Source organism: Fundidesulfovibrio soli, assembly GCF_022808695.1.
Classification (GTDB): domain Bacteria; phylum Desulfobacterota; class Desulfovibrionia; order Desulfovibrionales; family Desulfovibrionaceae; genus Fundidesulfovibrio; species Fundidesulfovibrio soli.
In genome coordinates, this window is record NZ_JAKZKW010000025.1 from 1 (window position 1) to 56895 (window position 56895).

The window sequence follows — 56895 nt, forward strand, 5'->3', positions numbered from 1 at the left end:
CAGGTAGACTACCTGGTTGATAGGCCGCAAGTGCAAGCATAGTGATATGCTCAGCTAAGCGGTACTAATAGCCCGTTCGGCTTGACTTACATAATTCCCTTACGCGTCCGTCCCTTATTTACTTAATATCATCAGGAATTTCCTGGTGGCCTTAGAGGAGGGGGTACACCCGATCCCATTCCGAACTCGGAAGTTAAGCCCTCCATCGCCGATGATACTGCCAGGACCGCTGGTGGGAAAGTAGGTCGCTGCCAGGATCCTTTTCCCAAACAGAAAGGCCCGTCTAAACGACGGGCCTTTCTGCGTTGGGGGAGGAAGGATGGGAGAAGGCGGGAGCTTCCATTTCGCTGGGGAGTGTGGGAAATCAGGGCGGATCGCTGAGACTGGCTCCAGCGTTCTATTGGCTCCGCTCCCATGGCGCGCCCATGTGGCTGGAGGATGGGGCCGAGCCTGCCTCAAGGAGCATGCTGTGCCGACCATTCTGACCCACCCCGCGGTTCCCCTGGCCGTCACCTTCGCCCTGGGCCCAGGGGCCATATCCCGCCCGTTGCTGCTGGCCGGAATCGCGGCCTCAATCCTGCCTGACCTCGACGTCATCGCCTTCCGTATCGGAGTGCCCTACGCCTCGGAGCTGGGCCATCGCGGCTTCAGCCACTCTCTGCTGTTCGCCGTCGGTGTGGCGCTTGCTGGGGCCTGTTTCTGCAAGTTGATGCGCACGACGTTCAGGCGCGCATTCCTGTTTCTGCTCGTTTGCGCGGTGTCTCACGGCCTGCTGGACGCCTTCACCAACGGCGGGCTTGGTGTCGCGTTCTTCTGGCCCTGGTCCGGGCAGAGATATTTCTTCCCCACGACCATGATCGAGGCCGCGCCCCTGAGCCTGGCCCGTTTCGTCTCTCCCCGGGGAGCCGTGGTACTCTGGTCGGAGTTCCTCTGGGTGTGGGCGCCTCTGTTCGTCGCGGCCGCGCTGACGGCGGCCCTACGCCCGTGGCGACGTCAAAGCAGGGCCTGACGATACCGCACCGCCCCGAGTATTCTCCTTCCTGGTTCTGCCCCGCTATTTCTTCATACCCGCCATTTGGGCCGCGATGCGGCTCTTGGCCGCCTCGGGTATGGACTTGTTGGCGAGCGCCGAAGCGTACAACTGTCCGGCTTCGGCCGTGCGCCCCTGTTTGCGGTAGATGCCGCCCAGCAGGATGTACGTATCCGGGTAGAGGGGCTGGCTGGACAGCAGGTTCTCCAGGGTCGCGACGGCTGCGCTCTCGTCGCCAGCCTTGAACTGGATGTAGGCCAGCGTGTAGGCGAACCTGGGCTCCTGGGGCCTCAGGTCGGCGGCCTTCCTACAGTATGTGGCGGCTTCCTGGATGCGGTCCGGGGCCAGCAGCGCGCAGAGGTTGTAGGCCGCCGGGGCCAGCTGCGGATCTGCCTGCAAAGCCTTCTTGAGGTTGGCTTCGGCTCCGGCGAGGTCTTTGCGCTCGGCGCGCAGCAGCCCCATGTTGAAGTTGGCGGCCGCGTTGTCGGGGGCGATCGCCAGGACCTTCTCCAGGGTTTCAAAGGCCTGATCCTGCTTGCCGGTTCGTACCAGAGCCATGGATTCGTTGATCATGGCCAGCACGGCTCGCGGCTCCAGGCGCAGGGCGGTCTCGTAGGAGGCGATGGCCTTTTCGGGATCTCCGCGCTGCAGCATGTGGTTGCCCAGGTTGTAATGGGAGGACCACTGGTCCGGCCTGGCCAGCAGCGAAGCCAGGTATTCCTTTTCAGCCTTGTCCACGGCGGTCTTCTCGGGCGCGGCGAGGTTCAGGTTGCCGTACCCGGCCAGGGTCGCGGCCGCGCGCACCCGCACCAGGCGGTACTCGTCGGAAGCGGCGGCCACGAGGGCCCGGCCCGCCTCGTCGGACGGGAACTGCTGCAGGGCTTCGACCGCCGCCGCGCGAACCAGCGGCGATGCGTCCTTGGCTGCGCGCAGGAGCGCGGGGGCCACGGCCGGGTCCGGGCACGACTGGATCAGCCGGATCAGGGAGGCGGCGAACACCTCGTCCCGACCAGGGTCGGCGATGTAGCCCAGCATGCCGTGGAGTTCGCTCCAGTCACGCTTGCGGGCATGTTCCACGAGCTTGCCGCGCGCCAGGATGGGGGCCTGGTAGTCGCGGCTGCGCCATTGGCGCACCTGGGCGTCGGCCCATGCCGCGTCCTTGTCGGTGTGGCAGCCGTTGCAGGCGTTGGGGGAGCCGAAGGCCAGAGTGGCCGCTGGAGAGGGCGGCAGCATGGAGTGGTCCGAGCGGTTCATCCTGGCGAAGCTGGTCATGGGCATATGGCAGGAGACGCACTTCCCGGCGGGGCTGTCGGCCTTATGCCGGGTGTGCTCGGGGGCGTTGCGGACGTGATCCTGGTGGCAGGGCATGCAGGCTTCGTTGGCCTTTTCCGGAGCCTTGAACCTGTAGCGCCCGCTGGAGGTGTGGCAGGTGACGCAGTGGAGCTTCCCGGCCTTGGCGCAGGGGCTCATGAGCCAGGATGTGTAGGTGTAGTTCTCGCCCAGGTCGCGGCCGTCCGGGTAATAGTCGGGGTCTTCCAGGGTGGCCAGGCCGTAGTGGTCGAAGAAGCGTTCGCCGGGGGGATATCCGGCGGTGATGGGCATGGCCTTGGCGTGGCAGCCGGAGCAGGTGGCGTTGTGCTGCTCTGGCGTGAAGGCTTTGACGCTGATGATCTTCAGGTCCTTGGGCTGTTTGCCCTTGGGAACGCGCAGCATGGCGGCGTTGTGCTCCGCCGAGGGGCCGTGGCAGGTCTCGCAGTTGATGCCCGGCTCGGCCCAGGTGGTGGCGTAGGTGTCAGTCTTGAGGTCGTAGTTGGTGGTGAGCTGGCTCACGTGGCAGTTGTGGCAGGACGTGTTGAAGGTGTAGGCCGGGTCCTTCCAGTGCACGGGCTGGTCCGCCCCGGCGCCGGGCGCGTGTCGGATCCCGCTGGCCGCAGTGTCATACCAGGATTTCTTCTGTACGTCGTAGGCCACGGGCAGGGTCTGCAGCCGGCCGCCGTCGAAGGGGGTCAGGAAGTAGTAGACGTTCTTGCCGCCCAGAACGTGCGCGATGGGGTAGCTGGAGGTCTTGCCGCCGGTTGTCTCGACGACGACGCCCCGGTGGATGTCGGCCCGGTAGGCGGATGCCCCGATGGCCACGTCCTGCTGCTGCGGGAGCAGGTTGGCCCGGGCGAATTCCGGGGTGTAGGGCTGCATGGCCAGGCCGTGCCTGGACGTGGACCACAGGGAATAGAACTTCTCGTGGCATTGCCTGCAGCTTTGCGAACCGGCATAGCCCCCGCCCTTGCCGGTGCTGGGGGGCGCCTTGGCCCAGCAGGTCAGGCCGAGGGAAATCGTCAGCGCCGCGAACGCGAACATCCTGAAGAGCATTATCGAGCCTCCTGCTGGCGAAAGGAGCATCCCCCGGCGGACTCGCCGAGCCGGGGCTTCACCTCTGGGTTTTGCCCAGATGTCATCCGTTCTCCGTCCCTCCGCTCGGTGAGCAACTTCGCGCGGAGAATTGCCCACGCCGCATCTGGCGGGGCGGTGCGTCCGTCCGATCGCAAGGCGACAAGGAACGAAAGCTTGCCAGCCGCGCCCGGTGCTTTTCGCCCATATCATTCCGTCCATTACCTCCACCAGTTTCCTGAAGATGGCAAGCCCCAGCCCTGGAGCCGGGCGCGCTTGCGGGCATGGCGGATGGAACCCTCGAGCAGGATTGGTGGGTGCGGGGGATGCCTGCATGCGAGCCCCAACCATGCCGGGCCCATTTCCGGAAGGAAACGCCCGCGAATTATTGGCCCGTGGCCGGGACAGGCCCACGCGCAAAAACCATTCTCTCGGTTCGGTGAAGCCCGGCCCCGGGGAGGGGCCGGGCTCATTGCGGAAGGTCCGTTCGGACAGAGGCTAGAAGGTGAAGGCCAACGCCAGGATCGGTCCGTTGAGCACGGCGTCGAACTTGAAATAGTCCTTGCCGCTGCCCTCGGTGTGGTTCGCGCCTACGGCGCGGTAGCCCAGGTACACCGTCCCGTGCTCCCAGAAGGAGTAGCCCACCAGGGCCATGGCGTCCCAGGTGAAGGCCGAGCTGATGCCGAAGCCGCCCACGCCGCCGCGCAGGGCGATGTCCCACTTCTCGTTGAGCCGCATCCCGATCCTGGCGCCGACCACGGGGTCGACCCAACTCTTCTGCTTGTAGATGCTCCGGTTGTTGAAGGGCAGGTCCGCTTTCAGGCGCAGGCCCAGGCTCCAGATTCGCGCTCCGGCCAACAGGTCGAGGCTGGTGGGGCAGGCGCCGTCCTTGCCCAGGGCGGCGGTGCCGACGCGGTAGAATGCCGCCACGTCGGAGAGGAACAGGCCCATCTGCCCGTCGAGCGAGACGCGCTTGCCCGAGGCCTGGTCGCCCAACTGGGCGTAGTTCAGCTCGCCCAGCAGGCCGAAGGTGTCGAGGTAGACCACATCGGCATGGAGCATGCCCGCGATGTTGAGGTATTTGGAGAGGTCCGCGAAACTGGCGTTGATGTTGGCCTGCACGCCGCGCACGCCCACCGTGCCGTTGAACCCCGTGAGCCAGGCATAGGGCGCAAGGGTGACTTTGAGGTCGTCGCCCTGGGTTGCGGCCCGGGCCATCGGGGCCGCCAGGATAACGATGAGCGCGGCCAGGGCCAGGACTGACTTTGCGGCCTTCGATGACATGAGTCTCTCCTTGATGGATTTTGTTTGATGTTTCGCTGCGGTCATGGCGTGGGCACCACCACGTAATAGACGCCGTTCGCCCCGTAGACGGGCCTGAACCAGGTGTTTCCGCACAGGTAATAGCTCTTCCCGCCCACTTCAGGCAGGATGCACCCGGATGGCAGCCGGGCGTAGCTTCCGCCCATCACGTAACCTGATGCCCCCGAAGCAGCGGAAGCAGCGGATGCAGCGGATGCAGCGGATGCGGCGTAGGCTGCGGATGCGGCGTAGGCTGCGGATGCGGCGGCGTTGGCGTTGGCGGCCTCCGCCCCGGCGATGGCAGCGCCCGCGACAGCCGTCCCTGCGATGGCCCCGGCCGCCACGGCGCACCCGGCGCATCCTCCCGCGTAGTAGGGGACGGCCACTGGCGGGTGGTAGACCGGGACGGGCACCGGCACGGGATAGCCAGGCGGCCGGTAGACCGCGCCCCCGCCGGGGTAGGCGTGCGCCACGCCCGCGCCGTAAGCGCCGTAGGTTCTGCCGCCGTATACGTTGGTGTGCTCCGTTCCGCCGCCCCAGGCGTGCACGGTGGAGCCCCCGTAGGCATTGATGTGCGCCGTGCCGACTCCGGGGAGGTGCGCGGTTTCGCCCCCGAAGCGGTTCATGCTGCGCCAGGCGAGGCTGGGCTGGGCCCCTGCCAGCAGGGCCAGCAGACAGGTGAGCGCCAGGGTGAAGTATTTCATGGCGCACCTCCCTGCGTCGGTTGCGGTTTTCCGCCCTGCGGCGGCTTGACGCCGGGTTGCCCGGGGCCGGGCTCCGCCCTCATGCCGGGCGGAAGAGCGGGTTTGGCGAATTCAATGCGCCGGGCTGCGGGTGAAGCGGTCCGCCATTCGCCGCGCGGCCAGGGCTGATCGATCCTCCAGCCGGTGAGCTCCAGGTCGTGGCGCAGCCGCAGCGGGTCGTCGCGGTATATGGCCCGGAAGCGCCTGGGCAGCTTGTCCTGCGCGCCTATCCAGATCTGCAGGAAGACGTCGTCGTCGGCCCAGGCCACCACGTCGGTGCGCACCCCGCCCACCACCTCGGACCGGCCCATGACGAAGGCCATCTTGGCCCCATCGGCCAAAGCCGCATACGGGTCGGAGAGAATCAGGTCCGTGAAGGGGAAGCTGATGGCCGCCGTCTCGAAGGCGGCCTTGAGGGCGGCGTCCATGTCCGGCGGGGCCGAGGCCACCGCCAGCAGGTTGTCGCCGGGGACGAAGGCGGCCATCTCCTTGCCGTCGTAGGTGAACTCCGACGCGGGGCCATCGCCGGGGATGACCACCTTCAGCCTGTCCGGCCTGCGCAGGGAGACGTCGTAGCGCACCGTATAGACCACTGGCGGCCCGAGCCTGCTGGGGTGCTCGTAGCTGGCCACGGCCGTGAAGGACATGCTCCGTGCGGCGGCCAGCCGTTCCGAGGCCTGCTTGAGCACGTCCAAGGCCTTGGGCTCCACAGGCGCGTCCCGCCAGACAGATTCTGCGGGGGGCGGCGGGGGCGGGGCCTTCTGGGCCGCGACGCAGCCGGCCGCGCCCGCCGCCAGCAGGACCGCCAGGAGCAGCCCCGGCAGGCCTCGCAATCCGTTCATTCGCATCACTTCCTCCGTGCGGGTACGCCGCGGCCCCGGCGGGGCCGGGGCCGCGGCAATCTTCTAATCGCTATTCGCTCGTCTTGTTGTTGCGCTGGGCCTCCATCAGCCGCTTTTCGTCGGCGGGAGTGAGCTTGGGCCGGTCGATCTTCACGGTCAGCTTCTTGATCTTGCCGGTGAAGGCGAAGGGCACCTGGTAGTCCTTGTCGTCCACCGGGGTGCCGGTGTCGGAGCCGATGTCGAAGGTCTCGTCCCACTGGAGGATGACCGGGATGGTGCGTTCCATCTTCTGGCTGGCCACCACCTTGCCGTCCACCTTGAGCGTGCCCGTGCCGCTGCGGCCCAGCCCGCTCATGTCGTTGAAGGCCAGGGTGGCGAAGCCCAGGCCGTCGTACTTGAAGTCGAAGGTCAGCGTGTGCTTGCCGGGGGTCAGGGCGTCCTTGCCCTCCCAGCGCACCCGCTCCAGGTCCACCAGGTTCCAGGTGAACACGGGCTTGCCCTGCATCAGGTAGAAGCCCCATCCGGCGAAGCGGCCGCCCTGGGTGGCCAGGATGCCCTCGCCGCCGCCCTGGGGCACCTCCACCTCGGCGGTGATGGTGTAGGACGCGGCGATCAGGCTGGGGGCGTCGCCCATGGGGATGCCGGTGAGCGTGCCGGAGTAGGTGAACAGGTTGCGCCCGGCGGTGACGCTGGGGCGCGGCGTGACCATGCGCGCGGCCAGGGAGTTGTCCAGGGGCAGCACCTGGTACTTCTTGGCCTCATCCATGAAGAGCGCCTGCATCTGCTTGAGCTTTTCCGGGTTGGCGGCGGCCACGTCACGGTTCTGGGTCCAGTCCTTGGTCAGGTCGTAGAGCTCCCACTTGTAGGCGTGCTCCACGTCCGGGTTGGGGGTGGCCCCGAGCTTCCACGGCGGGGAGATGGGCGTCGTGTTGGCGTACCAGCCGTCGTTATAGATGCCCCGGTTGCCGAAGATCTCGAAGTACTGGGTCTTGTGCCTGGAGGGTTCCTTGGCGTTGGCCTTGTCGAAGGTGTAGGCCAGGCTCACGCCTTCGATGGGCTTCTGCTTGATGCCGTCCACGGTCTCGGGCGCCTGGATGCCCGCGACTTCCAGGATGGTGGGCACGATGTCGATGACGTGGTGGAACTGGTTGCGGATGCCGCCCTTGTCCTTGATGACCTTGGGCCAGGAGATGGCCATGCCCTGACGGGTGCCGCCGAAGTGGGAGGCCACCTGCTTGGTCCACTTGTAGGGGGTGTCGAAGGCCCAGGTCCAGCCCACGGCCATGTGGTTGTAGGTCTTGTCGGAGCCCCAGACGTCGTAGAAGTACTTGAGCTGGGCCTCAACGGGCACTTCCACGCTGTTGAACTGGGCCACCTCGTTGGGGGTGCCGTTGGGGTTGCCCTCGGCGCTGGAGCCGTTGTCGCCGCTGATGTAGATGATGAGCGTGTCTTCGAGCTTGCCCATATCCTGCACGGCCTGGATCACCCGGCCGATCTCGTGGTCGGTGTAGGCCAGATAGGCCGCGTAGACCTCAACCTGGCGGGTGAAGAGCTTCTTCTCGTCCGGGGTGAGCGTATCCCAGTCGGCCAGCAGGTCCTTGGGCCAGGGGGTCAGCTCCGCGTCCTTGGGGATCACGCCGAGCTTCTTCTGGTTGGCGAAGATCTGCTCGCGCAGCTTGTTCCAGCCCATGTCGAACTTGCCCTTGAACTTCTCGATCCACTCGGGCGGCGCATGGTGCGGCGCGTGGGTGCCGCCGGGCGCGTACTTGACGAAGAACCGCTTGGACGGGTCGACCTCGTTGAGCATCTTCATGTGCTCGATGGCGTCGTCGGCCATGGCCGTGGTCAGGTTCCACTTGGGGTTGCCCACGTAGGGGTAGATGGGCGTGGTCTGCCTGAACAGGTTGGGCTGCCACTGGCTGGTGTCGCCGCCCACGAAGCCGTAGAAGTATTCGAAGCCCAGGCCGATGGGCCAGCGGGTGAAAGGCCCAGCCTGGCTGGCCTCATAGGCCGGGGTGTTGTGGTCCTTGCCGAACCAGGAGGTGGCGTAGCCGTTGTCGCGCAGGATGCGGCCGATGGTGGCGGAATCGGGCTCGATCACGCTGTCGTAACCCGGGTAGCCGGTGGAGGCCTCTGAAACCTGGCCGAAGCCCACGGCGTGGTGGTTGCGCCCGGTGATGAGCGCCGCGCGCGTGGGCGAGCACAGGGCAGTGGAGTGGAACTGCGTGTAGCGCAGGCCCGAGTTGGCGATACGGTCCAGCGCCGGGGTGGGGATCACGCCGCCGAAGGTGCTCGGCGCGCCGAAGCCGCAGTCGTCGGTGATGATCAGCAGCACGTTGGGGGCGTCCTTGGGCGGCACCACGCGGGGCTGCCACCAAGGCTTGGACTGATAGGCGTTGTCCTTGATCACGCCCCCGAAGGGAAGGGGCGCCGGGGGCAGTGTTTTGCCGTCGATGGTCCGGGTGGCCGCGGGCGAGCCCGGGGTCCCTGTGATCGTCTGGGCCTGGGCCGCTCCTCCCGCCGCCAGTGCGGTGAAGGCCAAGGCCAGAACGAAAGCCGCGAAACGGTGCATGATGTCCTCCTTTGGCGCTATCCCGAATACAACAGCAGGAAAGCTTGTGTCGCCGGTTGTGAACGTCTCTGGCCACATCGGCCGACAGGGCCTAGTGGTCCAGGTATATTCAAGATAGCCCGGGGACGGCCCCGCGTCTCCCGCGAATGCGAAGACAATGTAAGGATTGCGAATTACCCTCCCCCCGATGGTTGCGTAGGAGAGCCGCACCGGCCGGTGCCGGTGCTTCGCCGGCCATCGGTGTTCCTTCCGCGCGGTTTCGGTTGGCCGCGCATGGCGCGGCAAGGCGCCGCATCAGGCCCTCCGCAGTGTCTCGGAGGGTTTTTCGCCAAAACGCTGCCGGTAGAGCCGGGCGAAAAAACTCTGGGAGGCGAACCCGCAGGCCGTGGCCACCGAGAGCACGCTGACGCCCGGCCCGGCCTGGGCGAGCTGTTCGCGGGCCTTGGCCAGCCTGCACTCCTGCATGAAGCGGGTGGGCGAGTAGCCCCTGCTCTTCTTGAAGGCCAACTGGAGCGAACGGCAGCCCGTGCCGGTAACCGCGGCCAGATCAGTCATGCGCACGGGTTTGTGGCAGTTGGCCTGGATGTATGCCTCGGCCAGCTTCACGGCGCGGGGCTCGGCGGCCCTGGGCTCGCTGGCTATCAGGCTGGAATGGTTGTGCTCCAGGCAGGTCAGCATGGCGGAGAGCAGCAACTCCTCATAGCGGGTTGTCAGCAGGGCGGATTCGCCCAGCCCCGGATCGCACCCGAAGGCTTCGGCCACCTGCCAGGCGATGCGGGCGAGACGTTGAGGCTTTGGTTGGCCGCAGTCCGCGGGGGGGGCGAAGACCAGGGGCGCCCCCGCGGGTCGGCCGCACAGGGCGGCCAAGGCGTCTTCCAGGCCTTGCCGGGTGAAGCGCAGGGTGTAGTTCACGAACCCGGAAGTCTGCTGGACGGTCGTGGGGCGCGAGAAATCGAGCAGGGCCAGGGGGCCGCCCGGCCGGCAGCGCACGGCGGCACGGCCGGAGCGGATGTCCATCTCGCCCGAGCACATGAGGATGAGCACGAAGCTGCCGCTGTTGGAGCCAGAACTGATGCGGAAACCCGTAGAGACGGAGGCCCCGTGCAGGGAGACGCGGCCAAGGTCGATGGCGTTGTAGGTGGCCCTGAAGGGGGCGCCCCCGTCGATGTCCATGTCGCCGTGGTGAAAGTTGCGGCGCACGGCGTCCACGAAGTCCTGCCCGACACGGGTGTCGAATACGGGAAATGCGTTCAAGGGAACAGCTGGCATGGCTCCAGACCTCGCGGCTTGGTGCGCCTGGCGGCAAAACTTCGAGAAGCGGGCGCCCTATATTCCTGAATGGCATGAAATTACGGAGAATAGTAGCAGTTCCGCTTCTCCCTGGTCAAGGAGAACGCGAATTGCTCGAAAATTGTCCTGGCAGGGTTTGCCTCCGACAGCTTCAATCCCGGAGTGCCGCAACAAACGGAACGTGATGCCAAGACGGGCCGGGCATGGTGTCATTCGGGGAAAGGGAGGCGCGTCCGAGGCAGGCACAGGCGGGAAAACGGGCTCTGGTGACCTGAGCGAGCGGGGGAATCGGTTCGGCCATGGTCCGGCGTCTGAAGGGCGGGGGAGACGGCTTGGCCCGGACTTGCCCTCGGAGCCGCATCCAGTCAGTGCGGTGCGGCAGGCGGGGGGCACGAACCAGCCGCCCGGCGCGCGCATCCCCCGCCAGAGCATCAAAAAGGCCGCCCCGAGGGGCGGCCTTTGGTTTGGTGTTGGCTGGTTGCGGCCTAGTTGAGCAGCAGCAGCAGGTACTCGGGCGCAAGCACGGGGCCGGTGGCGGAGGTCACTTCGCCGGATGCGTTGAAGGCGATGACCTTGTAAACGTAGGTCGTATTCGGCGCCACGGTTGTGTCGACGTAGCTGGTCTGGTTGGCTAGGGCCGTGGCGATCAGGCTGAAGGTGCCCGTTACGCCGTTGCTCACAGGGGCGCGCATGATCTTGAAACCGATCTCGTTGGCGGGGTTGCCCAGGGTGGCGACGTTGCTGATCACCGGGCGGGTGCCGTCGGTCCAGTTCAGCTGCACGCCGTTGGCCACCCTGCCGTAGTTGAGCAGCGGCTTGGCCGGCAAGCTGGTTGCCACGTGGAAGATGGCCGCGTGCATCATGTCGTTCTCCTCATGGCTGAGGATGTGACAGTGCCAGACGTACTCCCAATCGTAGTCGAGCGGATAGTTGGGGACGGTCACGCCCCCGCCGGTCAACGGGTCGAGGGTGCTGATGGGCGCGCCCTGGGGCAGGGTCGGGTCGATCAGGCGTACGCTCTTGGGCACGCCGAAGGGCAGCTTGGGCGCCACCGGGCGCAGGGCCACGATGCAGTCTTCCAGGGGGTTCATGCGCACGGTTTCCTTCCAACCCAGTTCGTTGGGATCGGCGAGTCTGATCGCGCCGTCCCAGCCCACGCGGTTGAGAACCTGTACGTCATAGAGGTGGAAGTGCACCGGGTGGGTGTCCACGCCGTTGTGGGTGATCTTCCAGATCTGCGTGCCGTCGCCGGCCTTGGGCACGCCGAAGGTCACGGAGTCGACGTAGCTGTCAGGCGTGGGCTCGGCGTAGCCGATGGGCACCGTGGTCTGGTTCTGGCCGTTGGTAAAGGGCAGCTCCACGCCGAGCAGGGCGTTCAAGCGGCCGTAGTTGGTCTCGAAGAGCTCCTGGATGGCCTTGGGCGTGAAGTTGATGGTCAGCGGAGCATTCGCGCCCATGGGGGTGAACGTCAGGGAGTTGGCCTGGATGGGCACGACGTTGGTGGCCGGGAAGCTGGCGTTGTACGCGGAGTTGTACTCGGCCTGGGGCACCAGCGGCGGGTGCTGGCTGGCGGCGAAGGCGCCCGGGGTCTGGCCGGTGGTCTTGAAGGCGTTCTGGAGGTTGGCCAGGCTGAAGGTGGTGTAGGAGCCAGGGCTTGCCTGAGCGCCCACGCGGAACTGCATGATGGTCCGGGTGTTGGGGCCGAAGCCGGCGATGGTCGTGGGAGCGCCGCCGGTGGCGGTCTGGTCGGGGTCGCCGGTGTAGTAGTCCACGCGGGTTTCGAACGCGGGCACAGGGGCCGGAGCGTCCTGGTACAGGATTATGGTCTGGTTCGCGAACTGCGAGAAGTCGATGATGACGTCAGCGCGTTCGGCCGGGCCCATGAACAGGTTCTTTTCCAGGACGTTGCCCACGACGATGTTCTTGGGGTTCGTCTCGAAGCCGATGGGGGTGTTGGTCAGCACCACCGGCGCGGGCAGGAAGCCGCCCTCGTTGCCGATCTGGATCATGTTGGGACCCTTGAGGGTCGGGTCGGGGATGCCGCTAGCCTTGCCGTAGATCGACTGGCCCAGCGGCACGGGGATCATCTTGACTTCCGTGTTGGTGCGGCCGTCGACGGTGGTCACCGTGGCGTCGGCCTTGTAGAGTTGGAGGTTCAGCATGCGGTCGTTTGATGCGTTGAGGACGCGGAAGCGGTACGCCCTGGGCTCCACGTTCAGGTAAGGGTAGGCCACGCCGTTGACCACCGAGGTGTCATGGAAGGCCTCGGGAGTTGTGGACGGGTTGAGGATACCGGGAATCTGGGCCGGCTCCCAAGGGGCGTTGACCGGGTCGTAGTAGGGGTTCGGGATCGTGCCATGGTTGAGCAGGCCGGTGTAGGGGGGCCAGAACCACAGGGCGTAGTCCCAGCGGCCCATGGCGTTTGCGCCCAGGCCCACGGCGCTGCCGGTCTGGTTGGGCATGTACACGTGGGGATACCACAGGCCGCCGGTGTTGCCCCAGACAGTGGTGCTCCAGGTGGGGTCGGTGGCGAGTATGGAGTTGACGAAGGCATAGCCTGCGGCGCCGGTACCGGTGGCGTCGGTGATGGTCACCGTCGGGGGGAAGGTGTAGCCGCTACCCTTGTTGGTCAGGGTCAGGGCGGTGATGCTCCCGGTAATGGGGTCAACCGTAGCCGTGGCCGTGGCCTGCACGCCGCCCTGGGCGGTGGGCGGGGCGATGGTCACAGTGGGCGTTGCGGAATAGGCCGCGCCCCCAGCGATAAGCGCAATGCTGTAGACAGGCTTGGGCTGAGCGCTATCCACGAAGGTGCGGTCCTGGATGATGATGGGGATGTTGTCGGTCACCGGCGGGATGACGCCGGCGTTCTCGAGGGCGATCTCGGTGTTGTCGCGCACCAGGTAGCCGGCGGCCTCGCCCACGTACACGTTCAGGCGCGTGATGCCCAGAGCGTGGTCATGGTAGAACATCAAGCGCGCGCTCTGCTGGTTGGTGTAGTAGAAGGTGGTGCTGCCGCCGCCCGGGGGGGGCATGTCGGGCACTTCCTGGGTGGAGACGCCGCGGGTGTAGGGGCCGGGTTCGGCGGCGGGCGTGATCCACTGGTGGGGCGTGCCGTCGCTGATCCAGGGGTTCATGCCGCCGTGCAGGTGCAGGGTGCCGCGGTTCTGGGGGTAGGAGTTGGTGCCGTTGGGCCCCATGCCCGCGCCCATCATGGTCAGGTCCGTAGGCACGAACAGGTTGCCGCCGGCGGCGGTCACGGGCAGGTTGTTGGTCAGCTTGACGCGCACGGGGCGGTCCTTGGCGGCGACGATGACCGGCCCAAGGTAGCTGTAAGCGGGCGGGGCAACAGTGTTCAGACCTGTCTGCGGATTGGTGCCGTTGTTGGTCTGGCGGTAGGTGCGCAGCTTGGTCGGGGGCAGATCCTGGTGGAAGGTGTAGTTCACCTCTTCCAGGGAGATTTCGTAATAGTCGGTGCCCGGGTAGGTTATGGTGTCCGCAACGCCCATGGACAGTTTCTTGTTCATGCCATCGGTGGTGGTGGCGAACAAGGTGGGCAGCTGGTTCACGAACTTGCGGATGCCGGTGCCGGGTATGTAAGTACCAGCGAAGTTGCCGTTGGTGAACTCAGGCAGGGGGCTCCAGGCCCAGTTGGGGTACGGCCCGAACAGGTCGGCCTGGCCGAGAGGCTGCGGGACGACAGCCGCCGGCGCCGCCGCGCTCTTGGCGCCGGAGGCGATGGCAGCGGCGCTGGGAGTGCTGGCCTGCTGACGGGCTTTCTCCAAAGCAGCCGCACTGCGTTGCGCCGCGGTAGTTTTGCCCATTTGCCGCATTTTTTCTACCGGCATCCCCGCATCGTCCATCGCCGCGGTCGCGGAGAGCGCGGCGAATAGTATGGCCGAGCAGCATGCCAAGCCGCATAGCACAGTTAAAAACCGCTTGCCGTGATACATGTTCAAAGCCTCCCTTGTCGTTCCTTAAAATTCCTGACGAATTGTATGCTCATCCGCGATAAGAACTCGCGGTGCCGTAGAGCGTGTCTCCGGAGCGAATCCTTCAAAACCCAACATGGTGTTCGATATCGACGTCCGCCGCATTTCAGTCCAAGGTTTCTAGGCCGGTTTCTATCTCCACCCATTTTTCTACCGACATATCAAGATGATGCCTCATGGTGATAAAAAATGAAGGAGTACTTTGTTCCCTTCTTAGCTCAGTTCTAGTCTTGTGACAACGCGAATATTGAAAACAGGCATTGCTCTCAAATTTTTTTAGCTACACCTACTAATAATTATTAAGAAGTTCTTCAGCAACAAATTTCTTAAAAAAATGGGGTCGATGAGGTTAAAATGTGCAATGAGAAATTGTTTACATGGCGAAATGACACGAATTTAATATTTTGAAAGGTTGCCCTCCCGGGCAGGATGCCGCCGTTGCTGATCTGGGCAAGCGGGACGGATGGAAAAGCTTGGCGGACGCCAGCCGTGAACCGGGAGGACTCGAATTGTCGAAACCCCTCCTGGTTATAGGGCTTTGCATGGCGATGACCGGGAATGGAGCGTCGGCTCATGGGCCAGGCCCCGGAGTAGCCCTGGGCGCGCCCGGAGGCGGCAGAGCCATCCCGCGCGTGTTCGACGGAAGCCTCTCTCGCGCTTGACTTCCTCCCCAAGGACAATCACCGTCCCGCCAGCGTTCCGGCCGAACCCCATAGCCTGCGAGCCAGGCTTCAGCGCGGCGGCCAGGCTTATGGAGATGGAAAGGTTCCGAGCATGACCGAACGATCTACCGCCCATGGACCGGCGGGCCTGGCGTTGCCCGTATTCTGGGCTGTGGCCATGGCCTGCGCCGCGAAGCTCGATATCTGGGGGGCCGGGTTTTCAAGCCTCGGCGCGCCGGTCGTTCTGTCTGGCGCGCTCAAGCTGTGCGTCGTCGCGGCCGGGTTCGTGTGGGTGTGCGCCCTGGGCGCGGCCTTTCTGGAGACCGCCGGTGCGGGCGGGGACGGCTCGCCGGACTCGGGGAGGCTGGCCGCCAGCGGCATCTGCGGCCTGGGGCTCGTCTCGCTGGCGAATTTCACCCTGGGGGCGCTGGGGCTGTATTCGGCCTGGATGTACGGCCCTGCCCTGCTGGCGGGCTCGTGGCTGCTGCGCGGTCAGGCGGCCTGGGTCGTGCGCTGTCTGGGAGCGGGCCTTGGGGCCGTGTTCAGGCGCGGAGGCCCTCGCGGCGCTGACTGGACCCCGGCGCTGGTCCTGTTTTTCCCGGTCGCCGCCGTCCTGGCCCTCTATGTGCTGTTCGCCAAGGGGGTCTACCCGGACTTCGGCGGGGACGTGTTCTACTACTTCAAGTACCTGGCAGACTGCGCGCGCAGCGGCAGCATCTTCCCGGCCCAGTACGACCAGCTGGTCTACTTCCCCACCAAGTTCTCCGGCATCCACTACCTGCTGAGCGTCGTGTTCGACCCGTCCTACGCGGCCCTGGGCACGGTGATCTACTGCCTGGTGCTGCTGGTGTGCCTGTGCGACTTCGTGCTGGCCTGCACGGGCAGCGCGCTCTACGCCCTGGTGGCCCAGAGCGCGTTCCTGGCGGGCGCGCCGCTGCTGGTGTTCACCAACAATTTCAGCAAGGCCAACTTCCCCGCCTCGGCTTCGGTGGCCTGCTTCGCCTACCTGCTCTGGAAGCATGCGGCCCGGCCCGGCTCCAGGGAGTACCGGGTGGCGCTCCACGTCCAGGCCGTGGCGGTGTCCCTGGCCACCACCATCGTGGTGGGCTTCGCCGTGCTCTATGGATTCATGGCCGCCGTCCTGGCCGCCTTCCGGCGCAGGCCCTGGCGCACCGCCCTGGGGGCTGCCCTGGTCTGCCTGGCGGCCTACGGGGCCGTGGCGGCGGTGAACTTCCACATCCTGGGCGTGGCGGACATCGGGCTGATGGACAAGCAGGTGCGCTACGGCGTCCTCCCCGCCGCCTCCGCCTACCTGCCGGACAGCGCCTGCGTGTTCTTCCTGAATTTCTTCGCCGGGACCTTCGCCCTGGCCCAAGGCGTTTCCGCTTACGCCGGGAACCTGGGCCAGCTCCTGCTCCAGGACATCGCCCGCCAGAACGCCTACTCTCCCTGGCTCTGGGCCGTGGCCGCGCTGGGGCTCGCGGCTGGGGCCATGATCCCACGGCTGCGGCGCGAGGCCGCCCCGGCCTGGGGCGCTGCCGCCCTGCTGCTCACCCAGGTGGGCCTGTGCGCGGTGCTCACCTCGCGGGCCATCATGGCCCACAGCACCTTCCTGTTCGGCATGGTGTTCGCGGCGGCGATCCATGCCGTGGGCCTGCATCTGGCTGCGCGTACCCTGTCCGGCGAGCGCGCGGGCCTCAAGAAGGCCCTGGACGCGGCGGCGGCCGCCTTGGCCCTGGGCGTGGCGCTGCACGGCCTGCCGCACAACCTGGCGGACGACGTGCGCGAGCGTGTCGAGTTCCTCAGGGGCCTCAAATCCTACCATACCGTCTATGCCGGGTATTACCCCGAGCTGCCCGCGTGCGACAAAATCGTTGCCCTGGCCGGGCGCGAGCACAAGGTCCTGCCGCTGTCGCCCTTTTCGCCCTGTTCGCCATACACCGGCGAACATGTTGTGGACCTGGTGACGTCCCTCTTCGGGCGCGACGGCAGGCCCCTGGCCCTGGCCGCCCCGGACGATGCGGCGGAGATCCTGCTGCGCCACGGGGTCGGCCGCGTGATCGTGGATTTCGACGACCAGGCCGCCTGGTACGCCTTCCTCTCGCCGTTCCACCCGGACGTGATCGCGGCGTACTGCTCCGGCGCGGTGAGCCTTGGCGGGCGCAAATACATGCTCACGTTCGGGAGGGCCAACGCCTCCGGCGGGCTGGACCCGGCCTTCCTGGAGCAGTACCGGGCCTTCTACGACAAGGCGAAGAGCCAGCCCGCGCACGAGCTGCACGAACGCATCCTGGACAACATCGTGGCGGACCGCTGCGTGGCCAAGGGGAGGTAGCCCCCTCGCGCCGGTCGAACAACCATGACCCGCATGAGGACGGTTGAGGCCCCAAGCCGCTCAAGCGAGCACGGTTGAACGATTCTGCCTGATTTTTGCCTGATCCTGGCGGAGGTGGCGTTGGCGTGTTGCGCGCCGGGGTGGAATGGATAGTATCGCCGTATCCGCCCTCGAGAGGCATTCCCATGTTGAATCAAAAACTTAGTCCAGAAGACGAATCCGCCGAACTCAGGGCCGCTTCCGAGACGCTGGCCGAGGGAATTGCCCGATGGACCGCGCAGGCCGAGAGGCTGGATACGCCCATCCAGGCCCTGACCCTGGTCCGGCGGGAGAGCCCCACCGAGCAGACCAGCTACATGCACGAGCCCAGCCTCTGCCTGATCGCCCAGGGCTCCAAGCGCGTGCTGCTCGGCAAGGAGCTCTACACCTACGACGCGCGGCATTTCCTCATCACCTCGGTCAACCTGCCGGTGGTGGCCCAGGTCACCCAGGCCAGCAGGGAGAAGCCCTACCTGGGCCTGGTGCTCCGGCTGGACCAGCGCGCCATCACCCAGATGATGGTGGACAGCGACCTGCCCGCCCCCCGCAGCCAGACCGCGGGACGCGGCATGGCCGTGGGGGTGGTTAACCTGCCGCTCATCGGGGCCATCAACCGCCTGCTGGGGCTGCTGGACGAGCCCGAGTCCATCCCCATCATGGCCCCGATCATCCAGAAGGAGATCCTCTACCGCCTGCTCGTGGGCGACCAGGGGCCCCGCCTGAGGCAGATCGCCGCCGCTGGGACCCAGAGCCACCAGATCGCCCAGGCCATCGACTGGCTGAAGGACAACTACGCCCGGCACCTGCGCGTGGAGGACCTGGCGGCCCAGGCCAGCATGAGCCCCTCCACCTTTCACCGCCATTTCCGGGCCCTCACCGCCATGAGCCCGCTGCAGTTCCAGAAATGGCTGCGGCTGCACGAGGCCAGGCGGATGATGCTGACGGACAGCATGGACGCCTCCAGCGCGGCCTTCCAGGTGGGCTACGAGAGCCACTCCCAGTTCAACCGCGAATACAGCCGCATGTTCGGCGCGCCCCCCCTGCGCGACATCAAGAGCCTGCGCAGCATGGCCGGGCGCTAGCGGCTTGGCCCCGCCGCCGGGCGCGGAGGCCGTCGGGATCGACACAACGGCGTCGCGCCGGAACGCCGCCGAAGGCAGCGCCGGGGCGGAACCGGCCACGGCCTCACCCCGTAACGACTCCACGCCGTCCTCGTGCGTCCGCGCACCTCGATCCGGCGGGCCTGCACGAATCCTCCCTCGCATAGACCGGCGCCGCCGGCCCGCCCCGCCCTGCGCGTTCGTCCCGGGCGCGGCAGGATCGGGCAAGAATCGGGCAGGAATGGGCGTTCAACCCTGGCGGCCCTGCGCGTATTGAGTGAACCGCCGCGCAAGGGCGGCGGGAACATCCAACGAAAAGCGTGTCCGCAAGGACGAGGAGGCTTTCGATGCTCTACAGAAAAATGCCCAAGACGGGGGACGAGCTCTCCATTCTCGGCTTCGGGTGCATGCGTCTGCCCATGAACGGCGGCGCCATCGATGAACCCAGGGCCATCGACCAGATCCGGGGGGCCATCGACCAGGGCGTCAACTACGTGGACACGGCCTGGCCCTACCACGGCGGGGAGAGCGAGACCCTGCTGGGCAAGGCCCTGAAGGACGGCTACCGGGACAAGGTCAAGGTGGCCACCAAGCTGCCCACCTGGCTCATCGACACCCGGCAGGACATGGACCGCTACCTGAACGCCCAGTTGGAGAAGCTGGGCACGGACCACATCGACTACTACCTGGTGCACGCCTTGGAAGGCGTCTCCTGGGACAGGCTGGAGGCCCTGGGCGTGGGCGGGTTCCTGGACCAGGCCAAGCGCGACGGCCGCATCGTCAACGCCGGGTTCTCCTTCCATGGCCTGGGGGAGGACTTTGCGCGCATCGTGGACGGCTACCCCTGGGAGTTCTGCCAGATCCAGTACAACTACCTGGACAAGCAGTTCCAGGCGGGCCTGGAGGGTCTGGAGTACGCGGCCTCCAAGGGGCTCGGCGTGGTCGTCATGGAGCCGCTGCGGGGCGGCAACCTGGGCCTGCCCACCCCGCCCCCGGCCGTGGCCGCCATCTGGAACGAAGCCCCGGTCAGACGCACCCCGGTGGAGTGGGCCCTGCGCTGGGTCTGGAACCACCCAGGGGTCACGGTGCTGCTTTCGGGCATGAACGAGGAGGCCCACATCGTAGAGAACCTGGCCGTTGCCGACGTGGCCCACGCTGGCTCCCTCAGCGCGCGGGAAATGGACCTTGTGGACAGGGCGGGTCGCACATACAAGGAACTGATGCAGGTGGGCTGCACGGGCTGCGGCTACTGCATGCCCTGTCCGGCGGGAGTCCAGATCCCCAAGTGCTTCGACTTCTTCAACAAGATGCACATGTTCGGGAACGAGGACGAGGCTCGGTTCATGTACACCGCCTTCGGCAGCGGCATGACCGGCAGCGGCCAGCCCGGGTTCGCCTCCCAGTGCGTGGCCTGCGGCGAGTGCCTGGAGAAATGCCCGCAGCACATCGCCATCCCGGACGAACTGGCCCGCGTGGCCGCCGAGATGGAGGGGCCGGACTTCCAGCAGCGGGTGGAGGTCATTAAAGGCCACTTCAAGAGCGGACTTGAATAAGCCCCGTGGACGCCGGGCCTCCCCGCGAGGCCCGGCGGACGGACCGGAAACCCGCGCGCAGGCGCATGAGACCATGAAGATACTCTATTACGACTGTTTCGCAGGCTTGAGCGGGGACATGAACCTGGCCGCCATGATCGGCCTGGGCGTGGACCCGGATTATCTGCGGGCCGAGCTCTCCAAGCTGGGGCTGGACCACGAGTTCGAGCTGGTTGTTTCCGAGGGTGCGCGGCACGGCATCCACGGCGTCCGGGTGGATGTCGCCCTCAAGAACCAGGGGGGCCACGGGCACGGGCACGAGCATCTCCACGAGCACGAGCAGGGAGAAGAGTCCGGCCATGGGCACGGACATTCCCACGAGCACGAGGGGCACGCGCACCATCACGGCCATCCGCACGAGCATGGGCATAGCCACACCCACGCTCACGACCACGATCACGGGCGTTCCCACGAACACGGCGGGAGCGAACCCGGCCATCATCACGAGCACGGGCACCCGCATCACGGCCACGCCCCCAACCGCAACCTGGCGGACATCGAGGCCATCATCACGGGCAGCGCCCTTTCCGAGGCGGTGAAGCGCACCAGCCTGGCCATCTTCCGCAAGGTGGCAGAGGCCGAGGCCAAGGTGCACGGCAAGCCCTTGGGCGAGGTTCACTTCCACGAGGTGGGCGCCACGGACTCCATCGTGGACATCGTGGGCGCGGCCGTCTGCCTGCACAGCCTGGGCGTGGACGCGGTGTGGTCCTCCCCGGTGGAGCTGGGCGGCGGCTTCGTGCGCTGCGCCCACGGGCTCATCCCCGTCCCGGCCCCGGCCACGGCGGAGATCCTCCAGGGCGCGCCCACAACGCGCGGGGCCGCCAGGCACGAGGCCACCACCCCCACGGGCGCGGCCATCATCGCCGCGTTGGCGGACCAGTTCACCGCCACCCCCGCCCTGGTGGTGGAGAAGACGGCCTACGGCATCGGCCACCGCGAGGCGGAGATCCCCAACGTGCTGCGGGTGCAACTGGCCCGGGCGGCGGCCTCTGAAAAGGCGGGGCGCGTCCAGGATGCGCGCCTGCTCCAGTGCAACATCGACGACATGACCGCCGAGGCCCTTGGCGTGGCCATGGACCTGCTCATGGAGGCCGGGGCCATGGACGTACACTTCACACCCATCCTGATGAAGAAGAACCGGCCCGCCACCTGCGTCTCCCTGCTGTGCTCCGCAGGCGACGAGGAGCGCTTCAAGGAGCTGCTCTTCCGCCACACCACCACCCTGGGGGTGAAGAGCTTCCCGCTGGAGAAGACCGTGCTGGACATCTCCTTCGAGCGCCTGGAGACGCCTCTGGGGCCCGTGACCATCAAGAACGCCCTGCAAGGCGGTAAAGTGCTGCGCTCCAAGCCCGAGCTGGAGGACTGCCGGGAGCTGGCCCGCCGCCACGGCCTGACCCTGGCCGAGGTCTACGCGGCCATCGCCGTGTGCCGGAAGTGAGCGGAGGGGCCATGAAGCACGCCATCCCGAAAGAGGAGAAGCTTAGCAATCTGCTCCGCACCCTTGCGGGCATGGGCCGGGCCCTGGTGGCCTTCTCCGGCGGGCTGGACAGCACCTTCCTGCTGCACGCCGCCCGCGAAGCCTTGGGCGACGGCGCGCTGGCCGCGACCATCGTCACGTCCTACATGCCCGAGGCCGAGCGGGAGGACGCCGTCAGGGCCGCCCGGGAGATGGGCGCGCGCCATCTGCTGCTGGAGGTCGCCTTTCCGGAAATTCTGCGCCACAACCCGCCGGAGCGCTGCTACCTCTGCAAGCGCACCCTTTTCGGCCTGCTCCGGGAGGCGGCCGCCGCCGAGGGCATCGCCCACGTGCTGGACGGCACCAACCTGGACGACCTGGACGACTACCGCCCGGGCATGAAGGCCCTGGGCGAACTGGGCATCGAAAGCCCGCTGCTGGCCGAGGGCCTGACCAAGCGCGACATCCGCGAGCTTTCACGGGAGCGGGGCCTGCCCACCTGGGACAAACCCGCCGGGGCCTGCCTGCTCTCGCGCATCCCCCACGGTGTCGTGGTGGAGGACGCGGAGCTCAGGCGCATCGACCAGGCCGAGAGCTTCCTCAAGGGACTGGGCTTCCCGGCCGTGCGCCTGCGCAGCCACGGGGACCTGGCCCGCATCGAGGTGTCGCGCGAGCTGGTGGGCGAATTGGTGGAGGCCGACAGGCTCCACGGCATCGACGCCCGGCTCAAAACCCTGGGCTACCGACACGTGGCCGTTGACCTGGGCGGCTACCGCATGGGCAGCCTCAACGAAAAAACGCCGTAGGCTGGAAATACAGAGAATATGGACAAGCACGAGAATCTGAGGCGGCTTCTGGCCAGCATCAAGGACGGCAGCCTGGACGTGGAGCAGGGCCTGGAGCGCCTGCGCGACCTGCCCTTTCTGGACATGGGCCACACCAAGATCGACCTGCACCGCGCCCTGCGCAACGGCTTCCCCGAGGTGATCTACGGCGAGGGCAAGACCCCGCAGCAGGTGGGCGAGATCTTCCAGCGCATGGGGGAGCACGCCAACGTGCTGGCCACGCGCGTCTCGCCGGAGATGGCGGAGCATGTGCGCGCGGTCTGCCCCGAGGCCCGCTACAACCCCCTGGGCCGGACCCTGACCCTGGTGCGCGGCGAAATACATTATAAGGAAGGCGAGGTGGCCATCGTCACCGCGGGCACCTCGGACCTCCCCGTGGCCGAAGAGGCCCGGGAGACCTGCGAGATGCTCGGCAGCCACGCCACCGTGATCTCGGACGTGGGCGTGGCGGGCATCCACCGCCTGCTGGACCGCCTGGGGCACATCCGCAAGGCGCGGGTCATCATCGTGGTGGCGGGCATGGAGGGGGCCTTGGCCAGCGTGGTGGGCGGGCTGGTGCAGCAGCCCATCGTGGCGGTGCCGACCTCCGTGGGCTACGGCGCGGCCCTGGGCGGGCTCTCGGCGCTCTTGGGCATGCTCACCTCCTGCGCCAGCGGCGTGACCGTGGTGAACATCGACAACGGTTTCGGCGCGGCCTGCGCGGCCTGCAAGATCAACAACCTCTTCCCGGCCTGAGCGGGCGGGCGGGCGTTTCAGCCGCAGGGGACGGGTCGCAAGACGGGAGCCCGGCAACGGGTCCGGTGCCCGCGACCCGGCGATTACAACGCTGGCAAGGCGTTAGAGAAAGCCTGGCCCGGCGCGGGGGTGGCCCGCGCCGGGCCAGGCTTTTGCCATTGGAGAGCCATCCTCCCCTCCGGCCGCAATCCGCCCTGAGCCTGGCAAACCCTTGGCCCAGGCGGCGAGAGGGCAATTTTCATCGCGGTGAAGTATTTTGCCTCATCCGCGCTTGACGTCCGAAAAAACCGAGCATATAGCCAAATGCAAATATGGAGATACACGCATGAAGTCATTCCTTCGCCTCATGAAGGCCCTGTCCGACGCCAACCGGGTCAAGATCGTCAAGATGCTCAAGCGCAGGCCCATGTGCGTCTGCGAGCTGCAGGCGGCGCTCGGCGTGGCGCAGCCCACCGTCTCCAACCACCTCAAGGTGCTGGAGGACGCCGGGCTGGTGCAGAGCGCCAAGGCGGGCCAGTGGGTGAACTATTCGCTTGCCGAAGGGGAGAGCGCCCACGCGCGCACGCTCCTTACGCACCTGGATACCTGGCTGGAGGACGACCCCGAGATCGCCCGGCTGCTGTTCGGGCTGGACGACATCCGGCGCGAGAACATTTGCTCCGTGAAGCCCGCCAAGTAGGCGGCAAGGCGGGGAGGGAAACATGAACGACCTGAGAGAACTTCGCATCGACGCCCCGGGCGGAGGCATCGCCCCCCCGGAGGCGGCCCCTTCGCCGCCCGCGCCAGACAAGGCGCCCGGGCAGGCCGGACGGGGAGAAATAAAGCGCATCCTGGCCCTGGGCGTCCCGGCGCTGGCCCTGTGGATCGCCGTATACATGCACCTGGAAGCCTGGGCCGACGCCGCGACCTACGGCCTGCTCGGGCTGGACAGGGGGTCGGCCTTCGCCAGCGCCCTGGCCTTCTTTCTCTACGACGGCCCCAAGGTGCTGCTCCTTTTGACCCTGGTGGTGTTCGGGGTGGGCATCATCCGCTCCTTCTTCACCCCGGCCAGGGCCCGCAGGCTGCTGGCCGGGCGCGGCGAAGCCTGGGGCAACGTTATGGCCGCGCTGCTGGGCACGGTCACCCCGTTCTGCTCCTGCTCGGCCGTGCCGCTCTTCGTGGGCTTCGTCACGGCGGGAGTGCCCCTGGGCGTGACCTTCTCCTTCCTGGTGAGCGCGCCCATGGTCAACGAGGTGGCCTTGGTGCTGCTTCTGGGGCTCACGGGCTGGAAGGTGGCCGGGTTGTATCTGGTCACGGGCCTGCTGGTGGCCGTGGCCAGCGGCTGGGTCATCGGGCGGCTGAAGATGGAGGGGCACCTGGAGGAATGGGTGCGCCTGATCCACGCCGGGCAGGACCAGCCCGAGGCCGAGCCGGGCTGGCCGGGCAGGGTGCGCGCGGGCCTCGACGCCGTGAGGGACATCGTGGGCCGGACCTGGCCGTGGGTCCTGGCGGGCATCGCCGTGGGCGCGTGCATCCACGGCTGGGTGCCTGAGGGGTTCATGGCCTCCATCATGGGCCGCGACGCCTGGTGGTCAGTGCTGGCGGCGGTGGGCCTGGGCATCCCCATGTACTCCAACGCGGCGGGCATCATCCCCGTGGCGCAGGCCCTGCTGGAGAAGGGGGCCGCCCTGGGCACGGTGCTGGCCTTCATGATGAGCGTCATCGCGCTCTCGCTGCCGGAGATGGTCATCCTGCGCAAGGTGCTCAAGCCGCGCCTGCTGGGAGTGTTCGTCGGGGTCGTGGGTCTGGGCATCCTGCTGGTGGGCTATCTGTTCAACATCATCCTGTAGCCCTGGAGGACGCATGGATATTCAGGTGTTGGGTCCCGGCTGCCCCAAGTGCCGCGAGGTCGAGAAGCTCGTCCGGACCGTCGCTGCCGAACTGGGGGCGGATGTCACCGTGGTCAAGGTCGAGGATTTTCAGGAAATCGCGCGGATGGGGGTGTTCGCTACGCCAGCCGTGGCCGTCGATGGCGAGGTGAAGTGCGTCGGCAAGGTGCCGTCCAAGGCGGAAATCGCCGGGTGGATCAACGGATAAGACGCTGGAGGCGACAATGAACGCTACGTGCTGCTCGAAAGAGCGTGAAATCATGATTCTGGCCTGCTCAGGGGGCTCCAATGTGGGGCAGTTGACGAACCAGGCCGCCGTGGAACTCACGCGCGAAGGTTTCGGGAAGATGTTCTGCCTGGCCGGCATCGGCGGGGGGCTCGGCGGGTTCATCAAGTCCGCCAAGGACACGCCCCAGGTCATGGTCCTGGACGGGTGCCAGGTCGGCTGCGCCAAGGCCATCATGGAGCGCGAGGGAATACCCTTGAACCATCACGTCATCGTCACCGACCTGGGCATAGAGAAGGTCAAGGACAGGCAACTCGCCCTGGAGCGGGAGGACGTGCTCACGGTCATGCGGGCCGGGAAGGCCTCCGTGGGCGAGAGGGCGGGGCTGTGAGGGGAGGTTTCGTCGGCACGGCGGCCGCGCTGGTTTTGGCGGCGTGCATCGCCGTGCCGGTCCTTGCCACACAGGCCCTGGCCGCGCCTCTGCCCGAGGTGCCAGCCAAGGGCACGGTGACCATGGTGGACCTGGGGGCCAAGTCCTGCATCCCGTGCAAGATGATGATCCCGGTCATGGACGCGCTGGAGAAGGATTACGCGGGCAAGGCCGCCATCATCTTCATCGACGTCTGGGAGAACCCCGAGCAGGGCAAGAAGTACGGGCTCCGCGCCATCCCCACGCAGATATTCTACGACAGGGACGGCAAGGAGACGTACCGGCACGAGGGCTTCTTCGACAGGAAATCCATCGCTGAAATCCTGGACAGGCTCCTGGCCCAATAAGGAACCCACGGTGCTCGACCACATCTTCATGACGATCAACGCCTGGATGGTGGACAGCTTCGCGGTCGCCGCCGTGGGCTGCTTCCTCTGGGGCGTGGTGAGCGTGCTGTTCAGCCCGTGCCACCTGGCCTCCATCCCGCTCATCGTGGGCTACGTGGCGGGGCAGGGGCAACTGATACGTGGGCGGGAGGCCGTCAAATACGCCCTGGCGTTCACGTCCGGGCTGTTCCTGACCATCGCCGCCGTGGGCGTGGCCTGCTCCCTGCTGGGGCGGATGCTCGGGGACATCGGCCCGTACTGGACCATCGCCGTGGGCGCGGCCCTGGTGTGGGTCGCCCTGGACATGCTCGGGGTGGCCAGGTGCTCCCTGTCCGGGGGGCTGATGGGGCGCCTGAAGGTCAGGGGCATGAGCGGGGCGTTCCTGCTCGGCCTGGCGTACGGGGTCCTGTCCGGCTCCTGCACGTTCGGCTTCATCGCCCCGATCCTGGCCATCATCACCATCCAGCAGAAGATCATGACGGGCGTCGCGCTGATCGTCCTGTTCGCCGTGGGGCACTGCGCGCCCATCGTCGCGGCGGGCAGTTCCACGGCCCTGGTGCGGCACTGGCTGGAGAACAGGGCCGTGCGCACCGGCGGGGACTGGTTCCGCAAGGGCGCGGGCGGCATGATCGCGCTGCTGGGCATCTATTTCATCGCGAGACCTTTTTGGGACGCCTGAACCCGGATGCCCCGTCATGCGGGGTGTCATGAACGCCAACCAGTGGCCTGGAGGCCGTATATGACGGAAAGCATCACGAAAAAGCTCTCCTTTCTGGACCGCTACCTGACCCTGTGGATCTTCGCGGCCATGTTCGCGGGCGTGCTCATCGGCTGGGCCATGCCCGGCGTGCGCGGCGTGGTGGAGTTCTTCCAGGTGGGCACCACCAACATCCCCATCGCCATCGGGCTCATCCTGATGATGTACCCGCCCCTGGCCAAGGTGAAGTACGAGAAGCTGGGCCAGGTGTTCGGCAACGCGCGGGTGCTGGGGCTCTCCCTGGTGCAGAACTGGGTCATCGGGCCGGTGCTCATGTTCCTGCTGGCCATCGCCTTCCTCTCCGGCCATCACGAGTACATGGTGGGGCTCATCCTCATCGGGCTGGCCCGCTGCATCGCCATGGTCATCGTCTGGAACGACCTGGCCTCGGGGGACCGCGAGTACTGCGCGGGGCTGGTGGCCTTCAACTCCATCTTCCAGGTGCTGTTCTTTTCGGTGTACGCGTGGCTGTTCATCACCTACCTGCCCGGCGTCCTGGGCCTGAAGGGCGTGGCGGTGGACATCTCCATGGGCCAGATCGCCCAGAGCGTGTTCATCTACCTGGGCATCCCCTTCCTGGCGGGCATGGCCTCCAGGTTCCTGGGCCTGAAACTGAAGGGCCAGCAGTGGTACGAGGAGGTTTTCCTGCCCAGGATCAGCCCCATCACGCTTACGGCGCTGCTTTTCACCATCCTGGTGATGTTCTCGCTCAAGGGCGAGTACATCGTGCGCCTGCCCTTCGACGTGGTGCGGGTGGCCATCCCCCTGTGCGTGTACTTCCTGGCCATGTTCGCGGCCTCGTTCTGGCTCTCCTGGAAGGCCGGGGCCACCTACGAGCAGTCGGCCACGCTCTCCTTCACGGCGGCCTCCAACAACTTCGAGCTGGCCATCGCCGTGGCCGTGGCCGTGTTCGGCATCGACTCCGGCCAGGCCTTCGCCGCGGTGATCGGGCCCCTGGTGGAGGTCCCCGTGCTCATCGCCCTGGTGAACGTGGCCCTGTGGATCAAACGCAGGTGGTTCCCCCACGCGGTTGAGACGCCGCTGGGCGTGTGCCATGTCTCCTGCAAACCCTAGAGGTTAGGTCATGCCTTTCAAGACGAAGATTCTGTTCCTGTGCACGGGCAACTCCTGCCGCAGCCAGATGGCGGAGGGGTTCGCCCGGGCGCTGCGCTCCGGCGACATGGAGGCCTATTCGGCGGGGGTGGTCCGGCACGGAATGAACCCGCTGGCCGTGAAGGCCATGGCCGAGGCCGGGGTGGACATCTCCGGCCAGAGCTCCAAGACCGTCGATGACCTGGCCACGAAAGAGTTCGACTGGATCATCACCCTCTGCGGCCACGCCAACGAGAACTGCCCGTACTTCCCCGGCAAGGCCCGGCGCATCCACGCGGGCTTCGACGACCCCCCGGCCCTGGCCAAGGCCGCCGCCACCGAGGAGGAAGCCCTGGCCCACTACCGGCGGGTGCGCGACGAGATCAAGGCCTTCGTGCAAGGGTTCGACATCAACGCGGCAGGCTAGCAGCAGCGCCCCTCCGACCCAGACCTTGGCCCCGGCTCATGCTCTGATTCCGGGGGGGCGAACAGGTTCTCCAAAATGGTGCGCGCCCCGCTCATGGAGTGAGCCTTGGCCCCCTCCATGAGCTTGGCGCGCACCATGTCCATGAACGCGGCCAGGGGCGGGGAGAGCCATTTGTCCTTGTGGCGCACCATGAGCACGGCCGTCTCCAACTCCCCCTCGGCCCAGTCCAGCACGGCCAGCCGCCCGGCGGCCACGTCGCGGCGCACCGCCAGCTCCGGCAGGATGCTGACGCCCACCCCGTCCATCACGCACCCGCGCAAAGCCGCCGCGCTGGAGAAGGCCACCCCGGCGGCCGTCGCCACGCCCCTGTCTGAGAGCAGGCTCTCGAACATCTTCCGGTAGGAGCAGTCCGCCGTGGAGAGCACCAGGGTCTCGCCCTTGAGGTCGTCCGGGCCGATGGCCCCGCGCCCGGCCAGCCGGTGCCCGGGCGCGGCCACCAGCACCAGGCGTTCGACCCCCAGCAGCTCAACCACAAGGTCGCCCCCGCGCACCGAATCCGCCATGAGAAAGGCCAGGTCCGTCACGCCCTGGCGCAGGTCCTTCTCCAGGCCCTCCAGGGTGCAGGCCGTGAAACCCAGGCGGACGTTGGGGAAACGTTCCCTGAAGGGCCGGATCACCCCGCCCATCCTGTACGCGCACAAGGATTCGGGCACCCGCACCGTGAGCGCGCCCCGGGCCTCGGCCTCGCCGGAGACCCAGGCCCGGGCCTCGTCCTCCAGGTCGAGGATCTTGCGGGCGTAGTCCAGCAGGCGTTCGCCCGCCTCGGTCAGGGCCACGCGCCTGCCCAGGCGCTCGAACAGCTTGACCCCCAGGTCGGCCTCGATGGCCGCGATGCGCGCGGATACCGTGGACTGCGCGGCGTGCAGGGCCTCCCCCGCGCGGTTGAAGCTGAGCAGCCCGGCCACGGCCACGAACGTCCTCAAATCGCGAAGTTCCATTTCAGCCCACTATTGTTCGGTGTTCCCGATCAGCCATATCAAATATAATCGTTAGAATTGATCGTTGATAGCTTGTAAACAGCTATTCAGATCAAACGGCGTTGTCAACCGGGCTGCGGCCCGGCCGCAAACACAAGGAGAACGAAGATGGACAAGATTCAGGTGGAGCAAAGGACATACGAGCTGTTCCAGGGGGGATTCCACTGCGCGGAATCCGTGCTCGCGGCGTTGCTCGAAGCCTCCGGGGCGGAGGCGGGCGAGTTCGCGACGAAGGCCGCCACGGCGTTCGGCGGCGGCATGGGCCGCAGCAAGGAGGAGACGTGCGGCGCCATCACCGGTGGCATGTTGGCGCTGGGCGTGCTGCAGGGGCGCACCGGCCCCGGCCAGTGCTGGGACAACATCGCCGCCCGGGCCGCCGAATTCCGCGAGAAGGTGCGCGCCATCACCGGGCACACCAGATGCCGCGACGTGCTCGAAGCCCTCGGCCCCCAGGAGAACATGGAGAAGTGCAAACGCCTGACGGCCAGCTCGGCGGGCATCCTGCACGAGCTGCTCGAAAAGCCCGGCCCGTGCATCCCGGCGGGCACATGCGGCTGCCGTCCCTAGTCACAACGAAACCGGAAAACGGAGGAATACGCCATGAGTTGCGAAAAGAACGCTGCTGCCGAGTGCGCGTCCGCCTGCGGGAACCAGTACGAAACCGTGAACATCCGCAAGCCTGCCGGCGTCTGCCAGCTCTGCGAGGATTTCTCTCAGAGGCAGTCCGCCAAGCCCGTGGCCGTCATGTGCTGCGAGGGCTCGTGCCTGCGGGGCGAGATCGCGCGGCAGGCCTCGAACATCCTCTGCCATTCGCTCCTGCCGGAGCGGACCGTGCGCGTCTGCCTGGGCGGGGCGTTCACCAAGAACACGGGCCAGCGCGCCCTGGTGCGCAACGCCCCCCTGGTGGTCGCCATGGAGGGCTGCTTCCTGAAGTGCGCCACGCGGATGATGCAGGGCGTGCTGGAGGGGCTGGAGCCCGACGTGATCATCGCGGATTCGCTCATCGACTTCGACAGGAACCTCTTCAGCGCCGACGAGATGCCCGAGGTCGAGATCATGGGCCATGCCCTCAGCATCGCCGAGCGGATGGCCGCGAAGCTGGGCGGGCTCCGTCCGGCCGCCGCGCCCGCCGAGTCCGGCTGCGCCTGCACGGGCTAGCCGCCACTGGCGGCTGGCCCCCGGTAAGGAGTGAGGCCCCTGACGGGGCCTCACTTTTCATGTCGATTACGCCTTCACGAGTTTCACCGACGATTGGTAGAACACCGCGCTCGCTCCGATCTTGTCCACCAGTCCGGTGTTCTTCAGCACCGGGTCCAGGCGCATGGCCGCGTTGGCGTGGATGCCCGTGCCGCGCCTGGCGTCAGGGACGATCTTCTTGCCGTCGATCTCCCACGCGCCTGCCCCTTGAGCCCAGTGGCCATGCCCAAGCGAGAAGCTGACGACTCCGGGCCGGAGCCCTTCCAGCACCTTCACCTTGCCCACCACCGGCTTCTTGCCGAGCGGCCCGAGATCCCAGACGCCCTCGGGGTTGGAGGCGGAGAGCACCTTGACCGCGTCGCCGTCCTTGAGGCCCAGCCTGGCCGCGTCGGCCGCCGAAACCTCCACGAAGTTCTCGGGATACGGGGCCTGGAGCCAGTAGTTGCCCGAGGTGCGGGATTTCGTCTGCGTCACGGCCTTGTAGGTGATGAGCGTCAGGTCGTAGCCTTCCCTGGTGTCGGGCAGGGGATTGCCCGCCACGTCCAGGGGGCCGGGCACGAACCCCGCGAAGGGCAGGTAGGGCTTCCCGGTGATGGAGTCCTTGGCCTTGTAGAGGTTATCGAAGTAGATGCCCACCATCTTGCCGTATTTGTTGGTCAGCTGCCCGTCCTTATATGCCTGGGCGTATTCCTGGAAGCGCCCGCCCTTGTTCAGGATGGTCACCACGCTGGGCCACAGCTCGGGGCCGGCCAGCGCCTCCCAGCGCTTGGCGTCGAACACGGAGGGCGGCAGGTGCGCGCGGGCCTTGAGGAAGATGTCCATGTCCTCCCTGGTGGCCGGGGGCAGCTTCTCCGTCCCGTCCGCCTTGTCGCCGAAGGCCAGGTTGGCGACCATGCGCAGGTACATGTCGTCCTGGTGCTTGAAGTGCAGGCCCTTGCCGAAGGCGTCCTCGCCGAACCCGGCGAGTTTGAGCTTCTCGGCCAGGCCGAGCAGCATGGCCTCCAGGCTGATGGGCATCTGCTGGCCGTAGACCGTGCAGGTCTCGGTCATGGGTTTGGCCGCGGGCTGGCGGAACGCGCCCACCTTGGGGGCCATGGACGGATGCGAGCCCACGAACTCCCAGCGCTCCAGGTAAGTCAGGTCCGGGAAGACGTAGTCGGCGAACACGCTGGTCTCGCCCACGGTGATGTCCGAGGTGATGAACAGCGGAATCTTCTTCGGGTCCGCCAGGATGGCCGCCAGGGCGTGCCCGGCCGGGAGCGAATACACGGGCGTGCCCATGTAGAGCATCAGGCATTTGAGCGGATACGGGTACATTTCGCCCGCGCTGGGGATGACCTCCTGGTAGATGTCCGAGGCGAAGGGGTACCACACCCGCTTGGCCGGGTAGCCAGTGAACAACGAAGACTTTTCGTAGCTCGTCTGGTGGCGGATGATGGAGATGCCCCAGCCCCTCATCTTGGCCGGATGCTTCGTGAGGTTGAAGGGCTTTCCCTCGCGCTCGCCGTCGTGGTTGAAGGTGGTGGCCTTGGCCAGGCCGCCCATCCAGTCGTGGTTGCCGATCAGCACGTTCACCAGCATCCAGGAGACCACGTTGGAGAACCCGGCCGTATGCTGTGAGACGCCCCGGTGCAGGTCGCACACCGCCCGCTTGCCGTGGGAGGTGAACTCCTCCGCGATGGCGGCCACATCCGCGGACTCCACCCCGGCCAGCTTGCACCACTCGTCGAAGCTCTTGGAGGCGGCCTCGTCGGCGTAGATCTGGAGCGCGGTCTTCACCTTGATCCCGTTCAGCTCGCCGGAGAAGAACACCTGCCCCTCGGCGACGGCCTTGTCGTCGTTGGGGTCGAAGGGCACGGGCTCACCCTTGTCGTTGACCGCGATGAACGGGTCGAAGCTCCACTCGGACTTCCCGTCCTTGGTGGGGCGCTTCTGGACCTCCATGCCCAGGTCCGAGCCGCGCAGGAACACCGTGGGCTTGCCCTCGGGGGAGAGCTTCACCAGCCAGCAGGCCTGGGTCCAGGTGGGCTCCTTGTCGGCCTTGGCGGCGGCCTGGTTGGCGTTGGCCAGGTATCTGGCGTCGAAGCGCTTGTTCTCGATGATCCAGCGGATCATGGCCTGGGCCAGCGCGCCGATGCCCTCGGGCCGCACAGGCAGCCACTTCCAGGCCCGGGCGGCGGTCTTGGAGCAGCGCGGGTCGGCCACGGCGATCTTCACGCCGTCCGCCGTGAGCTGGCTGATCTTGCTGGCGCGCAGCGGCGGGCCGTAGTTGGCCTCGAAGGGGTTCGCGCCCACGAAGAAGATGAACCGGGCATTGCCGGTGTCCGCCTGCCAGTAGAACTTGGAGCCGTCGGTGAACCTGCCCTCCACGAACTGGTCGGACATGGCCTTGCAGGAGAAGTACAGCGAGCCCTGGCACACGGTGGTGTGGCCGTGGTAGTTGTAGGAGCCTCCCGAAAAATCCGTGAAGCGGCGGATGAGCTCGCTGCGCCCGCCCTTGAGGCGGCCCCAGTTCAGGCAGAACTGGTTGTTCTTGAGCCCGAAGTCGGGGTGGTCCGGGTCGATGAGGTACTTGAGGTTGTCCGCGTGCTTGGCCTTGAACTCCTCGAGGGTCATCTTCTTGTTGGAGACCTCGGCGGCGTCCTTCATCAGGGCGTCGGAGACCTTGGGGTCGCGGCAGACCAGGATGTCCTTGAGGCCGTCCACTTTGCCCTCGCCGAAGAGGTCTCCGCCGTCCACGATTTCACTGACGGCCTGCTCGAAGGGTATGGCCTTCCACCTGTTCTCGCCGCGCTTTCCGGCCCGCTTGAGCACCTTCACGATGCGGTAGGGGTCGTACAGGGTCTGGATGCCCGCGTAGCCCTTGGGGCACAGGGGGGCGTCCATGAGCGCGGCCTCGGCAAGCGAGGTCTTGTAGGGGAGCTGCGGGGTCAGGGTCCAGGGCGAGAGCGGGCTGCCGTCGATCTTGACCACGTTGCCGTTCTCGATCTTCACCTTGATGCCGCACTGGGTGTTGCACTGCTGGCAGGCCGAAAAGATCATGCCTTCCGGTTTGTAGCCCTGGTAGGGCGTCTGGAGGGGCGCGGCCGCTCCGGCCGGCTGGGCCAGCCCCTCGCCCGCGGCCAGGGCGCAACCGAGCAGCGCGGAGGATTTCAGGAAATCTCTGCGATCCATATGCTTGCCTCCTCAACTGGCCTTGGTGGTTTGCGGGCCGCTGCCGTAAAGCCCCGGGAAGAACCGGGGCCCCATGAGGAACCCGAACAGCGCCAGTCCGCTCACTCCAGCGGCCATGCTCCATTCGGCCAGGCTCGGCAGGTACGAAAGCATCAGGCGCGGATGCTGCCAGGCGGTATCCAGGCCGGGCAGCATGGGCACGCTCTGGGCCGGGACCACGAAGGCCCAGCGCGCTCCGGCGAACCCGACCAGGATCAGGAGGCATGCCCAGGCCGCCAGGCCGGGGTTGTCCTCGGTCTGGGGCAGCAGGAACAGCGGCAGGGCCATGCCGGCGAACACGTGCAGGCCCCAGAAGGCCCAGGCCCCGGGCCCGGCGGAGAGGTTGCGCATGGCGGCGAGGGTCTCGACGCGCCCGCCCTGCCAGCCGATCCAGAGCCAAAGCCCCTCGAGCACAACGAACGCCACCAGAAGCAGCTGCACGACGCAGCCGAGCCGTATGACTCCCTCCCGGTTCGTCATGCTCCACCAGGCCAGGGCGGTGACCAGCGCGCCGCCGCACAGCAGCGCGGCGCAGACGAACAGGAGCGGAACGACGGGGCCGCTCCACAGGCCGTGGCCGGTGAGCACCGAGAAGAAGAAGCCGTTGGTGAAGTAGAAGCACAGCCCCACGGGGATGGACACCCAGCTCCAGAAGGCCACCAGGCCGTCGTCGCGTTTGGCGAAGGCCCAGGCCTTCATGAATGAGACGAAGAGCACCGCCGAGAAGAAGAGGAACATCCACCACATGGGGGATGTCAGGCTCGGCGAGAGCAGGAAATTGAACATGCGTTCGAAGCGGCCCAGGTCCGAGGCGATGGCGATGCCCGCGCAGACCTCGGCCACGAGGGCGGCGTAGGTGGCCAGGCCGCCCAGGGGCTTGAGCTCCCTCACGCCGAACATCTGGGTCAGGGCCGAGACCAGGAGCCCGCCCGCCGAAAAGCCCACGAACAGCAGGTACATCACCACGCCCATGCCCCAGGGCACGTACGAGCCCAGGTGCGTCCCGCCGGTGCGGTGGATGAAGACGTCCACCACGGAGTAGGCCAGGGCGGCCAGGCCGATGAAACTCAGGTACAGAAGAGGCTTGTTGACGCGTGCATTCATGGTGAGCCTCCTATCCCAGGTAGAATACGGCCGGGCGGGTGCCCAGTTCCGGCTTGAGCGTGTAGGCGCGGGCCGAGCCGATGAGCCCGCTCACCAGGGCGGCGGGATCGGTGCGGTCGCCGAAGTAGGTGGCGCGGCCGACGCAGCTGGTCACGCAGGAGGGCAGCTGTCCCACCTCCAGCCTGTGCAGGCAGAAGTGGCACTTGCGCGCGTTGCCCACGGGCGAGCCCTTGCCGCGCTCGCCCCACGGCTGGCCGTACTCGGGGGCGTTCTGTTTCTCATAGGCGCGGGCGGCGTAGCGGCCCTGGACGAGGCCCGGCTCCTCGGCGGTCCGGGTGGTGTAGAAGCCCCCGAAGTCCGAGCAACGGGCTCCGTAAGGGCATGCGGCGAGGCAGTAGCGGCAGCCGATGCAGCGGTTGTAGTCGATGACGGTCACGCCCTGGGCGTTCTTCCAGGTGGCCGTGACCGGGCAGACGGAGACGCAGGGGGGATTCTCGCACTGCATGCAGGGGCGCGGCAGGAAGCGGCGTCCGACGTTGGGGTAGGTCCCGGTTTCCTGCTCGATCACGGGGCGGTAGATCACGCCTGGCCCGAGGCGGTTCTCTGAGGCGCAGGCCACGGCGCAGGCATGGCAGCCGATGCACTTCGCCTGGTCGATGACCATGGCCCATTTCACCTGACTTTGATCCTTGGCCAGCGCCCGCTTGAGTTCGCGGTACATCCTGATCAAGGGGTCTTCAGTGGGCAGACTCCCGCTCATGACCTTCACCCCCGTTTTGGTGGTTGCTCACAGTTCCTCTCCGGGCTGCAACGGTATTTCCCCAAGGCCGCGAGGTCCTCGCGCGCCTGATCCGAATCCGCCAGGTGCTTGCCGAGCGCCGCCAGAATGACGCGGGCGAAGGGCAGCGCATCATCCGAGAGGCGGTAGTACGCCCAGGTCTTGCACCTGCGGCCGGTGATGATGTTTGCATGCTTCAGAAGCGCCAGATGGCGGGAAACGGTGGATTGGGGCATCCCGAGGGCGTGGGTCAGGTCGCACACGCACAATTCACCATCGAAGAGCAGATGGACTATGCGCAGGCGCGTCTCGTCTCCCAACGCTTTGAACAACTGGGAAATGGATTTCATGGTTCATTCTTTAATCCGAATATCCGGATTAAGGCAAGGAGAAGTATCACGTTCTGCAGCGCTTACGTGTGGTTTCAGGCGGGGGCGGCCGGCTCTGCCCGGCGCGGGAGGCGAACCCGGGGTTGCCAACGGCGCTTCTACCGCCGAGGCGATGTTCCGAATTGCCGCCGGACCCAGTATGAGCGCGCCTGGAATCGGAAGCCGCCCGCCAGGCCAGTGGCTTTCATCATGCCATGCCGTCGCTGTGACGTGGCCTGAGGCACAGGGCTGGACCCTCTCAGGATGCGGCCAGGCAGGGCGGTTGCGCGGGGCAATACCGTGATCGCAGACAACGTTACGCGGGCGCCGGTGCGGCGCAATGCGGCGAGCCGCACGCGGCAACCGCACCGGACCCTTGTCTGTCCATCTGGAGCGCAAACCTCCCTGCCTGGCATGTCACGGTCAGCTCTTACCTATGGTGAATCCAAGGCCAAGGGCGATCAATTTCTCATCGCTTGGCTTTGTCGTGGCCTGGTCCCAGCCTCGGGTCTTGTAGAACTGGTCCAGGACGCCGGTGAACTCGTCCCTCTTCAGGACCGCGCCCTTCTTGGGCCCAACCGTCAGGGGTTCGGTGAAGAACCGCTCCGGCAGCCAGTCGTCTGCGCGGGTGAATCCCTCGCGCAGGTTGAACATCTTTTCGAGGTTGAAGGCGCGTTCCCCAATCCTTACGAAGTCCTCGGCCGAGCACTCACGGCCGGTGATGGCCGAATAGAGGCTCGCGTAATGCGCGTTGGTCATGAATTCCCCCGGGCCCGCGGTACCGGCCGAGAAGAAGCATCCGCCCAGGCAGTCGAGCGCCGCCCTGGAGTTTTGCTGGTCGATGCTGCGCCCCGACAGGTGGTCCGCCCCCCGGTTGGACGTGGCGTAGGACATGCCCATCGGCGGGTTCACATGCACGTTATGCCCCGCGCACTCCTGCCCTTTCACATGGATGGCGTAGAAGTCGCTGTCCTTGCCGATGGCTTTGGCCAGCGCCTTGACCCCTCGCGAGGCCAGGTCGCCCACACCTTCGCGGTAGGTGATTTTCCTCAGCATCTGGCGCGTCGACTCCACATCGCCCCATTTGAGGTCGATGCCGTCCAGGAACGTGCTGTCGATGTGGCCTTTTTCTTTTGCTTCCATGAGGAAGCCGATGACGTTGCCGGCCGAGATGAAGTCCACCCCGTAGTCGTCGGACTCGTAGATGGTTTTCAACAGCCCGGGCAGATCCTTGATGAGGAGGTTGGCGCCGAGCAGGGCGCCGGACTCGTACTCAGGCCCGTCGTGCGAGACGCCCTTGAAGGGGCCGCTCTTGACCATGCCGGATTTCTTGCAATGGATGGGGCAGCCGAAGCAGGAGTAGTTGCGCACCCAGTACTCTTTTTCCGAGGCAACCCCGCCGATGGCTTCGATGCCCTCCATGGTGCCTTCACGGTAATTGCGCACGGACTCGGCGCCGCGCTCGCTGTTGGCGGTGATCCCGGCGGCGGTTCCGTAGCGCGCCCGGCCCGGAAAATCGGGGTTGGTCATCATGGCCTTCATGCTTTGCTCGTAGGCGGCCATGAAGGCTTCGCGGTTCGAGGCCACCGGGGCTCCCTTGCCCCGGACGCAGACGGCCTTGAGCATCTTGGAGCCCATGACGCAGCCCGTGCCGGACCTTCCGGCCGCGCGGGAGGCCGTATGCATGATGCAGGCGTAGCGCACCTGCTTCTCTCCGGCGGGGCCGATGTAGAGCGACTGGAAGCGGTGGTCGCCGAGTTCCTTGGGCAGCAGCTTGTCCAGCTCGTCAGTGCCCTTGCCCCAGAACTTTTGGGCATCGCGCAATTCGGCTTTGTCGCCGTTGACGGCCAGATACACCGGGCTCGACGCCTTGCCGGTGATGACGATCCCGTCGTAGCCGGCGAACTTGAGCTCCGGCGCGAAGAACCCGCCGACATTGGAGTAGGCGAGCGTTGAAGCGTTGGCATGTTTCGACTTGAGCGCCGAAGTGGTCGGCGATTTGGTCACCACGCATGTGCGGGACGCGCACGGCACGGGGAACCCCGAGTAGGCCCCCGTGAGAAACATCAGCGGGGTGTCCGGGCCCAATGCATCGGCGCCAGGGGCAAGCCGGTCCCAGAGCATCTTCGCCCCGAGGCCACGGCCGCCGCCAAAGGCAATGACATCCGCTTCGTTCAGGGGCTTCTTCTCGATTTTTCCCGTTGTCAGGTTCACTTCAAGAAGCGCTCCGCAGTAGCCGGGCAGGCTCTTGGTCATGTCATATACCTCCATACCAGCGTTGGGCCATGGTCTTGAACACGGCATCGGCCCTCTGTCCGTAGAACTCCCGGTTGACGTCCACCGGCACCAGCGAGAGGGCCTCGGCAGGGCACCGTTTGACGCACTGGGGGTCGCCGCCGCACAGAGAGCACATGCCGACGGGCTGCTTCAGGCCCATGTCCAGACTGATGACGCCCGTCACGCAGGCGGCTTCGCAGCTTCCGCAGGTGGTGCAGCGCGAGGCGTCGGCCTTGATGGTCCCGGTGGCCTGGTCGCGGAAGATGGCCTTTCTGCCCGTGGCCGGATCGGGGGTCACGGGGCAGGCATCCACGCAAGGCGGTTTGGGGCACATGGCGCACACCACGGGAACGTCGATATCCGGGTTGAAGTTGGCGACTTTGATTCTGGCGTACGTCGGGTTGCCAAGCGTCGCGGGCAGGCCGTCGGCCGCCGCATTGTACGAGGAGCAGAACATCTCGCATAAGCGGCAGCCCGTGCACTTGGAGAGGTCGGCCAGTATCGCCTTCGCGCCCTGCCCGCCCTGGGCCCAGGCCACGATCCTGAACGGCCCCGCGATGCCGCCAGCCAGCGCGACGAGGCCGCCAGCCATCGCGCCCTTCAAGAACAGCCTCCGGTCGATGTTCGACTGTTTTTGACCGTTGCACTCCTTACTCATGGCTTCCCCTTGGTTCGTGGTTCTCCGCCTCATTGCGGCATCCCGCCGCTTGCCGTGTCTCGCCGTCGTCCGGGGCTTCGTACCGTTGCCAACGGACAGCGCCCGTGATCCAGTCGGGAATTCCTATCTCGCCCGTTTGCGCGTTGTGGTAGTATGAGCACCCCGAATAGGGATCGAAGACATGGAATACCGGCATCGCCGTGACCGCGGACCCGCGAAAGGGCAGCCCGCGAAGTGCCGCCGTGTTCTTCACCGCCTCGAAGGCCATGGCGGCATTTGTGAGCGACACGAACACCTTGCAGGACCGCGCGGGGAGATCACCCCGGAACATGGCCTCCACCACGCCCGGAGCGTATTTCCCTTCCCGGCCCGGATAGAAGGTCAGGTCCCGGAATTTCCTGGCCGCCGCGGCGTAGTCGATCTCCGTGAGGCGCTGCCCTTCCGTGCCCAGCCTTGCCGCCGCTTCGAGCGTCATTCCTCCCTCGTGGGTGAAGGTCGAGACGACCCAGGCCCCCGAAGAGGCCGGTCCGACGATCATGCGTTTGCCGAGCTCCGCGCATATCCGGCCGACCACGATGTTCGCCTCGACGTCGGTCGTTCCCGCGAACACCAGGTCCGCCCCGGAGAGAACTTCCCTCAACCACGGAGCGAGGTCGCGATCGATGCTCATCTCGTGCGGGATGACCTTGGAGGCCGGATTGACGGAGAGAAGATAGTCCCGCCAAGCGGCCACCTTGGGCAATCCGATCTTGTCCGTGCCGAATGGGAGGCGGTTCAGATTGGTGGGCTCCACCACGTCCGGGTCGATGATGGTGAAGCGTTCGAATCCGAGGCGGACCAGATGCTCCATCACCGCGCCGTTGCCGCCGGCCCCGATCACGGCGAGTTCCATGCCGCGCATGGCGCTCATGAGTTCAGGCGTGAAGTTCGCATAACCGGTCTGGCGGTCTACAAGAGCGTTCCACATGTTGTCGCGTCCTGATGCGGTAAGTGCGTGGATACGAGCGCCCCGTCATGCTCCCGGAGGTCGCGGAGATTGATCATCATGGGGATGCGCACGAGGCCCGGCACTATCTCGAAAGGCTTGTGCCACTGCCTGTGCCCGAGGGATTCATACCGGGGCGCAAGGGCCGGGTCGCAATAATGCAGCGCGTGCCGGAATCCGATCTCGCGGCAGCGCAACAGCACATTGAAGCGGAAAGAGCCGAAGAACGCCGTGCCCCGCACATCCGGATGGAGGACCATGCGCGTGTTCACCACGGAACGGGAAAGGTCTTCATCGTTGAGAGAGGAGAAGCCGAACCATTCCGGCCATTCGTCCGGAATGCGGGGGAGCGATGCCTGCACGGAGGTGCTTACGGCCAGGAGCGCTCCGTCCGTGCCGAATGCGCACATGTGCGTTGACTCAAAATCATGCGGCTCGACGACCAGACGCCTGCGGTGGTCTACTCCGGGGAACCCGTCCGCCATGTGCTTGAAATGGAAGTCATAGCGGAATCGAAAGACTGCAGCGAGTTCATCACCTCCGCTTCCGGAAAGAAGGCGCAGCGGGGCGATGTCCCTTTGGATTGATTCGACTCGCTGTCGATTCCGCCGCCCTCTCATGGCTCACCCCGCCCTATCGTCATATCAAGGAGGTAAGTGGTTAACTCCTCGATATTGTGTCATTATTCCTTCGTGACTGTGACTCCTTTGGCCCTGAAAGAAAATACACTTTCCTGCTCGATTATTGCCCGATCCTGCGCCCTCGGCGTGCAACCGGGCACTTGGGGGAGCCCCCCGAAAGGTTGTTCCGAAGAGTTGCATTCGTCGTAAACCCAGGCGAGGAGATTGTACATAATGACATCCCGCGACTGACCTGCCTCCCCCAAAACCTGAGCCAGGACGCCCTTCCCAGGAAGTGAGAGGTCCGAAGAAACCCGGCGGGTCAAGCCTTCGCCTGCAAGCTTGGTGGGAGAAGAACAAGATCCGGATCGACTCCATTCAGTCAGGCCAGCCGCGGCAAAGCGCTTGCCTGGAGCGAGGCAATCGTCCGGTGCGCCGCGGCTGGCTGGGGCGGCACCTGTTTGAGGACATGGAGGAGGTCGGAGACTACGCCGCCAGGTGGCTCTAAACATGCAGCAACGAAAGGCCCGACATGGGCATGGGCGGCATCACCCCGAGGTAAGAACTGGGGTCGGCCGCATAGTCGCTCCTTTTCGGACTGCCTGAAAGGGGGAGAGTTACCGGGCTATTCGGGTTGGATTCCGAGGCTGGTGACAGCAAACTCGTTACGCACTTCATGGTTGAGGGCATGCAGCACGGGCTTGCCGTTGCCGAAGCGCAGCACGTTCAGGCAGCCGTGATCCTGGCCGAGGCTGAACAGACCCTCCAGGGGGAAGCCCAGCAGGTCGCAGATGAGCACGCGGTTCACCCCGGCATGGGCCACCAACAGAATGTTGGCGTTGTCCGCGCCGGGCAGGGCTTCATGCGTGTTTTCGAGGGAGCGGACCGGGCGGCCTGTGGCCTGACGCAGGATATCCTTCAGGGCTTGGCCGGCCCTTTGCGCTAGGTCGGCGAAGCTCTCGCCGCCGGGGGGCCTGAAACCGGCGATGTCCGCGCCGCGCGCCTCATAGAGGCCGGGGTAGCTGCGGCGCACCTCCTCGACGCTCAGGCCGTCCCACTCCCCAAGCGAAATTTCCCGCAACCCGGCCATGGGTATGGCGGTGAGGCCATGGCCCGCCAGCACCAGTTCGGCGCTCTCCCGGCAGCGCGTCAGGTCAGAGCACCAGGCCCCGGCGAAGTCCAGGCTCGCGAGTTCCTTGCGCCACCAGCGCATCTGGTCGCGCCCGGCATCCGAGAGGGGGGCGTCGCGCTGGCCCAGGAACCGCCAGGGATCCTCCCGGGCGGTCCGGCCGTGGCGCAGCAGGTAGACGGTCAGGCTCATGATCTTGAGGTGAGCGCGGAGGAGCCCAGCGCTCCGGGGGTCGTAGGCCTTGTCATGCGGCTCCTCTGGCGGCCCTGGCCTGGATGAGCTCGGCCAGGATGCTCACGGCGATCTCCTCCGGGGTTTCGGCCCCGATGTCCAGCCCGATGGGGCAACGCACGCGATCGAAATCGGCGTCCGTGAAGCCTTGGGCGCGCAGCTTGCCGTACACGCTGTCGCGCTTGCGGCGGCTGCCGATCATGCCGATGTAGCCCGCCTGGGTGCGCAGGGCCTGGGCCAGCACGTCGGCGTCGCCCGCATGCCCGCGCGTGACGATGACCACGGAGGCGTCCGGCCCGATCGGCTTGTCCTGTAGGCAGGCGCGCATGTCCTCCACGATGATCTCGTGGGCCTCGGGGAAGCGGTTCCGGTTGGCGAACTCCGGCCTGTCGTCCATGACCGTGACGCGAAACCCGGTCATGGACGCCACCCTGGCCGTGGGGCGCGAAACGTGCCCGGCTCCGGCGATGTAGAGCGGCGACGGCCCGGCCCAGGGCTCCAGGAACCAGCGCTCCTCCAGGGCCTCGAAGACCACCGGGGCGCGGATGTCCTTCCCGGCCTGGAGCGCGCCCTCCAGCAGCCCCTGGGGCAACCGGGCGCCCAGGGCGTCTCCGCGCGCGGGAATCAAGGCGCGCGGGCCGCCGCCCATGGGCACGGCCAGCAGCACGCGCTCGCCTTGCTCCACCCGGCGCAGCAGCTCGGCGTAGAGCGCGGCTTCGGCACCTGGCTCGATGCGCTCCAGGAAAACGCGCAGCTTGCCCCCGCAGACCATATCCGCCCCGGCCGCAAGCTCTCCGGTGAGGTCGAAATCCATGATCACGGGCACGCCGTCGCCCAGCACCCGGGCCGCGGCCTGGAGCACCCTGGCCTCCACCAGGCCGCCGCCCACGGTGCCGAACATCTCCCCGCCTGGGCGCACGATCATCTTGCTCCCGGCGGAGCGGGGAGTGGAGCCCTCATGGGTGACGATGGTGGCCGATGCGACGGGCTTGCCTTCCGAAAGCCAGAGGCCGAGCGTCTTGAGCAGGTCTGTCATGGCGTGTTCGCTGTTCCCTTTTCCGGAGTGAGCACCTGGATGGCCCCCCGTCGGTTACGATCCGCCCGGCCACGGGGCCGAGCGTCCTGAGCGGGCTGCCGCAGGCGCAGGGGCCGGGCAACATGCGGCCCATGTCCCCGGTGCGGTAACGCAGCAGGGGCCTTCCCCTGCGGGCGAGGGTGCTGACCATAACCTCGCCCTCGAGGCCGTCGGCCAAGGACCCGCCGCTAAGCGGGTCGATCACTTCCACCGGCAGGTCGGCCTCGCGCAGATGGTACCCCTGGTGCGCCCCACATTCAACGCCGCCGCCGAAGCAGGTCTCCGTGAGCCCGTAGTGGGCGAAAATCTCGATCCCGGCCTTGGCGGCGGCGTGGCGCAGGCCGTCATCAACGGGCTCGCCGGAGAGAAGGGCCCGGTCCAGCGCAGGGGGCCAGGCCGGGGCCGCGGGGGAGAGCTCCAACAGGGCCCGCAGCTGGGAAGGCAGGGCTGCCAGGTAGGTCACGCCCTCCTCCGCGATGAGCCGGACGGCCTCCTCCGGTGGGCAGGGCTGCGGGGCGAGCACCGGGCGTACGCCGATCTCCGCCAGGGCTCTGGCCAGCAGCGGCGCGGCCCCGTGCTCCCGGCGGCCGGGCAGCAGGATGGGCACCGCGTCCCCCCCCGCCGGTGACGCTGGTCATGCCCACGCGGAAGAAGTCCAGCGTGGCCTCGAGGTCCTCCCCGGTGAAGAAGAGACGCTTGGGTTTGCCCGTGGTGCCCGAGGTGTTCAGCGACGAGGGCAAGGCCGTGGAGTTTTCCAGGGCCTTGTACCGGGGGGACAAGTACACCTTCAAATGCTCCATCGGGAAGTACGTGTGCGAGGATATCGCCCCGTCGTGAACCCGTCGATGCCTTTCAGGGCGCCGTGAAATACGAGAAGGCTGCTCCCCTGTGCGGGGGGGCAGCCTTCTTTCTGTTTTCGGCTTGGCTCAGCTGTTCTGGGCGCTGGCGGGCTGCTCGACTTCTGGCTTCTGGCTTGGCGTCCAAAACGCCTCCCGCGCCACCTGTTCAAGCTCGGCGAACCGTTCCTGCGGCAGGGTCTTGTCGCCCATGGGGGCTTCCCTGTTCAGGAAGGTGTATTTCTGCGTGCCCAGCCGGTGGTAGGGCAGGACCTCGTAGCTGACGTTGGCGTGGCCCGACACGAACTCAGCGATGTTGCGGATGTCCGTTTCCATGTCGTTGAAACCGGGGATCACGGGGGTGCGCACGTGCACGGGCAGGTCCGGGAACTCCGCCACAAGGCGCTGGAAGTTGTCCAGGATGCGTGTGTTGGGCGCCCCGGTGAAGGTCTTGTGCAGCTCGTTGTCCAGGCTCTTGATGTCGAACATCACCGAATCGAGCAGCGGGGCCGCCTGGCGCAGCACCTCCCAGGGAACCTGGGCGCAGGTCTCCATGGAGGTGTTCAGGCGGCGTCGGCGGGCTTCGCGCAGCAGGGCCAGGGCGAACTCGGGCTGGGCCAGGGGCTCCCCGCCCGAAAGGGTGAGCCCGCCGCCCGAGCGCGTGTAGAACATGGCGTCCTGCTCCACCACGCGCAGCACCTCGTCCACGCTCTTGCGCTGGCCGTAGGCGATCACGCCCGAGGCCGGGCAAGCCTCCACGCAGGGCCGCGCGCAGTCCTTGCAGGTTTCCCGGTTGAACACCGGCTTGTCATCCATCCGGGCGATGGCCTGGCTGGGGCAGGCCTTGAGGCAGCGCACGCACTGGGAAAAGCCCAGGCAGCGGCCGTCGTTGAAGGCCAGCTCCGCCTGGAAAGCCTGAGATTCCGGGTTGCTGCACCACAGGCAGGACAGGGGGCAGCCCTTGAAGAACACGATGGTGCGGATGCCCGGACCATCGTGAACGGAATACTTCTGGATGTTGAATATCGTTCCGCTCGTGTCCTTGTCCTGCTGGGTTGTCATGGCGCGCGTTCCGTTCGGCCCGGGGCCGGGCTGGGGTTTGGCCGAAACAGGGCGGAGACGCCCCGTGGCCGGGGCGTCTCCGAGGTTTCGGCGCGAATGCGTAAGGCCTCTAGCAGGTCTCGTGCACCGTGCGCGCGATCAGGTCGTTCTGCAGGTCCGGGGACAGGTCCACGAAGTAGGCGCTGTACCCGGCGATGCGCACGATGAGGTTGCGGTACTTTTCCGGGTCCTTCTGGGCTGCGATCAGGGTCTCGCGGTTGATCACGTTGAACTGCACGTGCCAGAGCTTCAGGTCGCAGAAGGTGCGGATGAAGGAGATCAGCTTGCGGGTGCCGTCGTCGCCCGCCAGGCACTTGGGCGTGAACTTGATGTTGAGCATCCTGGCCGCGCGCTCGCGGTAGCCGTAGTTCTTGGAGGTGTAGTTGGAGAGCAGCACCGCCGTGGGGCCGTTGACGTCCGCCCCGTGGGAGGCCGAGGAGCCGTCGGAGAGCGGCGTCCAGGAGCGGCGCCCGTTGGGCGTGGCGCTGACCACCTTGCCGAAGGGCACATGGGAGGTGAAGGGCACGTAGCGCACGTCGTTGTTCATGCCCAGCTCCGGGGAGTACTTCTTGGCGTACTCCAGGGAGAGCAGGTCGATGTCCTTGGCGATGGAGTCGGCGAACTCGTCGTTGTTGCCGTAGCAGGGGGCGCTCTTGAGCAGGTGGCGCACATCCTCGCGGCCCTCGAAGTCGTTGTCCAGGGCTTCGAGCAGCTCGTCCATGCTCAGCTTACGGTCCTCGAAGACCAGCTTCTTGATGGCGGACAGGGAGTCCACCACGGTGCCGTAGCCGATGTATTCGAAGTAGCCGAAGTTCAGGCCCTCGGGGATCTGCGGGGTGTGCAGGTCCAGGCAGTGCTTCATGCACAGGTCGTGCAGCACGGAGCCCATGGGCTGGGCGAAGTGCTGGGCGCGCAGGTTGATGATCACGTGCTGCTGGTAGAAGGCCGTCTTCAGGAACAGCTCATGCTGCCGGACGTAGGCGTTCCAGAACTCGTCCCAGGTCTTGAAGGAGCGCGGGTCGCCGGTCTCCACGCCCAGGGTCCTGTCTCCGTACTTCTTCATGCGCCCGTTGCGCAGGGCCATCTCCAGGGCTGCGGCGAAGTTGATGTAGGCTCCGCCCGAGGTGTAGGTGTCGCGGTTGGGCATTCGCGCCTCGGTGCAGCCGGACACGGCGTAGTCGTAGGCCTCCTCGAATGTCGCGCCCTTGGACACGTAGAGGGGGATGACCTCCTCGTCGTTGATCAGCTTGGGGAAGCCAGCGCCGTCCTTGATTGTCTCGGCCACTTCCCAGAGGTAGCGCTCGGGCGAGCGGGAGTGGATGCGCGCCGCAAGGTCCGGGTAGTGCAGCGGGAACTCGCGCTTGGACTTCAGGAACAGGTAGGTCAGCTCGTTGGTGGCGTCGCGCCCGTCGGGGGTCTGGCCTCCGATGGTCACGGCCTCCCAGTGGGCGTAGCCTTCGTTGAACGCGCCGCCCGTGGGGGAGATGTAGAGGTCGATGAACTGGGCCATGCCCACCCACATGCACTCCAGGAGCTCCACGGCCTTTTCCTCGGTGAGCAAACCCTCGGCCATGTCCTTCTGGTAGAAGGGGTAGAAATACTGGTCCATGCGCCCGTTGGAGATGATGGTGCCGGTCTTCTGCTCGATGCGCGAGAACATCTGGGTGAACCACTGGGACTGCACGGCCTCGTGGAAGGTGCGGGCCGGGTGCTCGGGCACGCGCTCGCAGATTTCGGCCATGGTCAGCAGCTCCTGCTTGCGCACGGGGTCGGACTCGGCGGCGGCGACCTCGCGGGCCAGGGCCGCATGGCGGTTGGCCCAGTGCACGATGGCGTCGCACACGATGACCATGGCCTCCAGGAAGGGGCGCTTCTCCACATTGTCCACGGGGCTCAGGGGGTCGAGCGTCTGGAGCTTGGCCAGGGCCTCGGCCTTGAGGCCGCCGAAACCGCGCTTGAGCACCTTGTCGTAGTCATGCACCCACTGGATAGAGGAGCGGAAGGAGGCCGTCTCGTTGACCACGAAGCGGGAGGCCAGACCCTCGGGGTCGTCGTAGGTCAGCTTGTGCACGTCCGGGGGCAGGGCCTTGGCCAGCGCCTCGTGGAAGGTCTTGCCCTTCCAGTAGGGGGCGATCTCCTCGATGACCACCCTGGCGTCCTCCGGGGTGATGTAGGAGGGGGACTCCTTGCGCTTGGGCAGCTCCTCGATGGCCAGGCCCAGGAAGTCGCCGTCCAGTTCGGGGTAAAGGATGCCGTAGCGGCCCTGGCACCCGGCGCGCCCGGCCAGGAGCTGGTGGTCGTCGATGTAGACGGTCATGTTCTCGGCGATGTGCTTGAGAGCCTTGGCCCAGCGCAGCACCAGGGCCTGGCCCTCGGTCTGGCGCATGGACTCGGTGAAGTACCGGGCCCTCTCCACGTCGATACGGGGCTTCAGGCCGTCGAAGCTCTCTAGGATGGTGAACACCCGGGGGTGGGTTGCGCGGAACTTGTCTTCCTTGCCTTCCATTCTGTCCTGGAGGCGCTGTTCGTGCGAGCTGTAGGCTTCGCAGCAGACGGGTTGCAACATGGTTCTTCCCTCGTGTCGACGTGTTGGTTTCGCTCGGGTCTGGATCGCCGGGGGGCAGCATCCAGGCGGTGCGTGTTCGGCTCGAGCGGGGGATAGCAACGCGTATGCCGGAACCGCGACCAGGCGGGCGGCTGGAGGGCCGTTTTTGCTTGTTTGCCCTGTGATTGCAGATTGTTAAGTATCTGCACGATCTTTTCGGGGCATTTTTCTGGTCGGACGGGGGAGGGTGGGCCGAAGCGGGGTGGCCCAGGATTAATCAAATCATACCAAGACGTTAAGATGTTGGGGTGGATTGGGGGTGCCCCCCGCGCACGCGGAGCCCGGGCTGCTCCGGCGCGCCCCCAGGCGGGGTGACGCACCCGAGGTGCTGCATAATTGCAACCTCAGGAGGTCGTTGTTGGCGAATATAAACTATTCTAGCGTGTTAGAGAATGTTGCAAAAATGCAACATGGTGCATTTATCAACCACTTCATTCTGTGACGCGCCAGGGGACCCGCTCAGCCTGGTTGCTCGTCGTTCATGTGCAGCTTGCGGAAGATGGTGGTCCTGTTGACCCCGAACATCCTGGCCACCTTGGTCACGGAGCCGTGGGCCTCCAGGGCGTCCCGGATCAGGCCGCGCTCGATTTCGGCCATGATCTCCTTGAGGGGCCTGCCCGCGGCGTTGTCGATGTGGCAGGCCAGTGAGGCGGCCAGCACCGTGGGTTTCTGGTCGTCCAGCATGGCTCCGGGCAGGTCGCCCAACTCCACCACGTCTTTCTCGCAGGTGATGACCAGGCTCTGGATCATGTTCTCCAGTTCGCGCACGTTGCCCGGCCAGCGGTAGTTCTTCATGGCCTCCTCCACGGCGTGGGACAGCACCAGGCGCTTGCGGTAGCGGGCCGTGAACCGCTCCAGGAAGGTGCGCGTCAGGGGCAGGATGTCCTCTGGGCGGTCGCGCAGGGGCGGGATGTTCAGCACGGCAACCCGCAGCCGGTAGTAGAGGTCGCTGCGGAAGGTGCCTTTGCGCACCTCCTCGGCCAGGTCCCGGTTGGTGGCGGCCACGATGCGCACGTCCACCTTCTTGGCCTGGGTGGAGCCCACCCGGACCACCTCCTGGTCCTGGAGCACGCGCAAAAGCTTGGACTGCATGATCTGGGGCAGCTCCCCGATCTCGTCCAGGAAGATGGTCCCTTTGTCGGCCAACTCGAAAAAGCCGATCTTGCCCTTGGTCAGCGCGCCTGAAAAGGCCCCGGGCACATAGCCGAACAGCTCGGACTCGATCAGGTTCTCGGGGATCGAGGCGCAGTCCACCTTGAAGAACGGCCTGTCGTGCCGGGAGGACAGGCCGTGCATCTTACGCGCGACCACGTCCTTGCCGACGCCGGTTTCCCCGAGCAGCAGCACGGTGGCGTCGGTCGGCGCGATGCGCTGGATCTGTTCCACCAGGCGGGTCATCACCGCGCTCGTGACGACGATGGGCGTCTGCTGGGTCTTGGCTTTGTTGAAATAGTCGAAATTCTTATGGTATTTTTCGATGAGTTCGCGCTGCTCCGCGATCTGGTCCTTCATTTGCGACATCATGGTGATGTCGCGGGCGTAGGTGACCACCAGGGTGACGGCTCCCTCCTCGTCGAAGATCGGATAGCCGCTGAGCACCATGCGCCGGTCGTGCATGTTGGTCTGCACGCGGGTCACGGGCTTGCCCGTGGCCACGATCTCCGGGTTCAGGGCCGTGTTGTACACCCCGCTCTTCTTGAGCTCGCGCACGTTGCGCCCGAGGATGTCCTCGCGTTTGAGGCCCGTGAGCTTCTCGTACATGGTGTTGACCTTGAGGGTCACCCCGTCCCTGTCCGTGATGTAGACCCCATCCCCCAGAGTATCGAGAATGCTGTCCATGTGCGCGCTCAGCAGCGTGTCTATGAAGTCGTCCTTGCTCATGTCGGGCGTCCCTCGCGATCTATGGCGAAAACGGTTGCGGACCCGTAACGCGCATTGGGTCCTTGCAAGGCCCGTGCGCCGGGGAACGGGCGGGCCGGAGGGCCGCCTGGCTTTTCAGCGGCCTGGAATCACGTGATTAAAATCGCGCAGCTTTTGGATGGGCCCTTCTCCCGGTTGGGACACTCACCCAAGGCCGTTGCAGTATCGCATCATTGTTGCACTTGTGCAACCTGGCGCAGTCGCGAGGACCGGGCTTGTGAAAAATGCTACAATAAGAAAAGTACTGAACAGCAGCCGTTGCAAGTATGCAACACCTGGGCCTGAGGGGCTCATAGGCTTATCCAAAACTAGGGGGCGGAGTGCCCGGCAATCCAGCATCCGTGCGCATTGAGTCGAGATTCCTGAACTGTTGTGGGAGTTGGTATCAGATTTGCTCTCCTGGTTTTCGTCGCAACAGGCCTGGGCGTCGATAGGCGCTCATTCTGGTGGCGGAGTAACAGCATAAAACAGGAGATTGCTCCTGCATTGTGAGTGTGAGGGCGCTCCGAACCTCATCCGGCGCAAGCCGGAGGGCCGGAGCAGAGCGGCCCGCGCAGCGGGTCTGGCCGTGTACCGAAGGAGGCATCATGCACGTGTATCGTCGTATCTTCGGCTTTTTGGCTTTGCTCATGTTTCTGGTATCCACCCCGTCTTACGCGGAGAAGTTCGTCGTAGGCTACCAGCCCTACGACACAATCTCTTACCAGGCGATCATCAACTCCGAGCTCGGCCTTTGGAAGCAGTACGTGCCCAAGGGCACCGAAATCGAGTTCCAGGGCGCGCTGCAGGGCACGGTGGTGGCCAACAACATGTTGGCCGACAAGGCCCACATCGGCTACATGAGCGTGATGCCCGCCACCATCCTCTGCTCCAAGCCGGAGCAGGCCGAGATCAAGATGGTCGCCACCGCGGGCATGTCCGAAGGCACCCGCTGCTCCCTGGTGCTGGTGCGCAAGGACGCCCCCCAGTTCAAGAGCAACGAGGAGCTGGCCCGCTGGCTGGACGGCAAGGTCGTGGCCGCGCCCAAGGGCAGCGCCTCGGACCAATACCTGCTCAAGTTCTTCGAGAAGTACAACGTCAAGCCCGCTGAGTATCTGAACCAGTCCATCGAGGTCATCGGCACCAACTTCCGCATCGGCAAGCTCGACGCCGCCTCCCTGTGGGAGCCCACGCTCTCCCGCGTGGCCACGGACGTGGGCGAAGGCGTCGCGCGCATCGTGGCCGACGGCCGCGCCTGCGACAACCCGGACCTGGGCATGGTGGTGATGCGCAAGGACTTCATGGAGAAGCACCCCGAAGTGGCCAAGGGCTACCTGCGCTCCGAACTGGAAGCCCAGCGCTATCTGCTCGACCCCAAGAACTGGTCGAACGTCATCGACATGGTCTCCAAGCACGCCACCGGCGTGCCCAAGCGGGTGCTCTGGTACTCGATCTACGGCCAGGTTCCCTCCGACTCCAAGGAGCCGGTGCGCGAGTGGAAGTCCTTCTACTTCAACGAGCGCGAGAAGCTGAACATCGCCGAAGTGGCCCCCTTCCTGCTCAAGGACAAGCGCATCAAGGAAGTCCCCAAGCCCGGCACCGTGGATGATTCCCTGGCCCGGCAGGTGTTCAAGGAAGCCGGATACACCCCGGTGAGCGCCACCGTCACCCTGGGAGACATCAAGGGCGCCCCCGCCAGCGCCTGCCCCTTCAAGGATTAGCCCCTGGGCCGCGAGGCCCTGACATGTCCGCCCCGGTGCGCGCGGCCCGAGCCGCGCCCACCAGGGCAGGGCCACCGTCTCTTGCGGCGCGAGCCACAGCGGCCACGGCACAGGAAACAGCCCCGGACCGATTCCGGGCAACGACAAGGTGGAGGCTCTTCCGTGACCAACGCAACAGCTACAACAGCGGCAACCCCGACCACTGTGACCGCGCCGGCGGAGCAGGGCGGCGCGCCGAGCTCCTGGCAGATCACCCTGTTCAGCCTCAAGCAGTGGCTCAAGAGCCCGAGCCCGTATCTGAACGTCCTGGGCATCGTCGGCTTCATCGTTTTCTGGTACCTGGCCACGGAGCGCTTCAAGCTGCCCTGGTTCAACAAGCTGCCCGGACCGGTGGCCGTCTTCCAGGAGTGGGTCTCCCGCGATCCGTCCTACGGCATCTCCATCTACTCCCCGGAGTACTACCACCACATCTTCACCAGCATCTGGCGCGTGCTCCAGGCCTTCATCCTGGCCACGGTGCTGGGCGTGCCCATCGGGCTGTTCATGGGCTGGAAGAAGACCTTCAAGGACTACACCTTCCCCCTGCTGGAGACCCTGCGCCCCATCCCCATGCTGGCCTGGGTGCCGCTCTCCATCCTGATGTGGCCGGGGCGCGAGGCCTCGATCATCTTCCTGACCTTCCTGGGCTCCTTCTTCGCCACGGTGCTGAACACCCTGCTGGGCGTGGAGTCCATCGACGAGGTCTACTTCCGGGCGGCCAGCTCGCTCGGGGCCAAGCCGCGCCAGGTATTCTTCAAGGTCATCCTGCCGGGCTCGCTGCCCTTCATCTTCACGGGCCTGCAGATCAGCATGGGCTTCGCCTGGTTCTCCCTGGTGGCCGGCGAGATGCTGGCCGGCGAATACGGGCTCGGCTACCTGATCTGGAACTCGTTCATCATGGTGCAGTACCCGGTCATCGTCATCGCCATGGTCACCCTGGGGGTGATCGGCGGATTCTCCAGCTCGCTCATCCGCATGGTGGGCGACAGGCTGATGCAATGGAAAGTCAGGGAGGCCGCGCGATGAACACCGCCGAAAAGATTGCGACGGATGAGCGGGGGCGCATCAGCATCCGCAACGTGACCAAGGTGTACGACCCCGACGGGGCCAAGGTCCTGGCCGTGGACAACTGCTCCATGGAGATCGAGGCGGGCGAGTTCTGCGTGGTCGTCGGGCCTTCGGGCTGCGGCAAGACCACCCTTCTGAACGCCATCGCCGGGTTCCACGGCATCAGCTCCGGCGAGATCCTCCTGGACGGCGAGCTGCTCTGCAGCGGCCAGAAGCGGGCCCAGCCCGGCTCGGACAGGATCGTGGTCTTTCAGAACGGGGCGCTCTTCCCCTGGTACACCGTGCTCGAGAACGTGACCTTCGGCCCGGTGGTCCAGGGCGGCGTGAACGAGAAGGACGCCAAGGACAAGGCCCGTGCCATGCTCGGCCAGATGGGCCTGGAGGGCATCGAGAACAACTACCCCAGCGAGATCTCCTCCGGCATGCGCCGGCGCGTGGAGATCGCCCGGGCCATGATGAACGACCCCAGTGTCCTGCTGCTGGACGAGCCCTTCCGGGCCATGGACGCCCTGACCAAGACGGTGGTCCACCAGTTCCTGCTCGACGTCTACGACAAGAGCAAGAAGACCGTGTTCTTCATCACCCACGATCTGGAGGAGGCCATCTTCCTGGGCTCCAAGGTCTACATCATGACCACCCGCCCGGCGCAGATCAAGACCGTCCTCAACGTGGACATCCCCCGTCCCCGCGACTTCCGCGCTCTCTCCTCGGCCACCTACATCAGGCTGAAGAAGGAGTGCATCGAGGCCGTGCACGAGGAGGCCCTCAAGGCCTTCAAGGCCGGCGAGCGGGAAATGGCCTGACGGATCGGTCCTTTTCACATCGGAGACAGTCGCCATGGCAACAGCCAGCAGCCAGCAGTTCAATTGGGTGAAATTCAGGAAGAGTGTCTTCAGCCTGACCACGGGGCGAGGCATCGCGGCCATCATCATCTTCACGGTGCTCTGGGAAATGTGTTCGCGGCTCGGCGTGCCGATCATCGGCAACGTGCCCCCGCCCTCCGCGGTCCTGGCGGCCCTGGGCAAGCAACTGGTCAGCCCGGCCTACTGGATGTCCTGGCTGGACAGCTTCGTGCGCATCCTCACCGGCTTCGCCATCGCCCAGGTGCTTGGCATCCCGCTGGGGCTGCTGCTGGGCGTGAACCGCACCGCGCGCGAACTGATCTACCCGATCTTCGAGATCATGCGCCCCATACCTCCCCTGGCCTGGGTGCCCATCGCGGTGATCTTCTGGCCCACCACGGAGCTCTCCATGATGTTCGTGACCTTCCTGGGGGCCTTCTTCACCGTGGTGCTGAACATCGTTGGCGGCGCCAGCAGCATCGACCTGCGCTACATCCGCGCGGCCCATTCCCTGGGCTCCTCGCGCTCGGACATCTTCTGGCGGGTGATGCTCCCGGCCACCCTGCCCAGCATCGTGGTGGGCATGACCGTGGGCATGGGCATCACCTGGGCGGTGGTGGTGGCGGCGGAGATGATCGCCAGCCGCTCGGGCCTGGGCTTCCTGACCTGGCGGGCCTACGTGGCGGGCGAATATCCCCTGATCATCATCGGCATGATGAGCATCGGCATCGCGGGCTACGTGTCCTCGGCCCTCATCCGCATGATCGGCAGCCGCCTGACCCCCTGGCTGCGGACCTTCTAAGGAGCACCATCCATGAGCCAGACGCAACTGACCCCCGGCATGGGCGCCGGAGAGATGACCGTAACCGGCGTGGCCAAGGGCTTCGGGCTCGGGCCGCTGCACAAGCAGGTGCTCTGCGACTGCTCCTTCACCCTGGAGAAGGGCAAGCTCACGGTGCTCATCGGCCCCTCGGGCTGCGGCAAGAGCACCCTGGTCAACGTGCTGGCGGGCTACGAGGCCCCCGACGCCGGAAGCGTCCTCCTGGACGGCAAGCCCGTCTGCGAGCCGGGCCCCGACCGCCTGGTGGTCTTCCAGGAGACGGCCCTGTTCCCCTGGATGACCACCTACGAGAACGTGAGCTACGGCCCCCGCGTGCAACGCAAGATGCCCGAGGCGGAGTTCCGGCAGGAGACCATGAAGCTCCTGGATCTGGTGGGCCTGCGGGATTTCAAGGACAAGTACCCCTCGCAGCTCTCGGGCGGCATGCAGCGCCGGGCGGAGCTGGTGCGGGCCATGATCAACCAGCCCAAGGTCATGCTCATGGACGAGCCCTTCCGGGGCCTGGACGCCATGACCAGGGCCCTCATGCAGGAATACTACGTGCGCCTGTTCGAGGAGCATCGGGGCACCAACCTCTTCGTCACCTCCGAGCTGGAGGAGGCCATCTTCCTGGCCGACAAGCTGCTCATCCTGACCAACAGGCCCGCGCGGGTGAAGAAGGTCATCGAGGTGGACCTGCCCAGGCCGCGCGAGTTCGCCATGCTCACCTCCAAGGCCTACCAGGACTGCAAGATGGAGGCGCTGGAGCTTCTGCACGAGGAGGCCATGAAGTCCTTCGCGGCGGGGGCGGTCAACGCGGCCGACTTCCTGGAGGCCTGCTCCCAGATGGGGCAGGACCAGGCCGTGCCCTCCTGCAAGGAAGGCGCGGGCGGGGAAACCAGGCAGTAGGCTCGGTAAGCCTCGCCCCACGGCTCCGCTGCGCAACGCGGGAAGCCTGAGGGGCCTCAACGCTTCGCAACCCGCCCCGGGAGGCAGCAATGGCGAAATGCATCATCACCGAGGCCGACATCCTCCAGGCTGCCGCGACCGGCCGGAAACTCCTTGTCGCGCAGGGCTGCGAGTGCATCGTCACGGACCAGGCCCGCGACCGGGCCCTGGAGCTTGGCGTGGCCCTGCCCGGAGAGTGCGACGCCAGAGCCCCGGCCGCTTCGGCCGCGCAGGCTGCGGCTCCGGGCGTGGCCGAGGCTTCGTCCGGCGCGGGCATGGGTCCTCTGGTCAGCCAGCTGGTGCGGGCTGTGTGCGCCAAGCTGCCCCCGGGTTCGGACGCGGCGGAGGTGGAGCGGCTGGTGCGCGGCGCGGTGGCCGCGCGCATGCCGTCCCATCCAGGCGGGGCGGGCGGGGCGGCCGCTCCCGAACCGGCCGGGCAGAGCGCGGCCACATTCTGCGAGGGTGGGGTCCGCTTCATTGAGGCCGCCAGGCTCGTCCGGCAGGGCGGCAAGGCGGCGGACGTTCCCGGCCAGGCCCTGCTGGCCGAGGCCCTGGGCTCCCCGGGCGAGGCCGCGCTGGCCGCGGGCTATCTGGCCTGGGAGCGGGCCTCGTTCAGCCGCGAGGTGGACGCGGCCGAGCTGGGCGTGGTCATCGAGGGCGAGCTGCACCTGACAGTTGGCGGCAGAACCATCATCGGCAAGCCCGGGGACATGGTCTATCTGCCCAAGGGCGCGAAAGTCCTCTACAGCACGCCGTCGCGGGTGATGATGGCCTGCGTCAACGCGCACTGACAGGCCGGGCCGCAACCATGAACATCCTCGACCGCTGCATCCGCGCCTGCCGGGAGAACCCCGGGGTGGTCGCCTTCCCGGACAGCCTGGACCAGCGCGTGCTGGCCGCCGCCGCCCGCCTGAAGGAGGAGGGCCTGGCCGAGCCGGTGCTCATGCACTCCCCCTTCGCGGTGCGCGAGAAGCTGCGCAAGGCCCGCCTGAACCCCGCCGGCCTGACCGTGGTGGACCACGCCGGTCCCGAACTGCTGCGGCGCAACACCGAGGAATTCCTGGCAATCCGTGAGCAAAAGGGCAAGCCCGTGAGCCCCGAGGTCGCGGAGGCGGCCATGCGCTGCCCCCTGGCCGCGTCGGCCATGATGGTGCGCCGGGGCGAGGTGGAGGTCGGCGTGGGCGGGAACCTCTCCTCCACGGCGGACATGCTCCGGGCCGGGCTGGCCATCCTGCCCAGAAAACCCGGCATCAAGACCGTCTCCAGCTTTTTCCTGATGATCTCGCCGGACGGCGAGCGCCGCTTCGTCTTCGCGGACTGCGCCGTGGTGCCCGAGCCCACGGCCGAGATCCTGGCTGACATCGCCGTATCCTCGGCGGGCATGGCCCGCACGCTGCTCGGCGAAGACCCCAGGGTGGCCATGCTCTCCTTCTCCACCAAGGGCAGCGCCGAGCATCCCCGCGCGGCCATGGTGCGCGAGGCCGTTGAGCTGGCCAGCCAGCGCGCCCCGGACGTGGCCATCGACGGCGAGCTGCAGTTCGACGCGGCCTCCCTGCCCGAGGTGGCGGCCCTCAAGGCCCCGGGAAGCATCCTGGGCGGGCGGGCCAACGTGTTCGTGTTCCCGTCCCTGGAGGCCGGGAACATTGGCTACAAGCTGGTGGAGCGGCTGGCGGGCTATACCGCGCTGGGCCCGTTCCTCCAGGGATTCGAGGGCGGCTGGCACGACCTCTCCCGAGGGTGCAGCGCCAAGGACATCTACACTGTCGCGGTGATCGGGCTGTGCCTGCGCAGAGGGACCCTGCCCCAATAGGGAACGCGGAAGGGCTGCGCCAAACCAGTTGCATCAAGGAGGCTTCGCATGGATTCGATGGACGCATTGGGCATGATCGAGACACGGGGGCTGACCGCGCTCATCGAGGCGGCGGACGCCATGGTCAAGGCGGCGAGGGTGCAGTTGGTGGGCTACCAGCAGATCGGCGGCGGCCTGGTGACCGCGCTGGTGCGCGGCGACGTGGCCGCCTGCAAGGCAGCCACCGACGCCGGGGCCGCGGCGGCCAAGCGCGTGGGCGAGGTGATCGCGGTGCATGTGATCCCGCGTCCCCACGGCGACCTGGAAGACATCTTCCCCCTGAAGCGCAAATAGCGGGCCGGAGCGGGAGACAGCATGGGCATGCCACCAACCAGCGGCGTCATGGGCACGCTGCTCGACGCGGTCCGCGGGGCCGGTGTCGTGGGCGAGGG

50 protein-coding genes, 2 rRNA genes and 1 pseudogene (1 of these 53 only partly in view) are annotated in these 56895 nt (G+C 66.4%); 31 read left to right on the top strand and 22 right to left on the bottom strand.

All coding sequences use genetic code 11. The features are described from left to right. From MLE18_RS15980 to MLE18_RS15990, 3 genes are all read left to right on the top strand, one after another. Nucleotides 1–89 (top strand): 23S ribosomal RNA (locus MLE18_RS15980); the annotation flags it as partial. 52 nt (nt 90–141) lie between these two features. Further along, nucleotides 142–257 (top strand): 5S ribosomal RNA (rrf, locus tag MLE18_RS15985). Nucleotides 258–469: 212 nt separating this feature from the next. Further along, nucleotides 470–1009, top strand: coding sequence for a metal-dependent hydrolase (locus MLE18_RS15990; RefSeq protein ID WP_243439801.1), 540 nt, complete (start codon nt 470–472; stop codon nt 1007–1009). Between the two features lie 45 nt (nt 1010–1054). Here the strand turns inward: MLE18_RS15990 and MLE18_RS15995 are convergent, their stop codons facing one another. From MLE18_RS15995 to MLE18_RS16025, 7 genes are all read right to left on the bottom strand, one after another. Beyond that, nucleotides 1055–3397, bottom strand: a complete 2343-nt coding sequence (locus MLE18_RS15995) for a tetratricopeptide repeat protein (RefSeq protein ID WP_243439802.1) — start codon at nt 3395–3397, stop codon at nt 1055–1057. 516 nt (nt 3398–3913) lie between these two features. Next, the gene (locus tag MLE18_RS16000) at nt 3914–4699 is read right to left on the bottom strand and encodes a hypothetical protein (RefSeq protein ID WP_243439803.1); all 786 of its coding nucleotides are present in this window, start codon (nt 4697–4699) and stop codon (nt 3914–3916) included. A gap of 41 nt (nt 4700–4740) precedes the next feature. After that, nucleotides 4741–5421, bottom strand: coding sequence for a hypothetical protein (locus MLE18_RS16005; protein WP_243439804.1), 681 nt, complete (start codon nt 5419–5421; stop codon nt 4741–4743). Beyond that, nucleotides 5418–6302, bottom strand: coding sequence for a DUF2092 domain-containing protein (locus MLE18_RS16010; RefSeq protein ID WP_243439805.1), 885 nt, complete (start codon nt 6300–6302; stop codon nt 5418–5420). Before MLE18_RS16010 ends, MLE18_RS16005 begins: the two co-directional genes overlap by 4 nt. Before the next feature lie 70 nt (nt 6303–6372). Continuing rightward, the gene (locus MLE18_RS16015) at nt 6373–8874 is read right to left on the bottom strand and encodes an arylsulfatase (protein WP_243439806.1); all 2502 of its coding nucleotides are present in this window, start codon (nt 8872–8874) and stop codon (nt 6373–6375) included. A 294-nt stretch (nt 8875–9168) separates the two neighbouring features. Further along, nucleotides 9169–10128, bottom strand: coding sequence for an AraC family transcriptional regulator (locus MLE18_RS16020; protein ID WP_243439807.1), 960 nt, complete (start codon nt 10126–10128; stop codon nt 9169–9171). 521 nt (nt 10129–10649) lie between these two features. Next, nucleotides 10650–13946: a multicopper oxidase domain-containing protein gene (locus MLE18_RS16025; protein WP_243439808.1), complete on the bottom strand. Its 3297-nt coding sequence runs from the start codon at nt 13944–13946 to the stop codon at nt 10650–10652. Nucleotides 13947–14927: 981 nt separating this feature from the next. Here MLE18_RS16025 and MLE18_RS18035 point away from each other — a divergent pair. The 14 genes from MLE18_RS18035 to MLE18_RS16095 all read left to right on the top strand — a co-directional run bounded on the left by MLE18_RS18035 (nt 14928) and on the right by MLE18_RS16095 (nt 28103). Then, nucleotides 14928–17150 (top strand): hypothetical protein, encoded by a 2223-nt coding sequence (locus tag MLE18_RS18035; RefSeq protein ID WP_272881725.1) that lies wholly within the window; start codon nt 14928–14930, stop codon nt 17148–17150. Nucleotides 17151–17335: 185 nt separating this feature from the next. After that, nucleotides 17336–18271, top strand: coding sequence for an AraC family transcriptional regulator (locus MLE18_RS16035; RefSeq protein WP_243439809.1), 936 nt, complete (start codon nt 17336–17338; stop codon nt 18269–18271). Nucleotides 18272–18636: 365 nt separating this feature from the next. Beyond that, on the top strand, nt 18637–19842 hold the full coding sequence (locus MLE18_RS16040) for an aldo/keto reductase (protein WP_243439810.1): 1206 nt from the start codon (nt 18637–18639) through the stop codon (nt 19840–19842). 73 nt (nt 19843–19915) lie between these two features. Continuing rightward, nucleotides 19916–21319 carry a nickel pincer cofactor biosynthesis protein LarC gene (gene larC / locus MLE18_RS16045; RefSeq protein WP_243439811.1) on the top strand — a complete coding sequence of 468 codons (1404 nt, stop codon included), beginning with the start codon at nt 19916–19918 and terminating at the stop codon, nt 21317–21319. An 11-nt stretch (nt 21320–21330) separates the two neighbouring features. Next, a complete protein-coding gene (gene larE / locus MLE18_RS16050; protein ID WP_243439812.1) occupies nt 21331–22143 on the top strand; it encodes an ATP-dependent sacrificial sulfur transferase LarE in 813 nt (270 codons plus the stop codon). Nucleotides 22144–22161: 18 nt separating this feature from the next. Continuing rightward, nucleotides 22162–22917, top strand: coding sequence for a nickel pincer cofactor biosynthesis protein LarB (larB, locus tag MLE18_RS16055; RefSeq protein WP_243439813.1), 756 nt, complete (start codon nt 22162–22164; stop codon nt 22915–22917). Between the two features lie 325 nt (nt 22918–23242). Further along, nucleotides 23243–23596: an ArsR/SmtB family transcription factor gene (locus tag MLE18_RS16060; RefSeq protein ID WP_243439814.1), complete on the top strand. Its 354-nt coding sequence runs from the start codon at nt 23243–23245 to the stop codon at nt 23594–23596. A gap of 22 nt (nt 23597–23618) precedes the next feature. Then, nucleotides 23619–24746 (top strand): permease, encoded by a 1128-nt coding sequence (locus tag MLE18_RS16065; RefSeq protein ID WP_419714897.1) that lies wholly within the window; start codon nt 23619–23621, stop codon nt 24744–24746. A gap of 13 nt (nt 24747–24759) precedes the next feature. After that, nucleotides 24760–24993, top strand: a complete 234-nt coding sequence (locus MLE18_RS16070) for a thioredoxin family protein (RefSeq protein ID WP_243439815.1) — start codon at nt 24760–24762, stop codon at nt 24991–24993. Nucleotides 24994–25009: 16 nt separating this feature from the next. After that, nucleotides 25010–25402 (top strand): putative zinc-binding protein, encoded by a 393-nt coding sequence (locus tag MLE18_RS16075; protein WP_243439816.1) that lies wholly within the window; start codon nt 25010–25012, stop codon nt 25400–25402. Then, a complete protein-coding gene (locus tag MLE18_RS16080; RefSeq protein ID WP_419714898.1) occupies nt 25399–25788 on the top strand; it encodes a thioredoxin family protein in 390 nt (129 codons plus the stop codon). Before MLE18_RS16075 ends, MLE18_RS16080 begins: the two co-directional genes overlap by 4 nt. Before the next feature lie 10 nt (nt 25789–25798). Then, nucleotides 25799–26506 carry a cytochrome c biogenesis CcdA family protein gene (locus tag MLE18_RS16085; RefSeq protein ID WP_243439817.1) on the top strand — a complete coding sequence of 236 codons (708 nt, stop codon included), beginning with the start codon at nt 25799–25801 and terminating at the stop codon, nt 26504–26506. A gap of 60 nt (nt 26507–26566) precedes the next feature. Next, the gene (gene arsB / locus MLE18_RS16090; RefSeq protein WP_243439818.1) at nt 26567–27658 is read left to right on the top strand and encodes an ACR3 family arsenite efflux transporter; all 1092 of its coding nucleotides are present in this window, start codon (nt 26567–26569) and stop codon (nt 27656–27658) included. Between the two features lie 10 nt (nt 27659–27668). Beyond that, nucleotides 27669–28103: an arsenate reductase ArsC gene (locus tag MLE18_RS16095; protein ID WP_243439819.1), complete on the top strand. Its 435-nt coding sequence runs from the start codon at nt 27669–27671 to the stop codon at nt 28101–28103. Here the strand turns inward: MLE18_RS16095 and MLE18_RS16100 are convergent. Continuing rightward, nucleotides 28100–29101 (bottom strand): LysR family transcriptional regulator, encoded by a 1002-nt coding sequence (locus tag MLE18_RS16100; RefSeq protein ID WP_243439820.1) that lies wholly within the window; start codon nt 29099–29101, stop codon nt 28100–28102. The two genes, MLE18_RS16095 and MLE18_RS16100, sit on opposite strands and share 4 nt — an antisense overlap. A gap of 147 nt (nt 29102–29248) precedes the next feature. Between MLE18_RS16100 and MLE18_RS16105 the strand changes: the two genes are divergently transcribed. Beyond that, nucleotides 29249–29707: a C-GCAxxG-C-C family protein gene (locus tag MLE18_RS16105; protein WP_243439821.1), complete on the top strand. Its 459-nt coding sequence runs from the start codon at nt 29249–29251 to the stop codon at nt 29705–29707. A gap of 33 nt (nt 29708–29740) precedes the next feature. Next, nucleotides 29741–30298 (top strand): putative zinc-binding protein, encoded by a 558-nt coding sequence (locus tag MLE18_RS16110; protein WP_243439822.1) that lies wholly within the window; start codon nt 29741–29743, stop codon nt 30296–30298. 66 nt (nt 30299–30364) lie between these two features. On the opposite strand, the gene MLE18_RS16115 is transcribed toward MLE18_RS16110, so the two are convergent. The 8 genes from MLE18_RS16115 to MLE18_RS16150 all read right to left on the bottom strand — a co-directional run bounded on the left by MLE18_RS16115 (nt 30365) and on the right by MLE18_RS16150 (nt 40130). Continuing rightward, entirely contained in the window at nt 30365–33511 is a 3147-nt protein-coding gene (locus MLE18_RS16115) for a molybdopterin dinucleotide binding domain-containing protein (RefSeq protein ID WP_243439823.1), read from the bottom strand. 12 nt (nt 33512–33523) lie between these two features. Continuing rightward, on the bottom strand, nt 33524–34654 hold the full coding sequence (gene nrfD, locus MLE18_RS16120; RefSeq protein WP_243439824.1) for an NrfD/PsrC family molybdoenzyme membrane anchor subunit: 1131 nt from the start codon (nt 34652–34654) through the stop codon (nt 33524–33526). Nucleotides 34655–34664: 10 nt separating this feature from the next. Then, complete coding sequence (locus tag MLE18_RS16125) at nt 34665–35414, bottom strand: 4Fe-4S dicluster domain-containing protein (RefSeq protein WP_243439825.1); 750 nt, start codon at nt 35412–35414, stop codon at nt 34665–34667. 5 nt (nt 35415–35419) lie between these two features. Then, entirely contained in the window at nt 35420–35782 is a 363-nt protein-coding gene (locus tag MLE18_RS16130) for an ArsR/SmtB family transcription factor (RefSeq protein WP_243439826.1), read from the bottom strand. Nucleotides 35783–36223: 441 nt separating this feature from the next. Continuing rightward, the gene (locus MLE18_RS16135; protein ID WP_243439827.1) at nt 36224–38056 is read right to left on the bottom strand and encodes an aldehyde ferredoxin oxidoreductase family protein; all 1833 of its coding nucleotides are present in this window, start codon (nt 38054–38056) and stop codon (nt 36224–36226) included. Between the two features lies 1 nt (nt 38057). After that, a complete protein-coding gene (locus tag MLE18_RS16140) occupies nt 38058–38735 on the bottom strand; it encodes a 4Fe-4S dicluster domain-containing protein (protein ID WP_243439828.1) in 678 nt (225 codons plus the stop codon). Next, nucleotides 38728–39702 carry a HesA/MoeB/ThiF family protein gene (locus MLE18_RS16145; protein ID WP_243439829.1) on the bottom strand — a complete coding sequence of 325 codons (975 nt, stop codon included), beginning with the start codon at nt 39700–39702 and terminating at the stop codon, nt 38728–38730. The genes MLE18_RS16140 and MLE18_RS16145 overlap by 8 nt, the downstream gene beginning before the upstream one ends. Further along, nucleotides 39684–40130, bottom strand: coding sequence for a hypothetical protein (locus MLE18_RS16150; protein ID WP_243439830.1), 447 nt, complete (start codon nt 40128–40130; stop codon nt 39684–39686). Before MLE18_RS16150 ends, MLE18_RS16145 begins: the two co-directional genes overlap by 19 nt. Nucleotides 40131–40148: 18 nt before the next feature. Here MLE18_RS16150 and MLE18_RS16155 point away from each other — a divergent pair, with 18 nt between their 5' ends. Together MLE18_RS16155 and MLE18_RS18230 are read left to right on the top strand one after the other, a co-directional pair. After that, entirely contained in the window at nt 40149–40307 is a 159-nt protein-coding gene (locus tag MLE18_RS16155; RefSeq protein WP_243439831.1) for a hypothetical protein, read from the top strand. Nucleotides 40308–40698: 391 nt separating this feature from the next. Continuing rightward, nucleotides 40699–40845, top strand: a pseudogene (locus tag MLE18_RS18230) (integrase core domain-containing protein); the annotation flags it as partial. A 120-nt stretch (nt 40846–40965) separates the two neighbouring features. Here MLE18_RS18230 and MLE18_RS16160 read toward each other — a convergent pair. From MLE18_RS16160 to MLE18_RS16170, 3 genes are read right to left on the bottom strand one after another with little or no spacing between them, the layout of a single operon-like run. Next, nucleotides 40966–41661, bottom strand: coding sequence for a histidine phosphatase family protein (locus tag MLE18_RS16160; protein WP_243439832.1), 696 nt, complete (start codon nt 41659–41661; stop codon nt 40966–40968). Nucleotides 41662–41713: 52 nt separating this feature from the next. Continuing rightward, nucleotides 41714–42736 carry an XdhC family aldehyde oxidoreductase maturation factor gene (locus MLE18_RS16165; protein ID WP_243439833.1) on the bottom strand — a complete coding sequence of 341 codons (1023 nt, stop codon included), beginning with the start codon at nt 42734–42736 and terminating at the stop codon, nt 41714–41716. Further along, entirely contained in the window at nt 42657–43382 is a 726-nt protein-coding gene (locus MLE18_RS16170) for a phenylacetate--CoA ligase family protein (RefSeq protein WP_243439834.1), read from the bottom strand. Before MLE18_RS16170 ends, MLE18_RS16165 begins: the two co-directional genes overlap by 80 nt. Before the next feature lie 29 nt (nt 43383–43411). On the opposite strand from MLE18_RS16170, the gene MLE18_RS16175 reads away from it, so the two are divergent. Continuing rightward, complete coding sequence (locus MLE18_RS16175; protein WP_243439835.1) at nt 43412–43612, top strand: hypothetical protein; 201 nt, start codon at nt 43412–43414, stop codon at nt 43610–43612. Between the two features lie 89 nt (nt 43613–43701). Here the strand turns inward: MLE18_RS16175 and hpsH are convergent, their stop codons facing one another. The 3 genes from hpsH to MLE18_RS16190 form a co-directional block, all read right to left on the bottom strand. After that, nucleotides 43702–44673 carry a (2S)-3-sulfopropanediol dehydratase activating enzyme gene (gene hpsH, locus MLE18_RS16180; RefSeq protein ID WP_243439836.1) on the bottom strand — a complete coding sequence of 324 codons (972 nt, stop codon included), beginning with the start codon at nt 44671–44673 and terminating at the stop codon, nt 43702–43704. 109 nt (nt 44674–44782) lie between these two features. Further along, nucleotides 44783–47278, bottom strand: coding sequence for a (2S)-3-sulfopropanediol dehydratase (hpsG, locus tag MLE18_RS16185; protein WP_243439837.1), 2496 nt, complete (start codon nt 47276–47278; stop codon nt 44783–44785). Nucleotides 47279–47776: 498 nt separating this feature from the next. Beyond that, the gene (locus MLE18_RS16190; protein WP_243439838.1) at nt 47777–49198 is read right to left on the bottom strand and encodes a sigma-54 interaction domain-containing protein; all 1422 of its coding nucleotides are present in this window, start codon (nt 49196–49198) and stop codon (nt 47777–47779) included. Between the two features lie 626 nt (nt 49199–49824). On the opposite strand from MLE18_RS16190, the gene MLE18_RS16195 reads away from it, so the two are divergent. The 9 genes from MLE18_RS16195 to MLE18_RS16235 all read left to right on the top strand — a co-directional run. Then, nucleotides 49825–50937, top strand: a complete 1113-nt coding sequence (locus MLE18_RS16195; RefSeq protein WP_243439839.1) for an ABC transporter substrate-binding protein — start codon at nt 49825–49827, stop codon at nt 50935–50937. A 162-nt stretch (nt 50938–51099) separates the two neighbouring features. After that, nucleotides 51100–52002 (top strand): ABC transporter permease, encoded by a 903-nt coding sequence (locus MLE18_RS16200; protein WP_243439840.1) that lies wholly within the window; start codon nt 51100–51102, stop codon nt 52000–52002. Continuing rightward, nucleotides 51999–52847 (top strand): ABC transporter ATP-binding protein, encoded by an 849-nt coding sequence (locus MLE18_RS16205; protein ID WP_243439841.1) that lies wholly within the window; start codon nt 51999–52001, stop codon nt 52845–52847. Before MLE18_RS16200 ends, MLE18_RS16205 begins: the two co-directional genes overlap by 4 nt. A 34-nt stretch (nt 52848–52881) precedes the next feature. Beyond that, entirely contained in the window at nt 52882–53688 is an 807-nt protein-coding gene (locus MLE18_RS16210; protein WP_243439842.1) for an ABC transporter permease, read from the top strand. Nucleotides 53689–53700: 12 nt separating this feature from the next. Continuing rightward, nucleotides 53701–54615 (top strand): ABC transporter ATP-binding protein, encoded by a 915-nt coding sequence (locus MLE18_RS16215; protein WP_243439843.1) that lies wholly within the window; start codon nt 53701–53703, stop codon nt 54613–54615. A gap of 89 nt (nt 54616–54704) precedes the next feature. Continuing rightward, nucleotides 54705–55445, top strand: a complete 741-nt coding sequence (locus MLE18_RS16220; protein WP_243439844.1) for a cupin domain-containing protein — start codon at nt 54705–54707, stop codon at nt 55443–55445. A 17-nt stretch (nt 55446–55462) separates the two neighbouring features. Continuing rightward, nucleotides 55463–56464: a phosphate acetyltransferase gene (locus tag MLE18_RS16225; RefSeq protein ID WP_243439845.1), complete on the top strand. Its 1002-nt coding sequence runs from the start codon at nt 55463–55465 to the stop codon at nt 56462–56464. 48 nt (nt 56465–56512) lie between these two features. Then, nucleotides 56513–56797 carry an ethanolamine utilization microcompartment protein EutM gene (gene eutM, locus MLE18_RS16230; RefSeq protein ID WP_336605592.1) on the top strand — a complete coding sequence of 95 codons (285 nt, stop codon included), beginning with the start codon at nt 56513–56515 and terminating at the stop codon, nt 56795–56797. A 21-nt stretch (nt 56798–56818) separates the two neighbouring features. Continuing rightward, nucleotides 56819–56895: the beginning of a 4Fe-4S dicluster domain-containing protein gene (locus MLE18_RS16235; protein WP_243439846.1), read on the top strand. The gene runs 1282 nt beyond the window's last position; only the first 77 of its 1359 coding nucleotides appear in the window; its start codon is at nt 56819–56821; its stop codon lies beyond the right edge, outside the window.

Coding starts and splice junctions, on each gene's coding strand:
- MLE18_RS15995 (WP_243439802.1), bottom strand. CDS start 3,397: ATGCTCTTCAGGATGTTCGCGTTCGCGGCGCTGACGATTTCCCTCGGC.
- MLE18_RS16000 (WP_243439803.1), bottom strand. CDS start 4,699: ATGTCATCGAAGGCCGCAAAGTCAGTCCTGGCCCTGGCCGCGCTCATC.
- MLE18_RS16005 (WP_243439804.1), bottom strand. CDS start 5,421: ATGAAATACTTCACCCTGGCGCTCACCTGTCTGCTGGCCCTGCTGGCA.
- MLE18_RS16010 (WP_243439805.1), bottom strand. CDS start 6,302: ATGAACGGATTGCGAGGCCTGCCGGGGCTGCTCCTGGCGGTCCTGCTG.
- MLE18_RS16015 (WP_243439806.1), bottom strand. CDS start 8,874: ATGCACCGTTTCGCGGCTTTCGTTCTGGCCTTGGCCTTCACCGCACTG.
- MLE18_RS18035 (WP_272881725.1), top strand. CDS start 14,928: ATGACCGAACGATCTACCGCCCATGGACCGGCGGGCCTGGCGTTGCCC.
- MLE18_RS16035 (WP_243439809.1), top strand. CDS start 17,336: ATGTTGAATCAAAAACTTAGTCCAGAAGACGAATCCGCCGAACTCAGG.
- MLE18_RS16040 (WP_243439810.1), top strand. CDS start 18,637: ATGCTCTACAGAAAAATGCCCAAGACGGGGGACGAGCTCTCCATTCTC.
- larC (WP_243439811.1), top strand. CDS start 19,916: ATGAAGATACTCTATTACGACTGTTTCGCAGGCTTGAGCGGGGACATG.
- larE (WP_243439812.1), top strand. CDS start 21,331: ATGAAGCACGCCATCCCGAAAGAGGAGAAGCTTAGCAATCTGCTCCGC.
- larB (WP_243439813.1), top strand. CDS start 22,162: ATGGACAAGCACGAGAATCTGAGGCGGCTTCTGGCCAGCATCAAGGAC.
- MLE18_RS16060 (WP_243439814.1), top strand. CDS start 23,243: ATGAAGTCATTCCTTCGCCTCATGAAGGCCCTGTCCGACGCCAACCGG.
- MLE18_RS16065 (WP_419714897.1), top strand. CDS start 23,619: ATGAACGACCTGAGAGAACTTCGCATCGACGCCCCGGGCGGAGGCATC.
- MLE18_RS16070 (WP_243439815.1), top strand. CDS start 24,760: ATGGATATTCAGGTGTTGGGTCCCGGCTGCCCCAAGTGCCGCGAGGTC.
- MLE18_RS16075 (WP_243439816.1), top strand. CDS start 25,010: ATGAACGCTACGTGCTGCTCGAAAGAGCGTGAAATCATGATTCTGGCC.
- arsB (WP_243439818.1), top strand. CDS start 26,567: ATGACGGAAAGCATCACGAAAAAGCTCTCCTTTCTGGACCGCTACCTG.
- MLE18_RS16095 (WP_243439819.1), top strand. CDS start 27,669: ATGCCTTTCAAGACGAAGATTCTGTTCCTGTGCACGGGCAACTCCTGC.
- MLE18_RS16100 (WP_243439820.1), bottom strand. CDS start 29,101: ATGGAACTTCGCGATTTGAGGACGTTCGTGGCCGTGGCCGGGCTGCTC.
- MLE18_RS16105 (WP_243439821.1), top strand. CDS start 29,249: ATGGACAAGATTCAGGTGGAGCAAAGGACATACGAGCTGTTCCAGGGG.
- MLE18_RS16110 (WP_243439822.1), top strand. CDS start 29,741: ATGAGTTGCGAAAAGAACGCTGCTGCCGAGTGCGCGTCCGCCTGCGGG.
- MLE18_RS16115 (WP_243439823.1), bottom strand. CDS start 33,511: ATGGATCGCAGAGATTTCCTGAAATCCTCCGCGCTGCTCGGTTGCGCC.
- nrfD (WP_243439824.1), bottom strand. CDS start 34,654: ATGAATGCACGCGTCAACAAGCCTCTTCTGTACCTGAGTTTCATCGGC.
- MLE18_RS16125 (WP_243439825.1), bottom strand. CDS start 35,414: ATGAGCGGGAGTCTGCCCACTGAAGACCCCTTGATCAGGATGTACCGC.
- MLE18_RS16130 (WP_243439826.1), bottom strand. CDS start 35,782: ATGAAATCCATTTCCCAGTTGTTCAAAGCGTTGGGAGACGAGACGCGC.
- MLE18_RS16135 (WP_243439827.1), bottom strand. CDS start 38,056: ATGACCAAGAGCCTGCCCGGCTACTGCGGAGCGCTTCTTGAAGTGAAC.
- MLE18_RS16140 (WP_243439828.1), bottom strand. CDS start 38,735: ATGAGTAAGGAGTGCAACGGTCAAAAACAGTCGAACATCGACCGGAGG.
- MLE18_RS16145 (WP_243439829.1), bottom strand. CDS start 39,702: ATGTGGAACGCTCTTGTAGACCGCCAGACCGGTTATGCGAACTTCACG.
- MLE18_RS16150 (WP_243439830.1), bottom strand. CDS start 40,130: ATGTGCGCATTCGGCACGGACGGAGCGCTCCTGGCCGTAAGCACCTCC.
- MLE18_RS16155 (WP_243439831.1), top strand. CDS start 40,149: ATGCGGCTCGACGACCAGACGCCTGCGGTGGTCTACTCCGGGGAACCC.
- MLE18_RS16160 (WP_243439832.1), bottom strand. CDS start 41,661: ATGAGCCTGACCGTCTACCTGCTGCGCCACGGCCGGACCGCCCGGGAG.
- MLE18_RS16165 (WP_243439833.1), bottom strand. CDS start 42,736: ATGACAGACCTGCTCAAGACGCTCGGCCTCTGGCTTTCGGAAGGCAAG.
- MLE18_RS16175 (WP_243439835.1), top strand. CDS start 43,412: ATGCCCACGCGGAAGAAGTCCAGCGTGGCCTCGAGGTCCTCCCCGGTG.
- hpsH (WP_243439836.1), bottom strand. CDS start 44,673: ATGACAACCCAGCAGGACAAGGACACGAGCGGAACGATATTCAACATC.
- hpsG (WP_243439837.1), bottom strand. CDS start 47,278: ATGTTGCAACCCGTCTGCTGCGAAGCCTACAGCTCGCACGAACAGCGC.
- MLE18_RS16190 (WP_243439838.1), bottom strand. CDS start 49,198: ATGAGCAAGGACGACTTCATAGACACGCTGCTGAGCGCGCACATGGAC.
- MLE18_RS16195 (WP_243439839.1), top strand. CDS start 49,825: ATGCACGTGTATCGTCGTATCTTCGGCTTTTTGGCTTTGCTCATGTTT.
- MLE18_RS16205 (WP_243439841.1), top strand. CDS start 51,999: ATGAACACCGCCGAAAAGATTGCGACGGATGAGCGGGGGCGCATCAGC.
- MLE18_RS16210 (WP_243439842.1), top strand. CDS start 52,882: ATGGCAACAGCCAGCAGCCAGCAGTTCAATTGGGTGAAATTCAGGAAG.
- MLE18_RS16215 (WP_243439843.1), top strand. CDS start 53,701: ATGAGCCAGACGCAACTGACCCCCGGCATGGGCGCCGGAGAGATGACC.
- MLE18_RS16220 (WP_243439844.1), top strand. CDS start 54,705: ATGGCGAAATGCATCATCACCGAGGCCGACATCCTCCAGGCTGCCGCG.
- MLE18_RS16225 (WP_243439845.1), top strand. CDS start 55,463: ATGAACATCCTCGACCGCTGCATCCGCGCCTGCCGGGAGAACCCCGGG.
- eutM (WP_336605592.1), top strand. CDS start 56,513: ATGGATTCGATGGACGCATTGGGCATGATCGAGACACGGGGGCTGACC.